The organism is Aureisphaera galaxeae (genome assembly GCF_028561275.1).
Classification (GTDB): Bacteria; Bacteroidota; Bacteroidia; order Flavobacteriales; family Flavobacteriaceae; genus Aureisphaera; species Aureisphaera galaxeae.
This window is the reverse complement of the sequence record NZ_JAQQTF010000004.1, coordinates 459049-516719: the sequence shown is the minus strand read 5'-3', so window position 1 is coordinate 516719 and position 57671 is coordinate 459049. Positions and strand designations below refer to the sequence as shown.

At 40.1% G+C, this 57671-nt stretch carries 61 protein-coding genes (2 of these 61 only partly in view); 17 read left to right on the top strand and 44 right to left on the bottom strand.

Annotated elements, in window-relative coordinates:
• The 12 genes from POV27_RS07460 to POV27_RS07405 all read right to left on the bottom strand — a co-directional run.
• Positions 1–202, bottom strand: partial view of a VOC family protein gene (locus tag POV27_RS07460; protein WP_272862122.1) — the beginning only. The gene continues 347 nt to the left of window position 1, outside the view; only the first 202 of its 549 coding nucleotides appear in the window; it begins with the start codon at positions 200–202; its stop codon lies off the left edge, out of view.
• A 19-nt stretch (positions 203–221) separates the two neighbouring features.
• Positions 222–617 (bottom strand): VOC family protein, encoded by a 396-nt coding sequence (locus POV27_RS07455; protein ID WP_272862121.1) that lies wholly within the window; start codon positions 615–617, stop codon positions 222–224.
• A 45-nt stretch (positions 618–662) separates the two neighbouring features.
• Complete coding sequence (locus POV27_RS07450) at positions 663–1052, bottom strand: helix-turn-helix domain-containing protein (RefSeq protein ID WP_272862120.1); 390 nt, start codon at positions 1050–1052, stop codon at positions 663–665.
• Between the two features lie 97 nt (positions 1053–1149).
• Positions 1150–3528 carry a carbohydrate-binding protein gene (locus POV27_RS07445; protein WP_272862119.1) on the bottom strand — a complete coding sequence of 793 codons (2379 nt, stop codon included), beginning with the start codon at positions 3526–3528 and terminating at the stop codon, positions 1150–1152.
• A 116-nt stretch (positions 3529–3644) separates the two neighbouring features.
• Positions 3645–4358: a hypothetical protein gene (locus POV27_RS07440; RefSeq protein WP_272862118.1), complete on the bottom strand. Its 714-nt coding sequence runs from the start codon at positions 4356–4358 to the stop codon at positions 3645–3647.
• A gap of 26 nt (positions 4359–4384) precedes the next feature.
• On the bottom strand, positions 4385–4885 hold the full coding sequence (locus POV27_RS07435) for a DinB family protein (protein WP_272862117.1): 501 nt from the start codon (positions 4883–4885) through the stop codon (positions 4385–4387).
• A 69-nt stretch (positions 4886–4954) separates the two neighbouring features.
• Complete coding sequence (locus POV27_RS07430) at positions 4955–5542, bottom strand: DUF7010 family protein (protein ID WP_272862116.1); 588 nt, start codon at positions 5540–5542, stop codon at positions 4955–4957.
• Between the two features lie 110 nt (positions 5543–5652).
• A complete protein-coding gene (locus POV27_RS07425; RefSeq protein WP_272862115.1) occupies positions 5653–6261 on the bottom strand; it encodes a hypothetical protein in 609 nt (202 codons plus the stop codon).
• 99 nt (positions 6262–6360) lie between these two features.
• Positions 6361–6828: a hypothetical protein gene (locus tag POV27_RS07420; protein WP_272862114.1), complete on the bottom strand. Its 468-nt coding sequence runs from the start codon at positions 6826–6828 to the stop codon at positions 6361–6363.
• Positions 6829–6971: 143 nt separating this feature from the next.
• Positions 6972–7544: a hypothetical protein gene (locus POV27_RS07415; RefSeq protein WP_272862113.1), complete on the bottom strand. Its 573-nt coding sequence runs from the start codon at positions 7542–7544 to the stop codon at positions 6972–6974.
• A 17-nt stretch (positions 7545–7561) separates the two neighbouring features.
• Positions 7562–7936 carry a hypothetical protein gene (locus POV27_RS07410; RefSeq protein WP_272862112.1) on the bottom strand — a complete coding sequence of 125 codons (375 nt, stop codon included), beginning with the start codon at positions 7934–7936 and terminating at the stop codon, positions 7562–7564.
• A 63-nt stretch (positions 7937–7999) separates the two neighbouring features.
• Complete coding sequence (locus tag POV27_RS07405) at positions 8000–9004, bottom strand: hypothetical protein (protein ID WP_272862111.1); 1005 nt, start codon at positions 9002–9004, stop codon at positions 8000–8002.
• Between the two features lie 214 nt (positions 9005–9218).
• Here POV27_RS07405 and POV27_RS07400 point away from each other — a divergent pair, with 214 nt between their 5' ends.
• Positions 9219–10085: a hypothetical protein gene (locus tag POV27_RS07400; protein ID WP_272862110.1), complete on the top strand. Its 867-nt coding sequence runs from the start codon at positions 9219–9221 to the stop codon at positions 10083–10085.
• A 56-nt stretch (positions 10086–10141) separates the two neighbouring features.
• Here POV27_RS07400 and POV27_RS07395 read toward each other — a convergent pair whose 3' ends face one another.
• From POV27_RS07395 to POV27_RS07300, 20 genes are all read right to left on the bottom strand, one after another.
• Entirely contained in the window at positions 10142–10636 is a 495-nt protein-coding gene (locus POV27_RS07395) for a CPCC family cysteine-rich protein (RefSeq protein WP_272862109.1), read from the bottom strand.
• A gap of 46 nt (positions 10637–10682) precedes the next feature.
• Complete coding sequence (locus POV27_RS07390) at positions 10683–11210, bottom strand: GNAT family N-acetyltransferase (protein WP_272862108.1); 528 nt, start codon at positions 11208–11210, stop codon at positions 10683–10685.
• Positions 11211–11254: 44 nt separating this feature from the next.
• Entirely contained in the window at positions 11255–12331 is a 1077-nt protein-coding gene (locus POV27_RS07385) for a hypothetical protein (RefSeq protein ID WP_272862107.1), read from the bottom strand.
• A 280-nt stretch (positions 12332–12611) separates the two neighbouring features.
• Positions 12612–13133, bottom strand: coding sequence for a DinB family protein (locus POV27_RS07380; RefSeq protein WP_272862106.1), 522 nt, complete (start codon positions 13131–13133; stop codon positions 12612–12614).
• Positions 13134–13195: 62 nt separating this feature from the next.
• Positions 13196–13714, bottom strand: a complete 519-nt coding sequence (locus POV27_RS07375; RefSeq protein ID WP_272862105.1) for a DinB family protein — start codon at positions 13712–13714, stop codon at positions 13196–13198.
• A gap of 234 nt (positions 13715–13948) precedes the next feature.
• Positions 13949–14581 (bottom strand): dioxygenase family protein, encoded by a 633-nt coding sequence (locus POV27_RS07370; RefSeq protein WP_272862104.1) that lies wholly within the window; start codon positions 14579–14581, stop codon positions 13949–13951.
• 153 nt (positions 14582–14734) lie between these two features.
• Positions 14735–15235 carry a hypothetical protein gene (locus tag POV27_RS07365; RefSeq protein ID WP_272862103.1) on the bottom strand — a complete coding sequence of 167 codons (501 nt, stop codon included), beginning with the start codon at positions 15233–15235 and terminating at the stop codon, positions 14735–14737.
• An 83-nt stretch (positions 15236–15318) separates the two neighbouring features.
• Positions 15319–16365 carry an endolytic transglycosylase MltG gene (gene mltG / locus POV27_RS07360; protein WP_272862102.1) on the bottom strand — a complete coding sequence of 349 codons (1047 nt, stop codon included), beginning with the start codon at positions 16363–16365 and terminating at the stop codon, positions 15319–15321.
• Positions 16366–16392: 27 nt separating this feature from the next.
• Positions 16393–17874 carry a nitrilase-related carbon-nitrogen hydrolase gene (locus POV27_RS07355; protein ID WP_272862101.1) on the bottom strand — a complete coding sequence of 494 codons (1482 nt, stop codon included), beginning with the start codon at positions 17872–17874 and terminating at the stop codon, positions 16393–16395.
• A 69-nt stretch (positions 17875–17943) separates the two neighbouring features.
• A complete protein-coding gene (locus tag POV27_RS07350) occupies positions 17944–18543 on the bottom strand; it encodes a Crp/Fnr family transcriptional regulator (protein ID WP_272862100.1) in 600 nt (199 codons plus the stop codon).
• Between the two features lie 119 nt (positions 18544–18662).
• Positions 18663–20504: a Xaa-Pro dipeptidyl-peptidase gene (locus POV27_RS07345; protein ID WP_272862099.1), complete on the bottom strand. Its 1842-nt coding sequence runs from the start codon at positions 20502–20504 to the stop codon at positions 18663–18665.
• A gap of 212 nt (positions 20505–20716) precedes the next feature.
• On the bottom strand, positions 20717–21019 hold the full coding sequence (locus POV27_RS07340) for a hypothetical protein (protein WP_272862098.1): 303 nt from the start codon (positions 21017–21019) through the stop codon (positions 20717–20719).
• Between the two features lie 97 nt (positions 21020–21116).
• Complete coding sequence (locus tag POV27_RS07335) at positions 21117–21797, bottom strand: hypothetical protein (protein ID WP_272862097.1); 681 nt, start codon at positions 21795–21797, stop codon at positions 21117–21119.
• Between the two features lie 327 nt (positions 21798–22124).
• On the bottom strand, positions 22125–22526 hold the full coding sequence (locus POV27_RS07330; protein ID WP_272862096.1) for a hypothetical protein: 402 nt from the start codon (positions 22524–22526) through the stop codon (positions 22125–22127).
• A gap of 27 nt (positions 22527–22553) precedes the next feature.
• Positions 22554–23939, bottom strand: coding sequence for an ankyrin repeat domain-containing protein (locus tag POV27_RS07325; protein ID WP_272862095.1), 1386 nt, complete (start codon positions 23937–23939; stop codon positions 22554–22556).
• A gap of 29 nt (positions 23940–23968) precedes the next feature.
• Positions 23969–24892: a TolB family protein gene (locus tag POV27_RS07320; RefSeq protein WP_272862094.1), complete on the bottom strand. Its 924-nt coding sequence runs from the start codon at positions 24890–24892 to the stop codon at positions 23969–23971.
• Positions 24893–24929: 37 nt separating this feature from the next.
• A complete protein-coding gene (locus POV27_RS07315) occupies positions 24930–25958 on the bottom strand; it encodes a serine hydrolase domain-containing protein (protein WP_272862093.1) in 1029 nt (342 codons plus the stop codon).
• An 8-nt stretch (positions 25959–25966) separates the two neighbouring features.
• Positions 25967–26731: a DUF6090 family protein gene (locus tag POV27_RS07310; RefSeq protein ID WP_272862092.1), complete on the bottom strand. Its 765-nt coding sequence runs from the start codon at positions 26729–26731 to the stop codon at positions 25967–25969.
• 136 nt (positions 26732–26867) lie between these two features.
• Entirely contained in the window at positions 26868–28250 is a 1383-nt protein-coding gene (locus POV27_RS07305) for a type I restriction enzyme HsdR N-terminal domain-containing protein (protein ID WP_272862091.1), read from the bottom strand.
• A gap of 40 nt (positions 28251–28290) precedes the next feature.
• Positions 28291–28476, bottom strand: a complete 186-nt coding sequence (locus POV27_RS07300) for a SymE family type I addiction module toxin (protein ID WP_272862090.1) — start codon at positions 28474–28476, stop codon at positions 28291–28293.
• A gap of 59 nt (positions 28477–28535) precedes the next feature.
• On the opposite strand from POV27_RS07300, the gene POV27_RS07295 reads away from it, so the two are divergent.
• Positions 28536–28772 (top strand): helix-turn-helix domain-containing protein, encoded by a 237-nt coding sequence (locus POV27_RS07295; RefSeq protein WP_272862089.1) that lies wholly within the window; start codon positions 28536–28538, stop codon positions 28770–28772.
• Between the two features lie 118 nt (positions 28773–28890).
• Here the strand turns inward: POV27_RS07295 and POV27_RS07290 are convergent, their stop codons facing one another.
• The 6 genes from POV27_RS07290 to POV27_RS07265 all read right to left on the bottom strand — a co-directional run bounded on the left by POV27_RS07290 (position 28891) and on the right by POV27_RS07265 (position 37309).
• Positions 28891–30591 carry a hypothetical protein gene (locus tag POV27_RS07290; RefSeq protein ID WP_272862088.1) on the bottom strand — a complete coding sequence of 567 codons (1701 nt, stop codon included), beginning with the start codon at positions 30589–30591 and terminating at the stop codon, positions 28891–28893.
• A gap of 220 nt (positions 30592–30811) precedes the next feature.
• Positions 30812–31630, bottom strand: a complete 819-nt coding sequence (locus POV27_RS07285) for a PD-(D/E)XK nuclease domain-containing protein (protein ID WP_272862087.1) — start codon at positions 31628–31630, stop codon at positions 30812–30814.
• A complete protein-coding gene (locus POV27_RS07280) occupies positions 31617–32297 on the bottom strand; it encodes a sensor histidine kinase (protein WP_272862086.1) in 681 nt (226 codons plus the stop codon). The genes POV27_RS07285 and POV27_RS07280 overlap by 14 nt, the downstream gene beginning before the upstream one ends.
• Positions 32298–32646: 349 nt before the next feature.
• The gene (locus POV27_RS07275) at positions 32647–33906 is read right to left on the bottom strand and encodes a cysteate-C-fatty acyltransferase (protein ID WP_272862085.1); all 1260 of its coding nucleotides are present in this window, start codon (positions 33904–33906) and stop codon (positions 32647–32649) included.
• 154 nt (positions 33907–34060) lie between these two features.
• Positions 34061–35098: a cysteate synthase gene (locus POV27_RS07270; RefSeq protein WP_272862084.1), complete on the bottom strand. Its 1038-nt coding sequence runs from the start codon at positions 35096–35098 to the stop codon at positions 34061–34063.
• Between the two features lie 75 nt (positions 35099–35173).
• Complete coding sequence (locus tag POV27_RS07265; protein ID WP_272862083.1) at positions 35174–37309, bottom strand: S9 family peptidase; 2136 nt, start codon at positions 37307–37309, stop codon at positions 35174–35176.
• A gap of 65 nt (positions 37310–37374) precedes the next feature.
• Here POV27_RS07265 and POV27_RS07260 point away from each other — a divergent pair, with 65 nt between their 5' ends.
• A complete protein-coding gene (locus POV27_RS07260) occupies positions 37375–37698 on the top strand; it encodes a YbaB/EbfC family nucleoid-associated protein (protein ID WP_272862082.1) in 324 nt (107 codons plus the stop codon).
• Positions 37699–37704: 6 nt separating this feature from the next.
• On the opposite strand, the gene POV27_RS07255 is transcribed toward POV27_RS07260, so the two are convergent.
• Entirely contained in the window at positions 37705–38175 is a 471-nt protein-coding gene (locus POV27_RS07255; protein ID WP_272862081.1) for a thioredoxin family protein, read from the bottom strand.
• Positions 38176–38286: 111 nt separating this feature from the next.
• Positions 38287–39966, bottom strand: coding sequence for an OmpA family protein (locus POV27_RS20335; RefSeq protein WP_419179935.1), 1680 nt, complete (start codon positions 39964–39966; stop codon positions 38287–38289).
• Between the two features lie 273 nt (positions 39967–40239).
• On the opposite strand from POV27_RS20335, the gene POV27_RS07245 reads away from it, so the two are divergent.
• Entirely contained in the window at positions 40240–40560 is a 321-nt protein-coding gene (locus POV27_RS07245) for a YegP family protein (RefSeq protein ID WP_272862080.1), read from the top strand.
• 50 nt (positions 40561–40610) lie between these two features.
• Here POV27_RS07245 and POV27_RS07240 read toward each other — a convergent pair whose 3' ends face one another.
• The 3 genes from POV27_RS07240 to POV27_RS07230 are packed head-to-tail and all read right to left on the bottom strand — an operon-like array spanning position 40611 to position 44745.
• A complete protein-coding gene (locus POV27_RS07240; protein ID WP_272862079.1) occupies positions 40611–41636 on the bottom strand; it encodes a threonine aldolase family protein in 1026 nt (341 codons plus the stop codon).
• 12 nt (positions 41637–41648) lie between these two features.
• The gene (locus tag POV27_RS07235; protein ID WP_272862078.1) at positions 41649–42278 is read right to left on the bottom strand and encodes a hypothetical protein; all 630 of its coding nucleotides are present in this window, start codon (positions 42276–42278) and stop codon (positions 41649–41651) included.
• Positions 42279–42303: 25 nt separating this feature from the next.
• Positions 42304–44745: a zinc-dependent metalloprotease gene (locus tag POV27_RS07230; RefSeq protein WP_272862077.1), complete on the bottom strand. Its 2442-nt coding sequence runs from the start codon at positions 44743–44745 to the stop codon at positions 42304–42306.
• 104 nt (positions 44746–44849) lie between these two features.
• On the opposite strand from POV27_RS07230, the gene prfB reads away from it, so the two are divergent.
• The 11 genes from prfB (at position 44850) to POV27_RS07175 (ending at position 54468) form a co-directional block, all read left to right on the top strand.
• Positions 44850–45957 (top strand): peptide chain release factor 2 gene (prfB, locus tag POV27_RS07225; protein ID WP_272862076.1). Its coding sequence is split into 2 segments (ribosomal slippage): positions 44850–44912 and positions 44914–45957, totalling 1107 coding nucleotides; the frame shifts between segments, so codons are not numbered across the junction.
• A 22-nt stretch (positions 45958–45979) separates the two neighbouring features.
• On the top strand, positions 45980–46627 hold the full coding sequence (locus tag POV27_RS07220) for a YIP1 family protein (protein WP_272862075.1): 648 nt from the start codon (positions 45980–45982) through the stop codon (positions 46625–46627).
• Between the two features lie 48 nt (positions 46628–46675).
• The gene (locus POV27_RS07215; protein WP_272862074.1) at positions 46676–47047 is read left to right on the top strand and encodes a hypothetical protein; all 372 of its coding nucleotides are present in this window, start codon (positions 46676–46678) and stop codon (positions 47045–47047) included.
• Between the two features lie 183 nt (positions 47048–47230).
• Entirely contained in the window at positions 47231–48316 is a 1086-nt protein-coding gene (locus POV27_RS07210) for an amidohydrolase family protein (RefSeq protein ID WP_272862073.1), read from the top strand.
• A gap of 11 nt (positions 48317–48327) precedes the next feature.
• Positions 48328–48831: a cupin domain-containing protein gene (locus POV27_RS07205; RefSeq protein WP_272862072.1), complete on the top strand. Its 504-nt coding sequence runs from the start codon at positions 48328–48330 to the stop codon at positions 48829–48831.
• Positions 48832–48834: 3 nt separating this feature from the next.
• Positions 48835–49452, top strand: a complete 618-nt coding sequence (locus POV27_RS07200; RefSeq protein WP_272862071.1) for an HAD family hydrolase — start codon at positions 48835–48837, stop codon at positions 49450–49452.
• A gap of 17 nt (positions 49453–49469) precedes the next feature.
• Complete coding sequence (locus tag POV27_RS07195; protein ID WP_272862070.1) at positions 49470–50444, top strand: carbohydrate kinase family protein; 975 nt, start codon at positions 49470–49472, stop codon at positions 50442–50444.
• A 38-nt stretch (positions 50445–50482) separates the two neighbouring features.
• Positions 50483–50959: a hypothetical protein gene (locus tag POV27_RS07190; RefSeq protein WP_272862069.1), complete on the top strand. Its 477-nt coding sequence runs from the start codon at positions 50483–50485 to the stop codon at positions 50957–50959.
• A 4-nt stretch (positions 50960–50963) separates the two neighbouring features.
• Positions 50964–51569, top strand: coding sequence for a YceI family protein (locus POV27_RS07185; protein WP_272862068.1), 606 nt, complete (start codon positions 50964–50966; stop codon positions 51567–51569).
• A complete protein-coding gene (arsC, locus tag POV27_RS07180) occupies positions 51569–51910 on the top strand; it encodes an arsenate reductase (glutaredoxin) (RefSeq protein WP_272862067.1) in 342 nt (113 codons plus the stop codon). Before POV27_RS07185 ends, arsC begins: the two co-directional genes overlap by 1 nt.
• 74 nt (positions 51911–51984) lie before the next feature.
• Positions 51985–54468: a TonB-dependent receptor gene (locus POV27_RS07175; protein WP_272862066.1), complete on the top strand. Its 2484-nt coding sequence runs from the start codon at positions 51985–51987 to the stop codon at positions 54466–54468.
• A 52-nt stretch (positions 54469–54520) separates the two neighbouring features.
• On the opposite strand, the gene POV27_RS07170 is transcribed toward POV27_RS07175, so the two are convergent.
• Positions 54521–54694 (bottom strand): hypothetical protein, encoded by a 174-nt coding sequence (locus POV27_RS07170; protein ID WP_272862065.1) that lies wholly within the window; start codon positions 54692–54694, stop codon positions 54521–54523.
• Positions 54695–54866: 172 nt separating this feature from the next.
• Between POV27_RS07170 and fumC the strand changes: the two genes are divergently transcribed.
• Both fumC and POV27_RS07160 read left to right on the top strand, forming a co-directional pair.
• Complete coding sequence (gene fumC, locus POV27_RS07165) at positions 54867–56261, top strand: class II fumarate hydratase (protein WP_272862064.1); 1395 nt, start codon at positions 54867–54869, stop codon at positions 56259–56261.
• 189 nt (positions 56262–56450) lie between these two features.
• Positions 56451–57671 carry the 5' portion of a 7TM diverse intracellular signaling domain-containing protein gene (locus POV27_RS07160; protein ID WP_272862063.1) on the top strand. Its footprint extends 87 nt past the window's final position, so only the first 1221 of its 1308 coding nucleotides appear in the window; its start codon is at positions 56451–56453; the stop codon falls past the right edge of the window.

The following is a 57671-nucleotide window of genomic DNA, read 5'->3' as shown; positions in this document are numbered from 1 at the left end:
CTTCGGAATTGTTATCCTGAAAGGTTAAAAATGTAGATATCTGTCCCTTTGAGTCCATAGGGATTTCGGCTTTTGCATTCTTTAAACTATCCAATTCGGTTCGTAGTGCGATTAATTCCTCACTAGGACCCTCATTATTTTTAACGTTAGAACAGCCTACTAAAAGCAAGGCCAAAATAAAGAGTGATGTAGTATTTTTCATTGGGTTGGTGTTTTATGGTTTATAGTATTTCCATGAGTTGGATGTTATTGCCGCACGTGTCATTTAAAACGGCAATTTTTACTGTTCCCATTGCGGTGGGTTTTACACTGAATTCGACCCCTAGCTCTGTAAGTCGGTCGTATTCTCCCTGCACATCATCTACCTCGAAGCCAGTCCAAGGAATTCCAGCTTGCATAAGGGCATCTTGAAACACTTTGCAGGGTTCGAAATGAATGGGGGCCGGTTCCAATAGCAGTTCTGGGCCGTCCTGAGCCTCTGGTGAAACCAAGGTTAACCATCGATTACCCCCTTCCAGCGGCATATCAACTTTCTTAAGGAACCCCAGTTTTTTGGTATAAAATTGAAATGCCTTTTCCTGATCTCGAACAGGAATGCTCATAATGGTTACTCTCATAATGTTATATTTAAGATTGAAGTCGCAAGTTCAAGAATCAAAATTTTATTTGCTTCTCGAAAGTTGCTCTTTTTGATATTCGGTAGGTGATTTTCCTGTCTTGGTTTTGAACAAGGTACTAAATGAGCCCAAACTTTTGAACCCTACGGCAAAGCAGGTTTCGGTAACTTTCATTCCGTTTCTAAGGTGTTCCTTAGCCTTTTCAATACGCTTATCCACCAAGTACTGCTTGGGTGTTTGTCCATAGTATTTTTTGAAGAGCCGCAGTAGATGATACTTGGAAACAAACCGAAAATGAGATAGTACTTGCAAATTCAACTCGGTATCGTAATTGTTTTCTATATAGTTACGGATGGCAATAACGGTATCTACCTGTCCTTGGTTGGAATAGACAATTCCTTTAATTCTTTCAAGTTCCTGTTCGTAAAACGTCATGCCGCTGGGTTAGCTGTACTGTACTAAGATAGGTAAACTTTGTAATCTTGTCCATTACTTCATGATTTCGTGATACCTTAATACCATTCAAGCCTATTTATTCCAAAGAAATATATTGCAACGAAGATATGAGGTCTCCCTTATCTGAAAACCCATTGATGTATACTTTGAATTCCATAAGTCCGTACGAGGGGAATGTAAACTTGTAAGTACTTCCTTCTTCTATCTCTATATCGCCTTGCCAATGAACATTTGCGTAGGACAAAAAGGTATTTCTTACGAACTCCGTATATTTAAAATCATTCTCCAGATCACTCGAACTAAATCCAACTTCGGCGATTTTCTGGAATAAATTGGAGGCGCGCTCCTTGCCTTCATATTTTCTATAAATGTAAATGGTTCCCCCATCACTACCCTCTACCCCAAAATGCTCGAAATATATCTCGTCTACCGAATCCAACATCATGTTATCGACAACATTACCTGCCCTAAACCCATCCACATAAACCACAGGTGGATTGTCGAAACTAATTCTTGGCAGAATTATGACCTCGCCTGTCTGCGCGTTCAACCGTGCTTTAAAACCCAATCTTCTCATATAACGATAAAGATCGATATGCTTTTTGGCCTCCTTTTCGGTGATTTTCCTTCCTTCAAAAACACCCACGGTCAACCCTTTGTTTCTAGTGAGTTTGGGTTCCTTACGCGCCTTTATAAGTACCTCCTCCAATAATTCGGCGTCGGGAAAGTATACAAGCTCACTATTATCCGTTTCCCTGAACTCCATTTTACTCTCCTTAGGGAGCGCGTTGATCGTCTCAACCGATAATACATCCTTTGGGTACTCGGGAGCATAGGAAAGTTCAATTTCAGAAAACATTTTCTTCTTTTCGTCTGTCACAAAAAACAGCAGTGGTTCTTCTTCTATAATAAAGACATTCTCATATGCAAAGCTGAAATCCCCTTGAATCTTGGCCTCATAAAAAGCCCCGACGCTTTTTTGAAACATCATCAGCTTTTTCAACTTCAAGCTAGCATCCCCTTTAAGTTTACCTTGAATGGAGATGCCATTATTAAAGGCCTGCTCTATTTTCGGTGGATCATTGAGCACATCCTCCCATTTGTATCTATTCCATTGATGGTTCATTAAAAACAGATCCAGTTCGTATAGCTTGGATCGGTTCCATGCTTGGTAAGGCAATCCTGAACTAACCGCATCATCAAAATAGGATTGTAACCGAAACCATGAACCAAGGTATCGGTTATAGTCGTGTGCCTTAGTTTCTAAAGGAAGTACGGACAGACTCATTTTGGCGGTTGAATTTTTGCTAATCCCCTTAACCATAAGATCTACTTCTACCGAGTCCAGTAAGGGTTTTGCCTCACTAAGCACTACCTCGTTCTTCGACTTCGCCAAACCGTAATCATTGAAAAACAGACGCTCTGCCAGCAACTCATGATTTCCATTAAAAATGGACATTTTGTTCAATCCCGGCAACGCCTCTTCCTTAGGTATAAACAGGGTGTTATCCTTTTCTACCAAATCATGTGTGAGTAGTTTGAGCAATCCGTCCCTATGCAGGGCAATGATGATAGGAGCACTTTTAATGGACTCCATTGTGTTTTGATCTCCAGTGATCTTTACGGCAATATTCTTCTCGGGAATTGGATTTACTGAAATTGAAACTCCATTTTCAACCGTATCTGGCAAGTTTTCTTGGATCACTTCGCCATTTTCTAAATACACCTTCAGCGTATACTTCTTGGATGGATTGGGATTGAAGTTGAATTTTCCATAGCCCATGGAACTGATCTTGATATTTTCTACAACTACAATACCCATTGCATCTACCAAGACACAACTTTGGATATTGGATGCTGTGTTATTGGAAAGCACACGAAAACCTACCGAATTTTCAATCGTGCCAATTAAGTTACCGCCTTCTGGGGAAAATGTAATCTGATAGTCTGTCCTTGGTTTGTCCTTTGCACCGTGCAGGGTTGTACTATCTATGACAGAAATGCCTTGAACATACATGGATTTGGCCGAAAAGTTCTTCATCCAATTCGTGTAGGCTTTGATGTAATAGTTGCCAGGCCCTTTTCGGGGTGGGATTTTCAAAACACCTTGAAACTTCCCTTTTTCTGAATAAAAGAGTTTTTGGTCCACCAACTGGCCCATACTATCGAAAATGGCACAATACACATTGGTGGTGGCCCGGGAAGGCAGATTGTCTTTCTTGTTGAAAACATAACCTGCAAACTTTACGGGTTCTTCTGGATAAAATATGTCTTTAGGTAAGTCGACAAAGATTTCTTCGCGAGGTGCGTCGAAATACAATTCATAGTCTTTAAAGAATGCTTCATGAGATACTTCTTCTTGCGAAAAACTACAGAATCCCACAAAAAGGAACACTATTAGAAAAACTTGGGCGGAAAACGAATGCTTTATGTTCAATATAGTGCTGAAAATCATTGATGTATCTGTATGAAAGATATTCAGAAATTGTAACAGGCACAAGGTTTTCTATAAACTTTAGGAGAGTTTAACAGTGGATGCTGCGAACACCATTCTATCCGCCTTTAATGAAGTCACAGACTGTTTTGGGACGGTTTTCTCTTTTCTTCTCTATACCTATCACTGCCGCAATACGAATTCAAAATATCAACTTCTTCGTTTCTTATTTCTAAAAATTCGAGGAATGTATCTTCATATTTTTCCCAAGTCCAATTCAATGGGGCATCCCGGCACGTTTCCACCAAACTAAAAACCTGTACTCCTCTTTGAATAATCATGCCTCCAGGTTTGGCTCCAATATTTAACGAAAGAATCCGATTCGCTTGTTCTTCCTCCAGATTACGGTGTTCCCCAAGTCCAAATTTTGAGTCCGATGCAATTCGCCTGAAAATCTCTCTGGCACTCTGGGAATCCCTGTAGGTTGCCATGAACAATGTGAAGTGCTCGTAATAATCGGGTTCAATACTTTTGGGATAGTTTTTATTTGAATAGGCATGCACCCTTTCGAGTCCCTCACTTTGAAAAATGTCGATATGTTTTGGATTTCCCGATTGCGAAAGGTCGAACAAATGCTTTCTTAAATTTTCTCTTAATACCGTTCTTACAAACTTGTCTGCGTTTTCTGAATAATCCTTACTACTAACAATTTCAACTTTCTGTACTTTGGATTCAGTTTCAGTTGGAGATTCAGCTTTTCTATTTTCCCTATTTCCATTGCAAGAAATAAGTATGACTACTGCAAGAATATGAATGATAGTTTGACTTCTTATATTTTTAACCTGCATCATTCTCGAAAACAAATTTAATCGATAATCTACTCACTACTTTTGGCAATCACCTCTTCCGAAGTCAGTCCATAGATAGGAGGTGTAGTTATTCCTAACATACCGAGATAGATATAAATTTGTCCTCGGTGATGAATTTCATGTTCTGCCATAGCACGTAGCCATTTCCAAGTGGTGATTTCTATACCCGCTGGTGTTTTGCATTTCTTTTGAAGATCCTCTGGACTTAGTTTTGAAAAGATCTCCACCGATTCCTCGTGCATTTTATTGTAAAAATCGATAACCGCATCATAACCGTGGGCGTAATCCGTTCTGCAACCCTGGTACCGACTAGGCTTGTTTTGTACGGTTTCCGCATACATATCCCGCTCTATATTGGCCAAATGCCTTATGATATCGCCTATGGTAAACTTTCCCTCTTGGTAAGTCCATTCCATTTTATCCTTAGGAATATACGCAAAGAGTCTTCGGGTTCTGCCCTTGATTTTAGCATAGTAATTTAGGAAGGTATCAATGTCGTTAAAGGTCATAACGTTTTATTTATCTGGTTCCTTTTAGAAAGCACTCACCTCTACTTAATGTTTACAGGAAAAAATCAATCATTCACTCCCTATTTTCATCACAGTCTTGCGATAAAAAACATACATAAAAATCCCATACACAATTTCGATTAGGGAACCTGTCAAGAGTGAACCAAAAGATTTCATCTCAAATCTAAATAACAAAAATGCGGCAATGCCCAATGAAGCTCCTAAAAACCAATACACCCTTTTGCCGAAAAGAGTGGCAAACGTCAAATATCTGCCACCAATGATTAAAAGCATGGCCTGAAAAAACCATTCCACCTTTTGTAATGAAAGTCCGTAAGCCAGAGGAAGGCACATGATCATCCAAACGGTGCTCTCCATTGCAAGGTTTTTTAGCGGGTTGCCCTTTTTATGCCCATTAAGCCCCATAAACTTCTCAATGATGCTGGAAATAGGACTGATTGCTGCACCCCCTATTAGGAGGGTCCAAATGGCGATATTCGCAGAGAAATATGTGGCAACGAAAGCCGATATAAGCCACACCGATCCTGAAACAAGCACACCAACAGCACCAACGGCATATCCACTACACATATCGCGTTGAGCTTCATTAAGGGTCGCGGATTTGTCCATTGGTTGGTTAGATGAAGTCTTGTTCATAGGCATCATTGGTTAGTGACACTAAGATAGCCAAACCTTATCGATTACCCGTCGATCTTAATCATAATCCAATTTTCTCTATTCTAGAGGTAAGCCTATTTGAATTAGGCCTATTCCAAATATTCCTTTATTTGATCTTTGCTTTTCAGGTCGATTAACTCCAAGGAGTTCCAGTCCATAAGCAACAAATCCCACTTCATCCCAATTTCATTCAATACTGCTGCGGTAGTATTATCGTCTGCATTTAATCTTCCTGCAATCCAAATATTGGAAACTATATTGTCTTTACGGTCAAAGAATAGACCATTATAATTCTCTCCATACCCCACGGTATGTTCGCTTACAAATTCGTTAGGCCTAATTCCGCTGGTAACCTTTGTATGTTTTTCTAGGGATAGTTTTGAAAGAATTTCTGTTAATTCGGAGACTTCTATTTTTCGGTCTACCAATTTGAGTCCAGTTTCTTCCCGCTCATACATTGCAGAATAACCGGCTCCAGTAAAATGCTTTTCCGCAAAATCCTTTACATTTTGTGCTTCGGTAATCAGTCGATCAAAATTCTCAACGGGTACGATCTCAATTTGCCCAAAATCATCTTCATGATAGAAGATGGTTCCTTCAATTTCCTTTCTTTCAGTTTGGGCTGCATCCCTTTCTTTGATGACTTGGAAATACACCAAAAATAAAGCTACTACAATAACTAAAACTATGGTGATCATCTTCATTTCTTCTAACTGTGCGGCAAGCTTTCACAGTTATTTTTTGCTTTTGCTAAGATAGCGGAACTCGCGAAATTCTTTTGATGGTGTTGCAACAGCCTAATTTACCTGAGCCGAATAGAAAGGCTTGCCATTTCTATGAACGCCCTTTTTTAAATTTAAATATTCATTGGCCAGCTTCCAGATATATTCGTATCCATCATCTCCAATTTCATTTTTCCTTTTAGTAAGAGCCATTGTGTTACTGGAGACAAGATCCGCAATTATAGGATGTACCAATGTCCACGTGTTCGTATTATTGACACCTGGAATTAAATCCGACTGTAATTTTGGTGTTTCTCCAAATGTATTTACGCAGATCAGTCTGTCCTTCACCTTGAATGCATATTTCTTCTGAATTTTCTCTTCAAACTTCAACATTACAACACAGTCAATATCCCCGTTATACGCCGCAATTAAAAGTGGGGAAGCACTCACTACAATGGCACCTTGACTATCTCCAAACTTAATGTGTTCGGCAATTCTTTCTATATAGGATGAAACCCCGAATCTCTTTAGTTTATACATTAATCTTTGAAAAGGATTACATATTTCCGGAATGAGAAACCTTAATTTGTCTACGTCCAAATCGATTCCAATTGCATGGGTCGCATATGTTGAATTGTCATGATATTTCATCATCTATTCTTCTTAACCATCTTGATTACGATTCATTGATCAAAAACAATACGTCCACAAGGTATGGAATCCACCTGCGGAAGCATATTATAAAAAAGGTCGTTTCCCTTTAAAACAAGTTCTGCTCGGTTCCCTCCTCTCTCCTGACCTAATGCTTCGAACCTTGTCTGATAAAAGATCCCGGCCACATAGAAAAGGCACTCCTCATTGGGTTCTATGGTACTTTGAAAGCTCGTTGGGGCATCCATAAGCTTCAAATCTTCTATTCCATAGCTAAATAGGGGTTGCTTGTCCAAAGTCATTTCTTCTGAAGGTAGAAATAATTGCACAAAGGTGTCGGGGGAATTAGGTATTTGAATTGGATCGCCAGAAAAGTTAAGGTTAATATCTAATGGAGCTTCAGTCTTATTAATAACACGGGTAAAGAACACCAAGTAACTCTCATTAAAATGTCCTTCTGTAGTTCCCTCATAGGGTCCACCCTTTGGAAAGCTGTTCTGTATGATAACCCCATTATTATTGGTTTCACTGTACCATTCCATCTCTTGTCCGATACCGAAGGAATAAAACAATACAAGGAATAATATGGATAGGTTATATTTCATGGTTATTGTCGCGCTTTTCAATATTCTTTGTTTTTCAGTACTTCCCAACTCACCGTCTTTACATTTTCTGATTCCTTCTTAAGCGTTTCAATTTCTATCCCTTTGAGCCAATTCTGGACTCTTTCATCCATGTCTAAAAAATCTGGTATGCTTTCTAGGTCCTTGGGATTATCGGAATATAGTCCAATGACAGGATAGGGATCTCCAAATGGATTTCCCAAAGGGATAATCTCATACTCAATACTTTCAGGAAATTCTGTAAACAATTCGGGCAATCTAATCCTAATAACTTCAAGCACCGAAATAATAACATCCATGTTCCAATCCAGTTTCTCATAGATGGGTGGTTCTATGATCGCAAAACCTCTTTTGTCTTTTTCTTCTTCACGCAATATTCTCAATTTTTTACAAAAGCCTTGAGCAGATTTCCTTAACGAATATGAAAATATAAACCTTTAGTTTATTGCATCCAAGAACTCATTGACTTTCTCCAAAATAACGATGCACTGATCTGTGGTAAATCCCACGCTTCTGTTTCCTCCACTATTTGCAGTACAGTCTATAGATTCGATCGTAGTCACACGGCACTCACTTTCTTCATTGTTTCTAACGGATCCATTGGCCAAATAAGAGCCCGATGAAGCCATGATATTCGTATCATCATTTACATTATTGGCCGAGTTGTCACAAACATGGGCCAATCCAAAGGCATGTCCCATTTCATGCTCCTCTGCCCCTTGTCGATTTACCAAACCAAGGATTCTTTTATAATCCAACACGATGTAGGGCTTGTCGCAGTTATTTTTACCATGGGAGGAATTAATATCGTTAAGAGATCCGTCGCTCTCGTATTCTACACAATCCACTATATACACATTCACTGCATTCGGATCATAGAGTTTAACTTCGGTCGTGGTATTTACAGCTGGCTTAAAATCGGAATGGCGCTTGTCAAAATCGAATACAGGAATGGCGAAATCAGTCAGGGGGTCGTCAATATTTGAGGCTCCCCCGAAGAGTGTGGCCGATTTGTACTCGAAAGTGACCAACTTTCTCCTATTGTCCGGAGGTAATGAGGCGTCGTACACCGTAAAATAACGGTTCAATGTATCTACTTCACTTTTTAGATAGTCGATGAGTTCTGTCTTGGTTACCTTCTTTGTTCCTCCCTTAGGTTTTGGATTCAAAGGGCCTCCTATCTGACCCAATTTGCCCTTGGATAATTGTGTAGCCAGCGAATCTTTGAATTTATTGGTCAGCACCACAAAATGTACAGGTAACTTAAGGTGCTCTCCGGTACATTCTTGATAGTCGGCCAGAGCATCTTCCTCGCAAGAGTCGTTACCCCCACAAGCATTGAACGCATTGCTGTAATTTGTGAAACATTGGGCGTATTGTTCTTGATTGTAGGGTTTCACCCCGCAAGCAGCAATTAATAATGCACAAATAATTGTGCCCATTATAATTCGTATGGATAACATAACAGATTGGTTTTAAGGGGGAGTGCTGAAAACTATCACAAAGATAGGCAAACCATTCTCTTTCTTTTGCCATTCACTCAAAATGCACATTTGCAATCGATCATAAGCAAAGGTCGAAATTCATTAATATCGATTGTCTTTAGGCGGTGCAATGGTTCCATTTTGGTACATTTGGCAGCAAATATATGCTCAAATGAAAAAACTAATTGTCCTTCTATGTATCCTGTGTGCTATTAGCGCCTGCAGTGAAAGTGAATCGTCTAATGAGGAAACGCAAACCGAAACTGGAGATGGAAATGGCGATGGAAACGGAGATGGTAATGGAGATACCGATGGTACTCAGATTTACGATGCTCCAAGAGTGTTTTCTTATGTCACTTACACCTCCCAAAATACGGTGAGGCTCAATGGTTTTATCGATTTCAGGAATATTGTTTTTAGTGAAGAGGATTCATATGCTGTCAGTTTTATATTTAGAATGAATAATGACCCCAGTACCGACCAAGTCATTGAAGTTAATGGGGCCGTACCTTATTTTAATGGCACCTATAGCTTTAACCATGACATAGACGGATTAGATCCTGCCACTACCTATGATTATACAGCCCGTACTCAAAATGGGGATAGCGAAAGGGATGATTGGAAGTCCTTTACCACTTCTGCCATTCCCTGTACTTACACTCAGGATAACTATTACAGTATTGATGGGGTATGGCAAAGTGCCAATGTTGACATAACCACCCCCCTATGTTGTGACGAAGGGAATGTTGAATTTACATTTGGGACTTGGCCCAATATTTTTGAAATTGCTTTTTATGAGCTAGACGCCGCTTATCCTATTACGGCACAATACTTTGGTGTAGATTATGCTTTTGACATTACCGACCTCCAAAGAGAGCTTACTAAGTCTACAAATGAAGTTTTGATTGGGAGTCAATCCACTCCTGAGACTTCTTTATTTGTTGAGAATGATGGGGACAGAATCACCTTGATTTTCTGTAATACTACACTGCGAAATGGCACTGTGTTAAACGGAAAGGTTTCGGTTGCGATTCCATAAATAGTAGGGATTGTTGGATGGTTGGACACCCTACAGCGTTAAGTAATAACTGGAGTTTATCTTTTTATTAAATCGTTTAAAACTTCCTTACGCGCTTTCGTCCATTCTTCCCATATTGGGTCATCTCTTAGTGCATTCATCATTTTATCATCATCGAAAGAATCCATTCTTTTTTGATGCGCCTTTAACACATCCATAATTTCGTTAGGATCCTGCATCGCGACACCGTTTAGGGCTTTTGATTTTTCTTCCAGAGTTCGGCAAATGTTTAATCTATTTTCGGTCAAGGATAATTTGTAATTCGGACCTCCCCAAACTTCGTCCGCATGTGGATCATCCTGTCCATCGTTCTGCCAATTGCAGACGCCACAAATTTCATGGAACCAATCTTCCGTGAATGTTGGAAAACCACATCCTGGACAGGTAGTAAGCTTTAAATCATTCTTGGAAATGAAACTATTAATACGTCTTCTTCTATTATGGAATGATTCAAGAAGCCTTAGGTCTTCCTTAGATAGTTTAGACGTATCAAAAGTTTTTCTCTCTCTCATTTTTTGCAATACGGTAACGATTGTACAACGGGACTGTCGAACGTGGTCACGAACCGTTAAGGGTGCTAGCATAAACATCAACGCTTATCGGTTTTCCTTCTTTAATTTCGAAATCTTTTATGGTTTTTTCGTGTTTAAAGTCCAGTTTAGCCATGGCTCTTTTGCAATTGCTGTTCTCGGTTTCCACAAAGCCTTCAATTCGGTCTAGCTTGAGTTGTTTTAATCCGTAATTGGTAATTAATGGCAAGGCTTCTTTCATAATTCCTTTTCCCCAAAATTCGGGAAGTAGCCATAGTCCTATTTCCGCTTTGCCTTCCGTATAACTAATATCATTGAGTCCTCCTGCTCCGTAAAAGGTTTGGTTATCAAGCGAACAAATCGCCCACCACATTTGAGTCTCTTCTGCAAACCAAGCCATTTGTTCCTTGGTCGCCTCCAAACTATCGTAGCTCACTCCATAATACTGAATGACTGCTGGATTGGAAAGTCCGCTGAAGATATTTTCAAGGTCCAAATCGGTTATTTCACGCAGTAGCAATCGGTTCGTTTTTATGGTTGTGAAGTTTGTATTCATTAGTTGTATTTCAGTTCAGCGGAGTTTTGTATACAGCGGCTGCTCTATTGATAATATTCAATTTTATACTCTTTAATGGCTATTAACTTGCCATTTTTGTATTCCAATTCTTTGATTAGATTCTCGTTTTCATCAAATTCAGATATTATTTGAGTACGCGATCTAGGTTCTCCCTTCCTGTTTAAATAGGTAATCGTTACATTTCCGAGTTCGTCGTATTCCTTAATTTCCGAAGAGCGAATAGAATCATAAAGATATTCTGTGAATTTTATCTCCCTTCCTTCCTTATCGTATTCCGATACCCCCATTGTTTCCAGCACATTATCTGAAGTGAATAATCTTTCCTCTAGTAAATTCGAATTTTCATCATAAACATAGGTGTCCCTCCTTTTCAGTTTTCCTTTCCGATCGTACACCCTCCATTCAATTTCGTTTCCAACGGAGTCGTATTCGGTAAACCATTCCGCTTTCGATTTGTCTGCATAATGACGCGTCGTCTTTATCCTATTCCCGTTATTGTCGTATTCATAAGTAACCTTAAGAAGTGGATCTTTTTCTTTCTCACTTTTAATATAAATGTATGCAGTTTTATTGTTGGAACCATCAAAAGTTACTCGCGTATGGCTTAGCAGCGAGTCCTTATGATCATAAGTTAGTGATTCTACTTCATTTCCGTTTGCATCATATCTTTCAATCCGACGTTTCAAAGTATCATTAGGATACTTCATTTCAATGGACTCGACTTCATATGCATTGTACGTTCTAATCCAGCGTTTTAGCGTATCGTGAGGAGGCTTAATTTCAATTAACTCGATTTCATTTTGATCGTTATCATATATAGACATCCAGATCCTATGGGGTTCTCCATTCCACTTAAAACTCTTTTTTTCAGTGATGTTACCATGTGTATTAAATAAAAGATATTCCCGGTGCACTTCTTTTAAAACAGGTTCGGTTGTATCTCTTATGTAATTTGAATTTCTTTGAATGGTTTCCAAATAGGATTTTACAGCTCCGTTTAGACGTAATCTTTCAACATCGGTTTGTTTTTTCGGCATATCCGGACCACAACCGGCAACCGAAAGCAATAAAAAAAGCATGAGAAGATTAAGGGCGTTCATTATAAGAGACTACCGGTTTGGTGAATAAAGCGTCATGAAATGAGGTTTGTCATTTTCTGGATTGTACTAAGATAGCTAAACTTTAAATGCGATCACTATTCATCATTCGCATCTCAACACGCTCCTCCTCGCTAGATTTATGATGGATTATTAGATAGTTGGATTGTTAGACGCCCGTCAAAGACGGGCGCTAGTATGGGGGACTCTTCGATAACCGCCAAAGTCGGTCAGGCAGCTCAGAGTCCGACTTAGTATCACTTTTCACATTTCACCTCATGCTTCACTGTACCAAAGGAATATACCTTTCCTTTATGACGTTGAAATGGTGTATCTGATGGGCCGCAATCGTAAGCCCAATGGCATACAACGGCATTTGGTATTCGAAAAACTCGCAGTTGGTTTCCAATATCTCTTTATTGAAAGATTGAAACATCATGATAGATGATTGACGAACGATTTTAAGTTCCTCTATCAATTGCTCAATAGAAAGTTCATCTGCATTCGAATTTTTGCCCATGATTTCTTGATCATGCGCCTCCGGAATGGTTCCCTCCCCACGAGCAAAAATGATCGCTCTAAAACACCATATTCGCTCCCAATCTATGAGATGCTGTAAAATTCTATGAAGGGTCCATTTGCCTTCTTCATAGGTTTTTAAACCAATTCGGTTGAATTGATCGATATCCAAGTTATCGATATCCTTTGCACTAAGGGCGAGCGCTTCTGTAAGATCGGTACCCTCAGTTAGTTTGTATACATATTCCAAGAATTCTGGATTCTTTTTAACTTCTTGATTTTTCATAGTTAATTGATTATAAAATTATTATGTAGCGATACGCATCTTTGGGATAGTATCACTCATCACTACACCAAAGGCAGATATCTTTCTTTGATGACATTAAAATGGTGTATCTGATGAGCCGCAATTGTAAGCCCAATGGCATGTAGCGGCATTAGGTATTCAGAAAACACACAGTTGGTTTCCAATATGTTCTTATTGAACGAATTAAACATCATTATGGTCGATTGGCGGACGATTTTAAGTTCCTCTACCAATTGTTCAATAGACAGTTCATCTGCATTCGAATTTTTGCCCATGATTTCTTGATCAAGCATCCCCGGTACGGTTCCTTCAGCGCGCGCAAAAATGACAGCTGTAAAACACCAAATCCGTTCCCAATCTATGAGATGTTGGAATATGGTATGAATGGTCCATTTCCCTTCTTGATACGTTTTTAAACCAATTCGGTTGAATTGATCGATATCCAAGTTATCGATATCCTTTACACTAAGGGCTAGTGCTTCTGTGTGATCGATACCCTCCGTTAATTTATATACATATTCTAAAAATGCTGGATTCTTTTTAACTTCTTGATTTTCCATAAATAATTTGTCGTAAGATTCGTATGCAACAAGGCAAATCCTCAACAGCCCTTATGAGCTATGATAACATACGAAAAGTTGATAAAATGAAAACGGGTTCGGAAGAAGATCCGAACAGTGAATTAGTAAAAGGTATTTACCGGTTACTAATTAAGCTAAAATGAATTTCAGAATTATTCTCAAAATATGAATTATTGATGTGATACGAATATATGCAATTTTTGGCAACGTCTTTTAATCGTAGTCTGGAATATTCAACCCTAAGATTATATTCCTATGTGCCGTCCAAATTCCGTTTTTCTTTTCAAGCCTCACAATTCCAGAGCCTCCTCGATTTTTTTCAGATTGTTTCATTTCTTCCGTTAGCGTGGGATCACTTTCAAAAAGATAACTGTCAAGATAATAAGGGATGGTACCTGGTTCTTTTACGTAAACATGGATGTGTTCCGGTTCATTTACTTGTGGATAGGGTGCGGGTCTAAACGTATAGAAGACAAACGTTCCATCGGGGTCCGTTTTTAACCATCCTCTATGCTGCCCATGTCTCCGCTCCCAACCTACCGGATTATCACTTGGCTGATAAATTCCATTTCTGTCTACATGATACACATATAGCAAAATATTTTCAGCCGGTGTTTTTCCGTCTTTTTTAAATACGGTTCCTGTTATTTTTATTTTCGGTTCATTCTTATGAAAACCAGGCAATGTATCTATGGATTCAGGCGCCACATCAAGCATTTTATAGTCCAGTAAGGATTCACAATCTTCACAGGGTCCACCCACATTCCGTTCTTTTTCGGAATTGGATTGCCCTTTACAAGAAAATGCAAAAAAGGCCAGAAGAAGTATTCCTAAAAATGTTCTCAATTTTGAAGTGTTTTTTGTTCACTGTTCATCTTTCACTACTCTCATTCACTCATAACTCCTCGATACAAACCTCCTTATAGTCGGCCCACTCGGAGTTCGATATTGATTCATCTTTCACCCTTCACTCCTCCTACTAATAGATGGAGAGTTTTCCTATTTATCCACCAATTCTAATTGTTTATGATAGGCTTCAATCCGGGAATTGGCATTGCTGTCTACCAACAAAATAACGACCATCATCGCAATGGTGGTAATACAGATGGCTCTCCAAAGCGGTTTGTCTATAAAAACAATTAATAAGGCTGCCACTACAATAATGAAAGGGATAACTTTGAAAACAATGGTCCTATATTCTCCCATTGATTTTTCGGTACGGGTAATCTCCGATTTTACAAATTCGGTCGGATTGCTATTGTAAGCCGTTGCAAAGCTTGTGACCCGTGATTTATTGGTAAAAAATATCCCGATACCTACGGCTAACAACAAGGCTCCCGCCACTAAAGTAGGAACGATGTATGCTTTTGCGGTTTCCGTTTTTCCTAATTGCCAAAATCCTACGGTAGCCAAGACAAACATAATTCCGAAAAGAATGAAGAACCTTGATGAAAAGACTTCCGCTTCGGCCCATTGCGTGGCGATTTTCAATATATCCATGGTAGTAGCTTTTGTTCTACCAAGATAACTAAACTTTAGGGAAGCATCTAACTGAAAAGGGCGCACCTTCTTGCAAGTAACAGTTAAGGTTGTTGTTTCTTCCTCTTTTCCAGATTATCCAACCATCGATGATACCTTCGAGCATTTCTGTTATGTTCTGTTATCGATTCTGCAAAAAGATGGTATCCTGGCTTATCAGGGTCTACACACATGTAGTAGAAATTGTGCTTTTCCGAATCTAAAACAGCATCGATACTCTTAATAGATGCCATACTTATAGGACCGGGCGGCAGTCCTTTGTGCAAATAGGTGTTATAGGGAGATTCGAAACGAATGTGTTTGTATAAGATCCGTGTCGCTTTAAAGTCTCTTGTCGCAAATTTGGCCGTGGGGTCTGCATCTAGTTTCATCCCTATCTTAATCCGGTTTAAGTATAAGCCTGCCACTCGTTTCTTTTCCGAATCTTTTGATATTTCTCTTTCCACGATCGATGCCAATGTGTAGACTTCAGTGGGCGTCATCCCCAATTTTTCTGCTTTAGAGAGTCGATCGTTCGTATTCCAAAACCGCTCGTGCTCTGTAACCATTCTTTCAAAAAAGGCCCTTTCATCCGTATTCCAATAAAGCTCGTAGGTGTTGGGAATGAAGAGACTCATCAGGGTTTCGGTTGTATATCCTGATTTCTTTATATAGTCTTCGTTATAAAACAGCTGCACCAAATCGGTGGAATCCGCTTCAATAAATTGGGCTGCTTTTTCGGCAACATCTTCCAATAACCACCCATGGGTTAACACTAATTTTATGGGTTCTTGATTTCCTGCTCTAAGATGACCGATTAATGCACGATTGCTCCAAGAGGGCGTGATTTTGTATCTGCCCGCTCTCATAATGCTTTTCTTATACTTCATCATTTCCGATACTTCCCGAAATGAAACCGTATCTATGATTTGATAATTTGTATAGAGGGCTTCGACCACATCACTAAACGAGGAGTTCGTCGGGATGTACACCATATTGTTTTCCAATGTGTCCGGAACATTGGGAGCCATTATTTTGGTGTATTTATGATAGGCGAAAACGCCACCTATCACACCCACAATCAGTATTCCCCAAAGCATCTTTTTCCGCATTATTTTATGTGTTGTGGTATTCTCTTACTAAACATGCTCTTTTTTGGTTCTTAGGCGTATGATCACAAATACTAATAACAGCAAACAAATTGCGATAAAAGTATCTCCAATTACTGAATACATGGTCTTCGCTCCTTTTGTGGGTATATTGGTAATCAGAATTTTGCCATTATCGGCAAAATGATCCATTTCACTAATTACCTTCCCGGTATAATCGGCACCGATGGATATACCATGACTAGTTTGACGAATTAAATTAAAGCCTTGTTCTATCGCCCTAAATTTAGCCATGTTCGTATGCAAATGACCTATCTCTTCATAATCATTACTCGGCGCCAACAAAATGTCGGATCCCTTGGCAGCTTTTAAGTAATTGGGAAAGTCCAAATCAAAGCATATTACTCCAGAAATAACTCCATACTCTGTTTCTACTTTCTGAATTCCAACAGCTTTGTTGTTGCTTATTGGGGCTTCTGCTCCAGGCACTGAAATACCTTTCCAATAATCGATCACCTGTTTTCCATTCGGATCGAATAGCACTAATTTGTTTTCAACAAATCGTTCGTTCGTTGGATCTACTACCGCTACGGCTATCCCCAAATAGATATCTTGTTCTGAAGCTACAGTACTTGCCTGCTCATATAATTTGCTTTCATCCTCTTTTAAGATGACTGCGTTCCCCTCTGCCCAAAAAACTATTTTAGCGCCTGCTTGTGCTTCGGCAATACTTTTATCGAATAAATATTGATTTAGTTTTGAAGTATTGGTTCTAGTGGCAATTTTAGCGTCTTGCTCGGTTTCCGGATTATTCAACCCCTGAATGTCCACCATCATATTTAGACTATCCAGTGCCGAAATGGAAGCTACGCGAATGGTTTCGGAATCAGGTTTTTGAAATTGTACTCTATATCCACCATACAGTAAGGTCAATCCCAAAACAAGACCATACACAAGCATTCCCTTTTTTACATTTTTCCTCGTGTTTCTTTGCTCGTACACCCAATTCACCACCGAAGCAAACCAGGTAATTAGAAAGGAAACATACCCCATGCCGAAAACAGAAATCGATTGAATCAACACATCTTGCGATTCTTGCGTATAAGCGTAATGCCACCAAGTACCGAACGGATCAACATAATGATAGGCATACTCTATGATGACCGCCGAAGCTGGGAAAATAAGCGTACTTAGAAAGTGGCTTCGCTTTTTCGAAAAGAAAGAATCGATCAAGTAAGGTAAAGATGCGAGGATACTAAAAACTACAGTAATAATAAGGCCTGCTATTAGTGGCAAAAAAGGCGCTACATCGGTCCCTATATAATAGCCTATGGCTATAATTATAAAAGCGAATAAAAAGCCCTGCCATCGCTTCAATTTTCGGACTGAAAAAAGCAATAGAGGCATAAAAAGCCAAATGGCGAAAAAGACCACATACTGCCCATTAGACAATACGGATAATAACAAAAGAACTAAAACGAATGGAATTTTTTTAAGAAGGCTAGTTTTCATTTTCTTGATTTTTGATATTACAAAAATGAAACTTACATAGGGTATGTACCTGTCACATAGGTGACAAAATCATCTTTTGGCCAAATTACTCCGAATCCTGCTTAACGATTGTCGTTCCATGCCTAAAAACGATGCTAGATCTGTTAAGCTAATTCTATTCATGATGTTTTTGTTATTACTTATAAAATTTAAATAACGCTCTTCGGCGGTTTCAAACAAGAGACTCTCCACCCTATCCGTTTCCCGTATCAAGACCTGCTCTGCAATTAATCTTCCATACATTTCATTTCCTTTGGACCTATTGTAAACTTCCTGTAGATCATCGTAAGACATATTCACAATGATACTGGGTTCCAGACATTCTATATAATATTTGGTGGGTTTTTGCCTTAAAAAAGATGGATAGTCGGTAGCATAGCCTCCTTCGCAAATAAAACCTGTGTTTATCTTTTTGCCTTTTTCGTTGATGTAGTACTTTCTTAAAAGTCCTTGGTATACATAACCAATGGTCCTTTGTATCGCTCCATTTTTAAACACAAAGTCATGCTTGCCATATTCTTTTAAGGTTAAAATGGAGCGTGTAAATTGCTTTGCCTCCTCACTTAACAGTGGAAACTGTTCTATAAACACATCAAAATAGCGTTCCCTGGGGGTATCGTTTTCAGTCATTCAAATTTGGTTGGAATATTTTTGGCTTTTTAGCAATAGTATCGATACTGGCTACTGGCAGGCACGGGGTTCGGAGTTAATTCTCCTTTCACCTCTTACTCCTCACCTTGCACCCTATTTTAATTTTCCTTTAGCGCACTACCCAACGCCTCACTACCTCCTACAATGGGTAAATTCAATGTTGTTGCATCTAAATCGATGGTTAATTCGGTTCCGGGATCGGGATGCAACGTAAATTCTTTGTCGCTCGAAAAAATCATAAGCCCAATTTGTTGCCCTTTTTTAATAACCTGATCATCTGGCATTAAATCGAACGTTACCTGATAGAATTTCCCCTTCTTTAAGGGTTTCCCTTTTCGTATGGACTTGTGATTTTGTGGATCGGCCCAGCCGCGGGTTATGATATTGTCCGTTATTTTGACTTTACTTCCATCATTCCAAGGTAGCGAAACCAACCAAACTGAAAGGTTTGCAGCCGCCTTGCTGCTCGCTAATTTAATAGAGACTTTGGGTGTGCCCGATATATGAACATCTTCTGTTAATGTAGGTGTTACATATAATAATCTATGATTACTAGTTTCAGCTTGTGCCAATTCGCCACCGGAATAAGAAAAATCGTCAACCACTTTTTCTGTTCCCTGACTTTTCCCTTTTTCAGTGCCTAAACCTCCGGTATCAGGAGCGCCCGAGCTTAGGTACAGCGTTACATCTTTCGCTTCTGGGTTGGGATAGTCCTTATACGGAGTCGGATTTTTCATGTTATCATTTTCACGCACAATCCATGCGCGTGCATCCTTTTCCACCCCATTTTCTATACCATGTAAATAGCGCGTAAACCATCGGTTCATCATCTTCATAGGCGGTGGGCCTCCATGTCCTTGTTGGTGATAATATATTTGAGAAGGTATCCCTTTGGCCCTAGCAGCTTCATAAATTCTATAACTGTGCTCTGGCATTACATTCCAATCATTGAACCCATGTGCCATAAGTAAAGCCGCTTTCATGGGGCCCATCTCATTTAAGTAGTCACGTCCCTCCCAGAAGTCGTTATAGTCTCCTGTAATTCTATCCATCCCATTTTTCATTTCGGTATCCCTTACGGTTTTATTATTGTAAGCACGTTTCGACTCATCGCCACTATGAATAAAGTCGTACAGTACGTCAATATCTTCTCCTAAATATCCACCAGGAGATCGCACCAATCCGTTGGATCGATAATAATGATAATACGACGTATTAGGAGCGATGGGGATGATGGCTTCCAGTCCATCAACACCTGTGGTGGCTGCCGCCAAAGGAAGGGTTCCATTATAGGATGTCCCCGTCATTCCAATTTTCCCGGTTGACCAAAATGCCTCAACTTTTTCATTACCATCGGGAGTCGTATATCCCGGTATACGCCCACATAACCAATCGATTACCGCTTTGGGAGCCAATGATTCGTTGTCGCCTCCTACCGTAGGTGCACCTTGCGAAAGTCCGGTTCCGGGAGATGAGGAGTGCACTACGATGTACCCTCTTGGCACCCATGTTTTTATATGGGAATTTGAAATGATGGGTCGCTCTCCTCTTCGGACGACCTCTGGATGTACGCGTTGTTCTTTTGCTTCCGCTCCAAGTTCATGCCTTACATCCCAAAATAAACCCTTTACATTTCCCGCTACTCCTGCAAAATAAGGGCTAGTAACATATACAACGGGTAATTTAAGTCCTTCTGTCTCTGTTTGCTGTGGTCTAGTGACCGAGACGTGCATCCTATCCATTTTTCCATCACCATCGGTATCGAACTCCGTTTCCACCCATAGATCATGTCTAATCCATTCTTCTGAATCTTCGAATGCAGATACAATTTGAGCTTCCCCATTTTCGAAAACAGGAACCGCTTTTTCTGCTTGCGCATTTACTGAAAGTAGCGGAGTAATGAGTAGGGATGCGAGTAGCGTAAATTTGATGAGTCTCATGATATGTTTGGTCTTTGTTATTTCTAATTCTATGGAAGCCCTAAGATAACAAAACCCTTTTGCTTTTCACTTCAATTGATTGTTGGATTGTTGGATGGTTGGATGGACAACAAGTACACTTATCACCCATCGCCCTTCACCCGTCACTCATCACGATTAAAAACCAAACTTTAGGGAAGTATATCTATAGTTGGGCCGGTAGGTGGTAGACGCTAACAGAGCTCCTCAATGATATCTTGCAGCACTATTTTCCCAATCTCAATAAACGCATCTTTCCATTCCATATTCTTTTTCTCGGCGTAAAGAAGTATCTGTCGAGGCCAACCTTGATTTGAACCATAAAGATCATACCTGGATTCCAAATACTCCTTTAGTCCTGAAGTGAAAGTTTTACTCCCAATGCCCGCCTCAAATCCATGAATAAAAGAAACGATTGAGGTTTCGTTTACTGGATGTATCCACATGGAAGTTTTGGTAAGAAAATGTTCTAAGGTTTCAATTTCTCTAGTATTCATATCGAATAGCGTTTGCTTTACTAAATGTAATTAATAAGAAAAATTCATACTCTTACAGAAGCACTAAACAGAATCTTGCGCTTGTGAGGGTTGACCCTTAGTTTTCTGAAAGCCATTGGGCTGTATATCGAGCATCCACTACGCTATCGTAAGTCGCATAATAAGCCCGATTTCCAAATTTAACGAATGACCATTGTTCAATCTCCGATTCCGATGTAAGTTCTTTAGGAATCATATGAGGAAAGGCTTGATTCATTGCATGAGAATTGATCAGGAAATGCACATCATTTTCTGCCTCGGTTCCAGTAAACATATTATCGAACCTTATTTCGGATATGACCAGACTGTTTTCCGAAATGGAGAATTTTGCTTTGTAGATCAATATTCCATCCCAACTTCGAGAAAAGAAAAGGTAATCATTGTAGGCATAAATATCCCATTTACAATCCATGGAGTCCGCTTTAAATGCAATTCCTTCAAGTTGTTTTCCATTGTGCGGATATTCAAGGTTTGTTGAAACCTGATCAAATTCTGAAGTATCAAAATCAATAAGTTCCTTTCCTATTGAATTTCTCAACTCATTAAACTTTAAGGCGATGGCTTTTGATTTGGTAAACGCCATTGTATTTCTTGTGTAGTCACTAACATCCAGAACTTTTTTATTAAATGGATTGTCCTTATCCCCTACTTCATACCAAATGGAAGATGGCTCCTTCGTATCGGTTTTGAGAATCTCGGAATCTCGCTTTTCTTTTTTCTTTTTAAACCATTTAAACATAGTTGGAATAATTACTTAAATAATGAGTGCAAGCGTGGAGAAATGGCACAGCTTCTATTACTAAGATAACAAAACCCTTTTGCTTTTCAGTTCAATTGATTGTCGGGTGATTGGATTGTTGAATTGTTGGACAGGTAGATAATAATGAACCCGCAGACTTGCACCAATCAGCTCTCACTCCTAACTTCTGTAAACGACTCTTCGATACACTTAAAACTCCGTTTTAAGCACTCAGAGTCCAGCTTATTCTAACTTCTCACTCATCACTATTAAAAACGGAAGCACCCTTCTGAGATAGGCTATAGTAAAGGTCTATGTAACTTGGTTTTATTCTAACTTTAAAATGTTCCCAGCGTGCATAACTTTTGATTTACCTTCATATCTGGCTTCGTACGAATAAAAGTTTGCCCCGGCTATTTTTATTTCTATGATTAAAGGTATGGTATCGTTTGGCGTACTATATTTTTCTTGGTACACTTTATTAGCAGAAAGGAACTTTAATCTAAAAGAACATTCGGTAATCCATTCAATGGATTGTATGATTTCTATTCCATACTTTTCATCTCTTTCAATTTGAACACTATCATTTCTGATAATCCTATAAGTTTCATCATCTATTTCCCCATCTACGGCTCTAAAAACACCATTTTTAAAGTTCTCGCATGAACTATTTTGGGTAAAACCATAAGCTGATTGAAGGACAAAAATTAAGAATAGTACTTTTTTCATTTATAGATTAGCTATCATATTTGTAGTTTATTGTTCGGGCCTGAGCTTTTCTATAATCGCTGTACTCACCCAATAAATATCTTGATTACTCGTATAAAAAAGGTATTTCCCATCTTTAGTAACAAAAGGGCAATACTCATAATGTTCAGTATTTATTTCTTCCCCCATATTAACAGCTCGGCTCCATGTATTGTTAGCATTCTTAAAGCTTATATATAAATCGCCTCTCCCAAAACCATTGTCACGAGTAGAACAGAAAATCATATAGGATTCGTCTGGTGAAATAAAAACGTCCGCTTCATAATCCTCTGTGTTAATTGAATCACCCAGGACAACGGGCTTTTGAAATTTGCCATCTATTAGTTTAGAATAATATATGTCATAATCCGGCTCCTCCTTCTGTTCTTCGGCATGTCCATTAGACGAAAAATACATGGTGCCATCTTTGGTAAATGAAATATAATATTCATTCCCTTCTGTATTAATATTTAATCCTGCATTAATGGGTTCTGACCATCCATTATTCGTTCTCTCAACATACCATATATCAACATCTTTTATTTTACCCTTTCCATCTAAAGCTCTTTTGGAAATAAAATACAATCTATTCTCATCATTGGAAAGGAATGGGTCGTTATAGCTATATCGTTCATGGGTAATAATAGTTACTGGTTTGGTCCATTGATTTGCTACCATTTTGGAGAAGCGAATTTCATTTCTGCCGCCAACATCTACGCCAAAATAAAATTCTGTTCCCTCTGTATTGAAGACCGAACCGAATTCTTGTTCTTCCGTTGAAATGAAATTTGGGGCAAACATCTTAGGCGTTGTTTCAGGTACTTCCTGCCCCATATATTCTCCCTTCATTTCGAATTTACGTACTAGGTTTACATCCGCTCCTTGAGAAAGCAGCAACTCATACATAGCATCGGCATTTATTCTTTCCGAAATTTCCAATGCCGTACTACCTCTTTCATTTTTGATGTTTAAGTCGATTCCGCTAGCGATCAATTTTTCCGTAAGTGTTTTGTTTCTGTTCAATACCGCTAGTTCAAGAAGTGATGCGCCATAATTAGACCGCCAATCACTGGAGGATTGTAATTGTATTAAATAATCGAAATACTCCAAATTGTTGAATTGAACTGCAACGTGCAATGGTGTTTTTTCTTGATTATCTGTTCCATTAATATTTATATCCTTTTCAATTAGATAATCAAAAACCTCCTTTTTCTTGCAGGCAACAGCCCAATGCAATAGAGACCTACCACGATTATCCTTTACGTTAATTGTAGTATTCGTGAGCATACTATCTAACCTCACTAAATTACCATTGCAAGCAGTTCGGTGTATATTTTGGGCATACACATTGTGGTGAAGTGCAAAATAGAATGTAATTAGTAATACTATTCTCATTTTCGTCTTATTGCAGGTTACGGTGTAGTTTATGGGTTGGGTCTTAGTTTTTCTATAACTTCTGTGCTTACCCAATAGATATCTGCCAGCCCGGGTTCTATATCCCTTTCATCCCTACCAAAAAACAAATACGTACCATCTGGAGTGATTCTTGGACCTTTTTCATTACGATTCGTGTTTACGGTATTCCCCAGATTAATGGGGTTGGACCATATTCCGTCTTCCGCTTTAAAATAAACATACATATCATTATCATCTCTTCCCTCCTCTTCATTGTTCCGTGCGGTTAGTATTATGTAATCTTGAGCTGGGGAAATGAAAGCATGATGGCCAAATTCCAACGGAACTTCCTGTACTTCGGGAAACGCACCATTTTTATTGGGTGCATAATAGGTTTTGAATTTTGACAAATTGAAATAATAAAGGTCCCCGTTTTTAGACTGATTAGGAAAAAATACCAGGTCATCATTTACAGGTGAATCAAGCTGAACAGCATCACTCCAAGAATCTGCTAAACGGTCCACATACCAAATTTTCTCATCCACAAAAGCAGAGTCCATAGCTGTGAAATAAATCCTTTTACCATCGGGGCTCACAAAGGGATGCATTTCTTCCTTCTTTTTCCCATTCGTAAAATTCACTTTTTTTATGGCGGTCCATGTATCACCTTCGAGTTTTGAGAAATAGATAACTGTTTCATCTTCTTCATTGTTAGCTGCGAAGTAAATTTCTGTCAACTCGGGAGAAAATGAAACGGTGCCTTCAAACCTTCCATCAATTGAAACGACACCAGGAGCAAAAACCTCTGGAGTTAAACCGGGTGGTTTTTGTCCAAAATAGGAACCTTCTATCGTGGCTGACTCACCACCCTTTACCTCCTTTTTATTGGTGTTACATGCCTGTAAGAAGACTGCAAATGCTAGTACTGTAAAAATCGAGATGCTATTTTTCATTGTCTACGTTTCAAAAGGTTTGATAACGACATTGTGGCTAGTTTTTCTTTTTAATGATTTTTACAATTCGGTTAATTGTAATTTCCGATAAATTCCATTCATAGCCATTAAAATCTGTTGTGTTAATAAATTGAACCACTACCGCATCAATATCCCTGTGATATTCTGAAAGACTTTGATAGCCAATGACCAAACCTCCATGATTGTATTCGTAGGGATAGATTTCCTGTTCGCCTTCTTCAAATACCGAACCATCGTTCAAGGCCCTTAAGAATATGCCCACATCTTGTGCTGTGGCTAACATTCCATATTCATTAGCTTTAAAGTCTTCATCATAACCCACATAATATCCACTCATAACATCATCTAAATTGACTTCAGTAATTGAAAAAAAAGTATTTTTAAGCTCTAGGGGTATCAATATTTTCTCTTTGATGTACTCATGGTGGTTATATCCTAGTACATCATCCATAATCCTGCGAAGCAATAAATAATTCGTGTTTGAATATTCATAACCTTTGTCGGGTTTAAAACTAGCCGGTAAATCGAGGGCAAAATCAAGGGCATCTTTACTGTTTTCCTGCTCATTTTCCCAAAAAGCGGGATTATCTGTAAAATTGGGAATTCCGGACCGATGTTGCACCATCATCTTCAAGGTAATCTTCTCTGCATTTTCAATTCTACCTACAAGTTCTGGGAAATAATCCGCAAGCGTTTCATCTAAAGACAAACGCTTTTCTTTGACCATTTTAGTGATAGCAACGGCCGTATATAACTTGCTAATACTCGCAATTTTGAATAGTGAATTTGGGTCGGCCGGTATTTTGTTCTCTCTATCTTTCCAACCACCTGTATAAAATGCGGGTGGTTTTCCTGCTTCGTCCACATAAACAATCATGCCGTCAAATCCATGTCCAATGGCCTCATCCACTTGTTCTTGAACTGTATCGGGTAGCGGTAAAATCCAAGCCTTTACCAAAATCCATGGCACAAAAAACAGGGATATTGCTGTTCCAACGAACAACAAAATGCGTAAAATCCACTTGGCTTTTTTATTTTTTATCATTTTCTCTTTTAGTCTGTGGCTATGGCATCTATTTCTGCTATAATTAGATCCCCCAGTTCCGTTAATTGCTTGTACTGTTCGATCATCGTATCAAATTGCCATGCTGCCAAACTAATAACATTTCTATATGCTGGTTTGGCTGTATATTCAAGGAATGCTTGGTCATATTCGGACTGAGATGTGGCTTTTGTTGCTAAGGAATCTAATGGCATAAATGCAGAAGCCAAAATAAGGGATCTATCGAATTGAGTGTCGAGAAAATTCTCTTGGTGCACTGTATATTGATTATAACTCCTCTCATTTTCTGCGATAATATCCACTAAACCGTGATATTTGGCCAAAAGTGAATCGAGTTTGGTATTGTTTATTTTACCATAATATTCAGAATTTTTCAATGATTCATACCCTCCTGAATTCGGTTTGAAATAGAAATCGACAAAAGCAGAACCACTTATCTTGAATAAAAAAAGATTGTCATTTTCGGTCTTATCTAAGATACTATTTCGTGCTTTTTTACAGATGTCGGCAATTTGTTTTCTTCCTTCCGATAATGCTTCTAACTGTTCTATATCTTCCTTTGTATGGGATTTAATCTTTATCAAATATTCATTCAAGGATTCTTTGTCTTTTATGGACTGATTCCAATTATTTATCTGAAGTGCAATTAAAATCCCGATGACTACCAGTATGATTTCTCCTAAAGCATACTTTAGATACTGAATTTTTTTATTGTCCAAAATCAGCTTACGTCTTACTTGATTAAAGAACCTCATACTATGATTTTAAATGGCTCATAACGGTCGCGGTTCTGCCAGAGGCAGACAGGTACGCGTAGTTGTTTGTACTAAGATAGCCAAACTTGGGGAAGTATCTGTCTGAGAAGGGAGCCAGCGGGGGAGCCACTGACTACTATCTATAATGATTGATCTTGGATATTTTTATTTTCAATCTTTTCAAATTTGAATCCAATTTTTTGGCTGTTATATGTCTTCTTTTTCTTCTAACCATTTCCTGTAATTGAACAATATTTGAATCTTGCTCTGGTGACTTGGGACCTAGAATAACTTCTGACAATTGAATTGGGAAAGCGCTGTTGTTTAATTGAAAATCAATAAATGGATTTATAATCGAATGGGAATACGTTTTTACCCAATTCGAATTTAATGGATTAAGACTTGGATCTTCTATGACCAACAGCCTTACTTCTTCCTCTATGGCATAATCATAAGGCTTAAAAAAATGTTTCCACAATCCAATATTTCTAAATTCGAAGGTAAATCCAGTAAGAATTTCCACGCCTTCTCTTATGTGTTTCAAAAAGTCAAGCTCAGGATGATTACCATTGTGATCGGCATACTTTACCCTTTGAATAAGTACTTTATCATTGAGATTTTCCTTTTTAATATCAAAAATCAGGCACACACCGGTTCCATCATCACCGTACAACCTCCACAATGTTAACTCATCTTTTCTTGATATTCGAGAACAGGATGTAATATATCTCTTATTAAGTGCGATTACTGTGTTGTGGTGCATTTTAGAAAGGGGGCGTTCAACTCCATTGAGATAATTATCAACATAATTAACTTCAGATTTGTCATTCATACCTACCAATCCGTTCATTCGAAAAGAAATGAAGTTGAGCATGCTAAACAAAGTATCTAGAGTCGTATATCTGCAAATCTTTGTTTCTAAAAAGTCTCCAAAGATTTTATTGAAAAATTGATTCTCAAAAGACTTTATATTCTGCAACCTGTCATCAAAATAAAAAGAGTTCCTGTTTGAGTCAAATTTGATTTTATTTATGATTTTTTCTTCCTGAAGAAATTTGGAAATTTCCAAATTTTGAGATAAATGAATTCCTGCAGATTCTTTTATTATTGATAAGATTTGCCACTTTGTTCTTTGACTTATTCTTACATTTTTAACTTTAGTTATTCTTTCTATTATTCCATCAAAGTCTGATTCAATAAAATCATTTTCTTTTTCATTCCTATCATAAATGAAAAACAAAGAATTATCCGTTACAATACCGAATCGGGCATTTGTGATTGAAAGAGAAGACCTTACTTGGTCAGTAGCTCTGGCAAGAGTGTTTTTACTAGCTAAAGAACTTTTTATTTCAAAGACTACATGGGGATTTTTACCTTTATAGATAACTATATCAAACCATCTTGTCAATCTCGATGTTTTCCATTTATCCTGACTTACAACTTTAAGCCCAACATCTATAAGACTCTCTTGAAGTCTAGTAAGTATGATGTTCTCTATTTCCGATTCTTTGGTGCTCATTTAACCTACAATTTGCACTAAGATAACCAAACCACATCTATTATTCCTTGCGGAAAACAGTTATCACCAACCGTTCCTTCCCCTGCTCCACTTGTATTTCCATGCCAATCTCAAAACCGAGTTCCTGCAGCCAAATGCCCTCCAACCGGATCTCGGGAACCACTAGGTTGTCCCACTCCCTCCTACGGAATTTCTGGTAGACTTTTAGTTTGCGGTGTTGGTTCATTAATTAAATGTTCGTTATTCCGAACACAAGGTATAAATAATTTGCAGAAATTCGGTATAGTGAACACGAAAGAAGCGAAATATTTTAAAAAATTGGGTGCTCGAATTAAACACCTACGTGAAGAAAAAGGCATTGACCAAAAATCCTTTGCCTTCGATTGTGGTATTGGAAGAACTCAACTATATATGATAGAAAACGGGAAAACCAATCCTCGTTTATTGACCCTTATGAAAATTGCGGATGGATTCGGGGTTTCGGTTCGGGAACTTTTGGAGATTCCCCATAATTACCTGTAATGATTTAATGTGCAGACAATTCTTAAGGTTAAAAACTCTTATTATTTAAATTTCAAAAAAAAAAAAATCAGATGTTATTTTTTAACTAGATTTTAAAGGCATTATTTATAGCGAATAATTACAAAATCTCTATTTCAGTAGCAAATTTAGTATCAATTAGCATTGTCGGGACGAAACGAACTTTTCTCCCTGGATAGATTTTCTTGCTAACGTCACTTTCAATTATGAATTCAGACGTGAAGAAATAATCGACAGAATCTTCTCCTTTTATGTAGCCTTTACCCTTAATAACAACGTCGAAAATTTCTCCTTCAAGTTTATTGGGAATCTGGCTTTGAGCTAAGATTTCTTGATTGATATTTGTAATTCGAGAAATCCAACTACCCTCTTTCAAAGTTCTTTTTTTATTTATTTTTTCAGTACCACTAATATAATGAGTTGGGATATCATTATAAACACAATATGAATAATCAAATTCATAAGTTGTTCCCTTTCTACCTGACCCTGCATCAACAACTTTCACTAAATTAAATTCCTGTGACCTATTCATGTATTTGTACAATAACTGTGCGTTGTAAGGAAATTTAAATCTATAAGTGCTTCTATTTTTACACACCTTGCCGAGGTTGAACAAATACTCCTTATCAAGTGTGGAATAACTGTTTAAAATATCTTCGCAATGTTTCTTTAAAGCGGTGACTGCATCCAAATACTCAACTTTATTCAAACCCTTATTTCGCTTATAGGACTCATTCATTGCGGAGTCCAACAATTGTATAAGTCTCCGATAATTTCCTCCAGATCCATTAATCAATTCTTCAATTGTATCACCATTGGATATATCTTTACATTCGAATACCTCTTCTATTTTAATCTGTTCAGATTCAAAATCTATATTCAGGTAATTTTTTATTATTGACTCAACTTTGGTTCTATAAGTAGTGTATTTTTCCAATGACTCAATACTTTCCTCCAAAACAACAATATCACCATATCTAGTCTCGGTTAGTATATCAGAATATGAATTTGGATATACCGCTACTTTAGTTCTTATATATTCACTGGTTCGTAATTGATTCATGAAGACTTCAAAAAAGGATTCTGTACTTTCTTCTCCTTTACGAAAGAATTTTTTGTCTAATGACCCCGCTTCATCAATTAATAGTAAGATTTTCCCACCAGTATCTTTTAATAAGGTTTCAAAAGCCAATGTTACATCATTTATCCCAGGATTTCTTTTTGATTTTATCTCTACAACTTCGTTTTTCGTAAAATTCGCAGATGCTTCTAGGAAAGAATAAGATAACTTACTTTGAATACCGAACTCAATATTCAATTTCTTAATATACTCTTCCGAACCAAGTTCCAATAATTGTTGTGAAGTTGCTCTTATTTTTTCCTCAAAGTATAAATCATCCTTAACTTTTTTCATGCCTTCATGAATGTTAGCCATAGACTTAGCATCTTGAAGTGTTAGATAAATTGATGAAAGTTCCTCGATTATTTTGATTATCAGGCTCCTATAAATATTAGAAGGCTCCGTAATGTGCTGAAAATCACTAAGCTTTATAAAAACTGGAAGTATTAATTCTTGTTTTTCTAAGATATTTGGTACTAAATTGAAAAGGTAAAAAGCGTAATTAGCTCTTAAATACATTGTTTTACCCGATCCCATTCTTCCTTTTATAATAGAATTTTCAAAATCAAAAGGAGAACTTAGTCCACTTATTGGGTTGACGAAAAGGGAAAGTACGTCACTTAAATTATACTCATCCGCATTTCTAGTCTTAAAAGGTCGTTTCTTAAAAATTTCTATCATAAATGGTATTGTACACAAAAACTTAATTATACTGAAGCATAAAACTGTAAGTTATACTTTCTTGTAATTTAAAAAATTGGGGAGTATTCAAATATAATCAAATCTTGTATTTATAGATTATTCATCCCCAAAACAACCGCTCCCTTCAGGTGATTTTGAACAATTTATTCTATAACTACGTTCTCTTGAGAAAGTGCTATGAGAAGTTTAGAGATAATGACTATTCCTCAAGGATTTCAATTTTATAATCTTTTACATTTCTTGATTTTGTATCAAAAGCAACTCCGACTAGCACAATTTCCTTTGTTGACAAAAGAAATCTTTCATAATACTTCTTCTCCTTTATCTGTGATAATGCCTCATTAGAATCTCTTAACTTAAATTCCATAATGTATATGTACTTTTGGACTTCAATAACCGCATCGATTCGCCCATTGTTTGTTTCCAGTTCAGAATATATTTTCATCCCAATTAAATCCAAAATAATCTGAATGTATCCATGAAAATAACTTTCTTGAACCTTAATATTGTATGATAATCCAGCAAAGATCGAACGGAATGTATTAATAAACTTATCCATATCATTTTCTTCCAAAGAATATTTCAATATATCAAGTTTATCTCTTTTGAAATGATTCAATTCGCTAGAATGATGATTGAACGACCTCCTTAGTCTATGGAAAAAATCAACAACTTCACATTCATTTAATGGAAGTGGTTTGCTTAAGTAATCTAAGGCAAGGTTATCACGAAGCAATCTGACTTTATCATTCATTTCCGGATACGCAGTAAATAAAATGATTTTCAAGTTTGGATTTATTTTTCCTAACTGCTCCAAAAATAGTATCCCTTCCTTTGGATTGCCTGGAAAATCTACATCTAGCAAAATATTATCTGAAAAACCGCTTAAAACCTGCTTTAACGCTTCGGAAATAGTTGAACACTTTATAATGTCGAAACCGTATTCATTAAATAAGTATTCAGATTTATTCAATAATGTTATATCGTCATCAACCCAAATTACCTTAATTTTTTTCATTAGACTTAGGAATTATGATAGTAACTGTTGTTGATTTATTGACTTCAGAAGAAACATTAATTTTTCCTGAAAAATGATCTTCAACAACGAATTTCGCAACGGCCAAGCCAAATCCAGAACCTGGAGTATGCTTTGTAGAGTAAGTAATGTCAAAAATCTTGTCTATATTTTCTTTTGAGATGCCGATTCCATTATCAGTTATAGTTATTTTAATACTTTTATTAAAATCCAATACTGAAATATTAATCTCGTTTATTTTATTTTTTGCTATTCGTACAGACTCAAGAGAATTAAGAATTAAATTCAAAAATACATTAAGAAGCTTCCCTGGATTCCCAAATACTTTCAAATTTGGATTTGATTTTTCAAAGTTAATTCTGATTTTTTCCCTTTGAATCTTGGCTCTTAAAACATCAAGTACATCATTTACAATTTCATTTATCGAAAATATTTCTTTCTTGTCCGTTCGCGGTATAAGCATTTCTCTATATACTCGAAACATCTTATTCATTTCTTCTGCATTGTGAATTGTTGATTTAAGAATCGAAAGCAATTCTTCATTTTCATCAACAGACTTCAATTTATCATGAATATGGTATAGATCCACATTTATATAGTGGATAAGATGACCTAATTCATGAATAAAATTCATATCCATTTGTCTCATAATATGATAATTGTATTCCATTTAAGTTTTAATCCGTAAGTTATTTTGGAATATTATTGTTATTTACATTTTAATCCTGATCGACTTGATCTAATCTGTTATTGCTCAAAATAATAGTTAATAATATTCCTTGACTAGTCGTCATAATATTAATGGATGACGAGTAACGGTTATGACAATACTTGTTGTCCTTAGGTTATTACGAATTTGTCAAAATATTTTAGCTAAAATGCTATAGCTCTAGAAAAACCGGGGAGAACTCAAATATAATCAAATCCCTGAACAAAAGCCCCATAACAAAAAACCACCCCTTTCGAGGTGGTTTTCAATATCATATATGTTGTTACGCTTATTCTCCCATCGCGGCTGCGACATGGGCAGAAAGACGCTTGTAGGTTCCGTTTTCCAATCGCTCGCGGATGCCAGAGAAGGCATCTAAAGTCTGGTTAATGTCCTCCATAGTGTGAGAAGCCGTCGGAATCATACGTAATAAGATCAATCCCTTAGGGATTACCGGATATACCACGATAGAAGTAAATACTCCATAGTTTTCACGCAGGTCCTTTACCAAGGCCATCGCTTCTGGAATACTTCCTTTTAAGTATACCGGTGTTACACAACTCTGGGTGGTTCCCAAATCGAAACCACGCTCACGCAATCCGCCCTGTAGGGCATTTACGTTCTCCCAAAGCTTGTCCTTGTATTGAGTGCTGCTACGCATCATGTCCAGTCGCTTTAAAGCACCTTCTACCAACTGCATCTGCAATGACTTGGCGAACATCTGCGAACGTAGGTTGTACTTTAGGTAGTTCATGATCTCCTCGTCACCGGCAATAAAGGCTCCGGTACTGGCCATAGACTTTGCAAACGTAGCGAAGTACACGTCGATATCGTCCTGTACGCCTTGCTCCTCTCCTGCTCCAGCCCCTGTCTTACCAAGGGTTCCGAAACCGTGGGCATCGTCTACAAACAGACGGAAATTGTATTTTTTCTTAAGGGCAACGATTTCTTTCAATCTTCCCTGCTCTCCACGCATTCCAAATACCCCTTCAGAAATAAGAAGGATTCCCCCTCCGGTCTTCTGGGCTACCTTTTCGGCACGTCTCAGGTTCTTTTCGATACTTTCTATATCGTTGTGCTTATACGTAAAACGCTGTCCTAAATGCAAACGCACCCCGTCTATGATACAGGCGTGGGCATCTACGTCGTATACGATCACATCGTCCTTAGATACCAAAGCATCGATGGTAGAAACCATTCCTTGGTATCCGAAATTCAACAAATAAGCAGCTTCTTTGTGTACAAAGGCGGCCAATTCGTTCTGTAATTGTTCATGAAGATCGGTGTGTCCACTCATCATTCGGGCTCCCATAGGATAGGCCGAACCGTACTTGGCACCTGCTTCCGCATCTACCTTACGTACTTCTGGGTGGTTAGCAAAACCGAGATAATCATTTACACTCCAGGTAATTACTTCCTTTCCTCTAAATTTCATTCTATTGCCGATAGGGCCTTCCAATTTGGGGAAAACGAAGTAGCCTTCTGCTTGTTCAGCCCATTTACCCAACGGGCCTTTGTCTTTGTAAATCTTATCGAATAAGTCTCTCATCAATATTCATTTAATTCAAATACAAGTCGCAAAAATAGGTATTTTCCCTAGCATGGCAATGTTCTTGGGAGAGAAAGAAATCAACATTACTACAACAAAGGCATAAAAAAACCGCCAACTTTCGTCGGCGGCTCTATATTGAGGCAAAAATTTGCTATTTAACGTATTGTATGGACTGCTTGGCAGCTTCTTCTTCAGCATCCATAAAGCCTTGCTGCTGCATCCAAGCATCGTTGTATACTTTGCTCATATAACGGGATCCGTGATCGGGGAATATCACCACAACCACACTGTCCTTATCGAAAGCGCCTTCATCGCTCAATTGCTTGATTCCCTGCATGGCGGCGCCACTTGTATATCCCAAGAAAAGTCCTTCGGTTTTGGCCAATTCACGGGCCATAAGGGCACTTTCCTCATCGGTTACCTTGGTAAAGGAGTCGATAGTATCGAAATCGGTGGCACTTGGAATCAAATTCTTCCCTAAACCTTCAATACGGTAGGGATAGATCTCATCTTTGTCCAACTCACGGGTTTCGTGGTACTTTTGGATGACACTTCCGTAGGCATCGATCCCCAACACTTTAATATCAGGATTTTGCTCTTTTAGGAAACGCGCCGTACCAGAAATGGTACCTCCGGTTCCGCTACAGGCCACTAAATGGGTGATCTGCCCTGCGGTTTGTTCCCAAATCTCGGGACCGGTGCTATGGTAGTGGGCATCTATATTCAACTCGTTGAAATACTGATTGATATAGATAGAACCCGGGGTTTCTTTATGCAATCGCTTGGCTACTTCGTAATAGGACCTTGGATCGTCTGCAGCCACATGAGCAGGGCATACATGTACCTCGGCTCCCATGGTCTTTAGCATATCGATCTTGTCCGGTGAAGATTTAGAACTCACGGCCAAAACGCACTTATATCCCTTTAAGATACTTACCATAGCGATGCTAAATCCAGTATTACCGCTCGTGGTTTCAATAATGGTATCTCCGGGTTGTAAAAGGCCCTTCTTTTCGGCCTCTTCCAGTATGTATAGTGCAATTCTGTCCTTCGCAGAGTGCCCAGGATTAAAAGCTTCCACCTTTGCGTAAAAGTTTCCAGCCATTTTAGAAGTGATGCGGTTAAGTTGTATTAGGGGTGTATTTCCTATGAGTGCCAGCACACTTTCTTGGGCTTGTATGTTCTTCATAAAAGGAGTTTTAATTAAAAATCAAGGTTTTACCCTATCATTTAAATCGGGACAAAGTTACAGCAATTTTTTTAATTACTTCTCTATGCCCTCCATATCTAGGATGAAGGCATAATCCATCGCTACCTCCTTCAATGCCTCGAAACGTCCCGAAGCTCCTCCATGCCCTGCATCCATATTGGTCTGCAACAATAAGATGTTGTCGTCCTTCTTGGTATCGCGCAGTTTGGCGACCCATTTGGCGGGTTCCCAATACTGCACCTGAGAGTCGTGAAGCCCTGTAGTGACCAACATATTGGGGTATGCTTTGGCTTCAACGTTATCATACGGTGAATAAGATTTCATGTAATGATAATATTCGGCATCGTTCGGGTTCCCCCATTCGTCATATTCTCCGGTCGTTAACGGAATGTCATCATCCAACATAGTCGTTACCACATCTACAAAGGGAACAGCGGCCACAATACCGTTGTAAAGCTCTGGCGCCATGTTTACTACTGCACCCATGAGCAATCCTCCTGCAGAGCCTCCAGAGGCGTACAAATGCTTCGGAGAGGTGTATTTTTCTTCAATTAAGAACTTAGACACGTCTACAAAGTCGGTAAAGGTGTTCTTTTTCTTCAACAGCTTTCCGTTTTCATACCATTGTCTTCCTAGGTACTGTCCTCCCCTAACGTGGGCAATGGCGTAGATAAAGCCACGATCCAACAAGCTAAGGCGTACCGAAGAGAAATACGGGTCTATGGTAGATCCATACGATCCGTAAGCGTATTGCCAAACGGGATTGGAACCATCTTGCTTCATTCCCTTCTTATACACCAAAGAAACCGGGATTTTGGTACCGTCTTCGGCTGTAGCCCATACTCTTTTGGACTCATAATTCTCCTTATCGAACTTTCCGCCCAATACTTCGGTCTCCTTCTTCACCTCTTTTTCCTTGGTTTCCATGTTGAAATCGATCACGGAAGCCGGCGTAGTCAGTGAATTATAGCTATAGCGTAGGATATCCGTATCGAACTCGATATTCTGAATGGCATAGGCCGTATAGGTTTCATTATCGAAAGGCAAATAATAATCGGCGGCATCGTCCCAGCGTTTGATTCGGATTTCGTTCAATCCGTTCTTACGTTCGCTAATCACCAAATAATCCTTGAAAATTTCAACATCTTCCAACAGCACGTCTTCTCTGTGCCCAACTACTTCTTCCCAATTTTCCTTTTCGGTAGCCGTTTCAGGCGTTTTCATGAGTTTGAAGTTGGTCGCGCTGTCTTTATTGGTTACCATGTAGAAATGGTCCTCAAAATGCGAAATATTGTATTCCAATCCGCGGGTTCTTGGCTGAAAGACCTTAAACTCCCCTTCAGGGGTATCGGCATTCAAAATTCGGAATTCAGAAGTAAGCGTACTAAAACACCCAATGACCAAGTACTTTCTACTCTTGGTTTTGTAAACATAAGAACTAAAGGTTTCGTCCTTTTCTTCGTAGATCATCTCATCCTGATCGCTGTTCGTTCCCTTCACATGCTTAAAGATTCGGTGTGCACGCAGTGTTACCTCATCCTTACGGGTGTAGAACAGAGTTTTATTGTCATTGGCCCAGGTAGAGCTTCCCGTGGTTAACGGAATGGTTTCCTTCTGGATTTCTCCCGTTTCCAAGTTTTTTATGTGAATGGTGTACTTTCTTCTACTTAAGGTATCCACACCAAAAGCCACCCATTTATTGTCTGGACTTACATTGATTCCACGTAAATTGTAGTAAGAAAAATCCTTAGCCATGTCATTTACGTTGAAAAGAATTTCCTCTTCGGCATCCAAAGAACCCTTCTTTCTTGAATAGATGGGGTAATCCTTTCCGGTCTCGTAACGGGTTATGTAGAAGTACCCATTGTAGAAATACGGTACCGATTGGTCATCTTCCTTAATACGGCTTTTCATTTCCTCGAAGAGATCCTTCTGAAAGTCCTTCGTATGGGCCGTCATTTTCTCGTAGTAATCGTTCTCACGTTCCAAATAATCGATGACTTCTTCATTTTCCTTGTCATTGAGCCAATAGTAGTTGTCTACGCGCACGTCCCCGTGCTTTTCTAGGTTTTTGGCAATCTTATCGGCCTTAGGCGGTGTGAGTTTCATAGAAGTTTCGGATGTTTCTTTTTGTTTACAAGAAGCTGCAAAAATAAGGGATAGAACCGAAACTAGAATTATCTTTTTCATATGGAGCAATATGCGTTAATAATGGCCCAAAGTAGTAAATTTGTAGAAAATTTAAAACTCGAATTATGTTAGGAGACCTTATGGGAATGATGGGAAAACTGAAAGAAACCCAAGAAAAAGTAGAAGCCACAAAGAAACGACTGGATACAGTTTTGGTAGACGAAAGCAGCTCGGACGGCCTGCTAAAAGTAACACTCACGGCCAATAGAACGATAAAATCCATCACTATAGACGACAGCCTGCTCGAAGACAAAGAGCAATTGGAAGATTACCTAATCCTTACCCTAAATAAGGCCATAGAAAAGGCGACAAAAGTGAATGAAACCGAATTGGCAGCCGTTGCCAAGGAAGGTATGCCGAATATTCCGGGATTGGATATGTTTAAATAGGATGTCCTAGTTGTAGCCTACAATGTGCTTGTCTACAAAGTCGAAGTGGTGGCTGGTATCCTTGTAGCTATTAAAAGAACTATAGCTGGATAATTCGCCCAAGGCTTTTCCCTTGCTATTGGTCATCACCAACAAAGGAAAGGAACCGTTCTTGTTGTACTTGGCCATGATGGTCTTGTTATACGCACGTTGTTCTTCGGTAATGATATCCATTCTTCTGGGATAATCGATCATCACCAACACCATACTATTAGCACGTTCTGCAAAGGCTTCCGTTTCGAAAAAATCGGTCTTCAATGCCTTGCAGGGTGCACACCAATCACTTCCCGTAAAATAGATAAGAATGGGCTTTTTTTCTGCCTTTGAAACCTCCTTGGCCGCATCTAAGTTATAGAGCCAGTTGAGTTGAGAATCTTTTTGGGAAAATAGCTGGGTCGAAAGACCAACGAAAAATAGGAATACAAGAAGTCGCTTCATGAAGGATGGTTTTTTATAACCTACCATTATTTGTGCCAAAGATGCCAAAAAAAAAAGAATTCCCAAATATTTTGGGAATTCTTTAATTAGTTGATGGCTAATGCTTTATTCTTAGTTGTTAATCAAACGGAACTCAGTTCTACGGTTCGTAGCGTGCTCTCTTTCCGTACAAGAAACTCCGTCAGCACATCTGTTCTTAAGACGGTTCTCTCCAAATCCGTTAGCAACCAACAAACTGTTGTTGATTCCTTTGGACTGAAGGTAACGAACTACTGCCTGTGCTCTTCTTTCAGATAGGTCTTGGTTAGACGCTTTACTACCTCTAGAGTCGGTATGCGAAGCAATCTCCAATTTCACCCCTGGGTTCTGAGCCAATACAGGCATTAAGCGTGTATCGATAAGACTCTTGGCTTCTCTGGTAAGGGTAGCACTACCCAAGTTCCAGTTGATAGGAAGCGCTTGGTACTCTACCAACGCACACTCTACTTCTTTCCAAGTAGTAAGTCCACCCTTAGATTGAAGTACTTCCTTGGTTACGGTTTCGTACTCAGCAGGAACCGTTACTTCATTTACGCGGGCGTCGCTTACCAATTTGGTCACAGTAAGGGTCTTGCTTTCTCCTTTAACAGGCACTGCTACGGTAGAAGGAGGAGTTGTCATTATCGTTTTGCTGTAAGTCTTAGACTCAGAAGGAATTACTTCTTTACGAGTGGTCTCGTTAGAGTATACTGCTTTCTTCACGGTCTTTGTTTTCGCAGGAATTTCGATACGTGCTGTCGTAGGAGGTGTTACCATTACTTTACGAGTCATCGTCTTGGTTACTGCAGGAATGTCGATGATTCTAGTTGTAGGAGGCTTTACCATAACCGTTTTCTTAATGGTTTTGGTTTCTCCAGGAATGGCAATCGTTCTTGTAGAAGCAGGCTTCACAAGAATCGTCTTGGTATAAGAGCTCTGCCCACAGTTTCCAGCACCTCCGTTTTTATCACAATCGGAAGTCTTTACGAAAGACGCATCCTTTGCCAAACGCTGAACGCTTACCGTCGTATACTCTGCAGGGATCCCCTTATAACACCAGTATCTACAGTCGTTAGGGTCACTGGAAGCACACTCGGCAGCCGGCGTTTCGCTCATTTCCCAACGGGCCGTCTTAGGCTTAATCTCGATCGACTCGTAGTCGGCCGTGAAGCTAGCCGGGATGGTAGCAATGCTATTTCCGAACTCTCTCTTTACATAGGTAACAGTTTCGGTACCGTACTCGGCAGGAATTACCTCCAACTTTTCGGAAGGCTCCTTAACTGTGATCACCACATCGCGCGTTTCGTATACCGCAGGAACCACTTCTACTTTCTGGTAAGCAGGTTGCACTACTACCTCAAAAGTACGGTTCTCATAAACAGCAGGAACTACGCGAAGGCTGTAGCTGGCTTCTTCTACTACTACAGTTTCGGTTTCATTGCTTTTCACCGTAGGTACTTTAATAAGACGCTCGGAAGCTTCTTTGGTCTCTACACTAAAGGATTCTGTTCCATAAACAGCAGGAACAACACGTAGGTTTTGTGAGGGAACCTTAGACTCTACAGTCATGGTTTCTTTTTTGTAAACAGCTGGGACTACTGATAGTTTTTTATACGCAGGCGAAACCTCTATGGTAACGTTCTCGTTCACCCATACGTCTGGGGTCACACAGCGCACGTAACACTTCCCTGGCTCAGGGTTGGTTGGAAGGTCTTGCGCGGATGTAATGGTCAGTACAAAGCACGCAAGAACAAATAGAATAGATTTTTTCATTGTTGTCGATGTTTTAGTTTAACGTGTTAAAATTATGCAGTAAGCCACTTAAATATAGCAAATTAAGATTGCTTTTCGCCCAAAAGCACGCGATTTTCGACCAGATGTTTTCCTTTTTAGCTGAAATGTAAAATCACTGTAGTAGTTTTGAACCGTCCTTAAAATAGGATGGAAACTGACCCAAAAAGAAGGTTCCAAAATTGCTTGGAATGGGTTTTTTTCGGATATTTAAGGATCGTAACAAGTTTAACTACTAAATCTAAATCAAGCAATATGTTCGAATTAAAGAAAAGCGGTGATAAATTTCACTTCGTATTAAAGGCAGGAAACGGTCAGGTGATTCTATCCAGTCAAATGTATGCCTCCAAGTCTGGTGCCATGAACGGAATCGAGTCCGTTAAGACCAACTGCGGTAACGACGACTGCTGGGAGAGAAAGACTGCCAAGAATGGAAAATTCCACTTCAACCTAAAGTCCACCAACGGACAGATCATCGGTAGTAGCCAGATGTATGCTGGAGAGTCTGGAATGGAAAACGGTATCGACTCAGTTCGAAACAATGCTCCAGGTGCCGACGTAAAAGAAGTAGAGTAATATCCTACAGACCAAGCATAAAAAAAAGCTCCCATTGCAGGAGCTTTTTTTTATGCTTCATAGTCACCGAGCACTTCCAAAAAGTACTCGTGCATTTGTGGTGTATAGTCCAAATGGGTCACGATACGTAGTTTCCCCTGCCCCATGTTGCTAATCTTCACATTCTGCTGCAACAGGTCGTCCATAAACTTATCCTCATTCACGTGGCTCTCTAAATAGAAGATCACGATATTCGTTTCGGTGGGTTCTACCTCCTTTATGTAATCCTGTCCCTTTAAAACCAAAGCTATTTCCAACGCACGTTGATGGTCTTCGGCCAAACGTTCTATATGGTGGTCCAAGGCATAAATCCCTGCTGCCGCGACATAACCTATCTGTCGCATGCCGCCTCCCAGTACCTTGCGAACCCGCATGGCATTAGCCATAGCTTCGTTGGTTCCTAATAAAACAGTTCCTAGCGGTGCACCCAATCCTTTGCTCAAACAAATGGAGATGGTATCGAATATCCTTCCATAGCTGGTAGGGTCTTCGTTATTGGCTACTAAAGCATTCATGATACGTGCTCCGTCCATGTGGTATTTGAGGCCATGGATATCGCACACGGTTTTAATACGTTCCAATTCTGCAAAATCGTAGCAGGCCCCGCCTCCTTTATTAGTGGTATTCTCCACCGTTACCAAGGTTGTTAAGGGACTGTGATAAAAATCGGGAGGGTTTATGGCTGCTTCCACCTGCTCGGCATTCATCATACCTCTATGGCCATCGATGAGCTTGCAGGAAACGCCACTATTAAAGGAGACGCCTCCCCCTTCATAATTATATACATGGGCCCACTTATCGCAAATAAGTTGTTCCCCGGGTTGGGTGTGCAACTTTATCGCCGCTTGATTGGCCATACTTCCCGAAGGGAAGAACAGGCCTTGGTCCATGCCAAATAGATTGGCTAGGCGTTCTTCAAGCTCATTTACTGTGGGATCTTCTTTATAAACATCGTCGCCCACTTCTGCTCGGGACATGAATTCGAGCATTTCGGGTGTGGGTTTGGTTACCGTGTCACTTCGTAAGTCTATAATCATTTCTGGGGAAACCTATTTCTGTTTGTACTCTTGTCGTTTGTAATTGTGTTTTTCAATTTCCTTGTCCATAAGGGACTGAAACTGAATCAGCTTCAACTGTTGGTTGGCTTCGTAATTCAGGTTCTTTCCTTCTTCGGACGTATTTCCTATATCGAACAAATTGAATTCCTTTTTAGATACACCTTCAGCCATAGCCCATTGCAAAACGCGACTACAAGGCTGTACTGTTCTTCGTGCTGCAGGTTCATTTCCTCCCGAAGCACTTTTGTACTTCAACACCTCTTCTCCCATCATGGTTTTCCCATTCGCCATAAAAAACTCGTACGCGGCAGCGTCCTGTAAAGGAATGGAGTGGAACAATCCACAGTTGTCTATTTTCTTCAAAAACGTCTGATCTTCTTCTTTCCAAAGAATATAGGATTCCACATAGGTATCCTTGGTCACACACATTTTGCCATCATCGATCTTAAACATCTCAATCCTACCGGAACAAACATGCTGGGTCACCACATAATCGTTGATATTCCGTTCTGTCAATTTTTGGGTAAACTCGTCGGTTAGCCGATTTACATAGGCTCTATCGTTTTGGGCCTGTAAACCCATGGAGCCTATTACGCAAAGAAAAAGCAGTATGTATTTCATAAAGTGAAGTTGTGCAGCTGCAAATTTAAGGCTTTTCCCCTACCGACCATATATTTTCTTCCCCTGTCCAATGACATTGCCAACTTCCTATAGGACTTCCATCGGGAATGGTGGGCACTGCAAATACCTTGAACTTACTAGGTTCCTTAATAAAATTGTCGATTTCCTTTTTTAGGTGAGCCGTATAATCATTCCCTTCCTTACCTAAATCCATGCTCAAATCCTTAAGGGTTTTCATCGTAATGGCCTTCACCTGGGCAGTGCTTTGTGAATGAGCAGCCAAGTTCATTAAATATTGTAACGTAGTGTGCTGAATGGTCTTTTGCACCTCTCCTACGTAACCATCCCGCTCTTTTCCAAATACCTTTTCTACAAGCGCATCCTGAACTTCTGGCAGCCCAAGATTATTCTTATCCATGGCTTTCTGTTGTATCAACCGATTGGCTCTATGGGCATTCAACAACAACTGCAAGGTCATCTTAGATCCTGTAGCAGCGGCTCCCAAAGCATCGAATGCTACTCCGGTTTTACTTTTAAACGATTCGCGATCCCGAGGATAACCAAAGGCCCTCGGAGGGAATAATGCCAGTTTATCTTCGGGAACCATTAAGGTTTCTGTATCCAAAGTGTTTAAAACGGCATTGAGGGCCTTCTTTTGTTTCTTCTTGGAAAGGTAGTTGGTCGCTGTACCATTATACCCTTTCACCAAATAATCATATTCCATGCCACCAATGACCTTCACCGTAGCTTCGGTCTGATAGCGATGGAAGAAATACAAAGGTACAAATACATCTTCCAACACCGTATAAGGCTCCCCAGTTCTTATATTCTCTTTTGAAAAATTATCAATAGCTGTTTTCCGCACAGAAAGAACACGTTCCAACTCTTCGGAAGCGTCTGTTCCATTATCCCATAGATGGGCCGTTCCATGTGCGCCCGATTGCGCTCTGGCATCACTGTCGGTAATGTACCGCAGTCCTTTGGCGAAGGCACCTTCTAAAATGGCATTGAGGTGTACTTTTTCATCCACACCTGAAGGAGCATCGCTATAGCTGTAAGCCACCGTCACCTTATCCCACTCCCCGATTCCTGTATCATAGGCATTCGAAAAATCCATTTGCCCATTTTTGAATTCCAAATGCGGATGCGGATAGTCCATTACACTTGCCCGATCATTGGCACTGGCAGCAAAATTATGTGCAAATCCCAATGTATGTCCTACCTCATGCGCCGATAGCTGTCGGATACGAGCCAAGGCCATCTCCAAAAGCATCTCATGATTGGCATCGCTTGCTTTAAAAGGTTCTTTCATCAACGCCTGTGCAATCATAAAATCCTGACGTATCCGTAGACTTCCTAAACTTACATGTCCTTTAATGATTTCACCCGTTCTAGGGTCGGTAACACCTCCTCCATAACTCCATCCTCGGGTTGATCTATGTACCCATTGAATCACATTGTATCGTACATCCATAGGATCGGCATCGGCCGGTAATAACTTCACCTGAAAAGCATCCTTATAACCAATAGCTTCAAAAGCCTGATTCCACCAACTCGCTCCTTCTATCAAAGCAGAACGAATGGGTTCGGGAGTTCCGGGGTCCAAATAGTAAATGATAGGCTCCTTCGCTTCACTTACGGCTGCATTCGGATCCTTTTTTTCCAATCGGTGCCGTGTAATAAATCGTTTTTTAATAGGCTCCCAGATGGGCGTGCTATAATCCAAATAGGAAAGCGGATAGGAACCACTGCGGGTATCAAATTCCCTAGGAACATAACCATCATCGGGCAGTTCTACAAAACTGTGATGCTGCACCACCGAAATGGTGGAGTTGTCTGGGGCAACGGTGGAAAGATTCCTTCCTGTAGCCTGTCCCTTATAAGTAAGCAAGGCTTCGAATTCGCAATTCTTCGGGAAGGCCTTGGTACGTTCCATCCAGATGGCAGAACGGCTCTTCTCCAATTTATAGGCTCCTTCTTTTTGTCTTTTCAATCGATTGGCCACCCCATGGACGTCTTCCATGAGAAAAGGAGTAAGATCTATGATGTGTTTATTATCCTTGGTTTCTTTAATGGGAAATCCGAAGAGTACCGATTTGGCAAAGGCTTCGGAAACCGATTTGCGTTCCAACTCATTTTCGGAAATGGCCCGATAGCGAAGATTGGGTTGCATGAGCAACAGCTTGTTTCCAGCTTTTACGAATTTCACCACGGCTTCTCCTCCCAACTGCCCTCGGTCCAAACCAATGTCGTTAGACCCCAAGCCCGTTCGCAACGAGTGTACGTATAAAAATTCCTTATCCAGTTTTTCTTTGGGGACTTCCAAATAGATCGAGCCTTCATCCTCCGCATAATGGAAAGTGAAAAAACCCATAAAACTTTCCAGTTGTTTCTTTCCTTCCAGAAACTGTCCTGAAGCCGTGTAGACACTTAAAAACAAAATGCCCAAAAGAATGCGCTTTATCATAAGTTAGATTTATAATGTGGGGAATGCTCTAAGCTACTAAATTATCTTGAAATTAATTTCGGCTTGCAGATTTAAATTCTAATTTTACGTCAAATTTCAACTTCATGATAACAAACGATCAATTAAAAGATCTTAGAAATCGCCTGGATGCGTTAAGGAGGTATCTTTGACGTTGATGGCAAACGCATAGAAATCACCAACGACGAAGAGAAAACCTTCGATCCCAACTTCTGGAACAACCCACAGGAAGCAGAGGCTTTTATGAAGCAATTGCGAAACAAAAAAAAGTGGGTAGAAGACTACGAAAAAAGTGTTTCCCTTACCGACGACACTGAAGTCATGTACGAATTCCTCAAAGAAGGGGAAGGCGACGCCGAAACCTTGAGCGAAAGCTACAACTTGGCGTTGGACACGATAGAAACGCTAGAATTCCGAAACATGCTAAGTGAAGAAGGCGACGATCTTTCGGCCGTACTTCAAATCACAGCGGGTGCCGGAGGTACCGAAAGTTGCGATTGGGCACAGATGCTCATGCGCATGTACCTTATGTGGGCCGAAAAGGAAGGGTTTAAAGTGAAAGAGCTCAACTTTCAGCCGGGAGACGTAGCCGGAATAAAAACGGTGACTTTAGAAATTGAAGGCGACTATGCCTTTGGTTGGCTGAAGGGTGAAAACGGAGTGCACCGTCTGGTACGCATTTCCCCTTTCGATAGCAATGCCAAGCGTCATACCAGTTTTGTGAGCGTCTATGTGTACCCCATGGTGGATGACAGTATTGAAATTGAAATAAACCCAGCCGATATAGAGATCACCACCGCCCGATCCAGTGGTGCCGGGGGACAGAACGTAAACAAAGTGGAAACCAAAGTGCAACTGTTCCACAAGCCGACAGGAATTCAGATTTCCTGTTCCAATTCACGTTCCCAGCACGATAATAGGGCAACTGCCATGCAAATGCTGAAATCACAGTTGTATGAAATCGAATTGCGGAAGCAGATGGAACAACGTGCCGAAATTGAGGACAGCAAAATGGCGATTGAATGGGGCTCACAAATTCGCAACTACGTACTCCACCCCTATAAATTGGTAAAGGATGTACGTACCGCTCATGAAACTGGAAATACCGATGCCGTTCTGAATGGTGAAATCAACGACTTCCTAAAGTCCTATCTTATGATGATGGGGCAGGGCGAAACGAGTAATGAGCTGTAATCCCATTATCTGAAGAAAGTCTATGGAAGAGTCCTCTTTTGAAGAATTTGAAAAGGAATACCTAAAAATAGATCCTAACAAACTATTTCAGTCCATTTGGTCAAAGCCAAAAGTAACACTGGAATACGTACTTCATACCATCCCAACAAAACATGTAACGATCTTATTTGTGTTGGGCGGAATCGTAAGAAATATAGGTCGTGCTACCCAGAGAGGCCTTGGCGATAACATGTCCACGATGGTGGTGCTAGCCTCTTCTGTTTTTCTTGGGGCATTTTTTGGTTGGATTGGATACTATATCTATGCCTGGGCATTGAGTGCTCTTGGAAAACTGTTAGGCGGAGCAGCGGATCCCGAAAAAATGCGCACTGTTCTAGCTTGGTCCCTAGTACCATCCATTGCCTCCCTTTTACTGCTGATCCCTCAACTTATCATTTTTGGTGATGATCTCTTCCGTAGTTATCCACTTAATGATTCTACATTCTACAGTACTTTATGGATGGTTTTTGGTATTCTTGAGCTTATTCTTAGTATATGGAGTATTGTAATCCTAGTTATTGGAATTCGTTTGGTACAGTCTTTCAATATTGGATTCGCCATATTAAACATGCTACTGCCCATTTTTGCCATACTAATCCCATTGGCTTTACTTGCCATTTTGGCATCCTAAATAGCGATAGGAATTACTATATTTATCTGAAAACAATCGCATAGTGGCATGAAACCCGGAACCCTCATTCAAGAACTTTTTGATTTTTCAGACAAGATCAGATATGTAGCCATATACGAAAATGATGATCTGGTTTTTGAACAACGGGATGCTGCCGAAAATACTTCTTCAGGCAATACGGATACCTTCGAAGAACTCTTGGTAAACCCTACCCTGCTTACCCTTGCCCGCCAACGTGGTAATATTGATTGCGGTGGATTGAATTACCTTATCGTGGGATATGGGAATTTCTTTCAATTGGTGAAATCCACAAAAAATGGACACCTTTCTGTTTGCCTAGAACCATCTTCCGACCTCAACACCCTTCCAAAACAGGTCTTCGATTTTGTGGAAGGCAAATGTCCCGGTTGGTTGGATTAGTCCACACTGATTTGGGCACCTCAACAAATCAACCCACTAACCCTGAACTCACTAACCCAGAACCCTCAAACTCAGAACTCGGAACCCACAAACCGATTCAACATTAAAAGTTAAACCTATCCCAAATCCTTTTTGCCCAAAGGCGGGTCTTTTTACATTTAAATGCTAAACCAATTTTGCACGATGAAACGCTACATCTCCCTCCTATTGCTTTCCGTAATAAGTATCTATTCTACAACTGCGCAGGACCTTACCTTCGAAGAATACAACCCGACCTCTACCCTTGTCGTAGAAGGAGAACCTGTTCTAAAAGCCAAATTTCCTTTTATAGATATTCATGGACATCAGTACCAAATGGCCGATCAAGACTTAACTCCGGTCGTTGCCGCCATGGATACTTTGAATATGAAAATCATGGTGAACCTTAGCGGAAGGACTGGCGATTATTTAGAGCGATGCGTAGACAATATAAAAACCAATTTCCCAAATCGTTTTGTAGTGTTTGCCAATATCGACTTTGATGGTGTGGGGACAGAAGGATGGACCGAGAGAACCGTTCAGCAATTAGAGGAAGATTGCAACAATGGTGCCCGCGGACTGAAAATCTACAAGAGCCTAGGACTGCGCTATCAGGACGCCAAAGGAAATCGGGTCGCGGTAGATGATCCGAGATTGGATCCCATCTGGGCCAAGTGCGGGGAATTGGGAATTCCGGTCTTGATCCACACGGCCGACCCCAAACCCTTCTGGGATGAATTCGATGCCGACAACGAACGGTGGCTCGAGCTTAAATTACGCCCCAGAAGGAAACGCGGCCCCAACAATCCGGCACCTTGGGAACAACTTATAGGCGAGCAGCACAATATGTTCAAAAAACACCCAAACACTACCTTCATCAATGCCCATATGGGATGGTATGCGAATGACTTGGGAGCTTTGGGAAAATTATTGGATGAAATTCCGAATATGTATGTGGGCATTGCTGCTGTCATCGCCGAATTGGGGCGACAACCGCGAACTGCACGCAAATTCTTTATAAAATACCAAGACCGTATTCTTTTCGGGAAGGACAGTTGGAAACCCGAAGAATTCCCTACCTATTTCCGTGTACTGGAAAGCGACGACGAGTATTTCCCCTATCACAAAAAATACCATGCCTTTTGGGCCATGTATGGAATGGATTTACCCGATGAAGTACTTAAAAAAATATACTACAAAAATGCGCTGCGAATTGTCCCCGGATTGGACCGAAGTTTATTCCCAAACTAGTATCTTCGAATATGAATTCGGCACAAGAAATTATCCAACATCTAGCGCTCCAACCCCATCCAGAAGGAGGCTACTTTAAAGAAACCTATCGCAACCCTCACCAGATTCCTGCATCTGAGTTGGGAGCAGATTATTCAGGGGCTAGGAATTACGCAACCAGCATTTACTTTCTGTTAACCCAAGGGAATTTTTCGGCCTTCCATAAGATCGTTCAAGACGAGCAATGGCATTTCTATGACGGTGCAACCCTTTGGCTACATATGATTTCGCCAGAAGGAGAGTACAAAAGGATTGAAATAGGAAGGAATATTGCCGCAGGAGAAGTACCTCAGTTTACCGTACCTGGAGGATATTGGTTCGGAGCAGAGGTAAAAGAAGGCGGTGAATTTTCGTTTGTAGGTTGCACGGTAGCTCCGGGGTTCGATTTCGACGATTTCGAAATGCCTTCCCAAGAAGACCTGCTCGCAATGTATCCACAACACGAAAACATTATACGAAAACTAACACGTGCATAATTCATGAAACAAATTTCAACCGTAATTTTCGACCTAGGAGGCGTACTAATCGATTGGAGCCCAGAGTATGTATACCTGAAAGAATTTAGAGGCAACCGAGACAAAATGGATTGGTTTCTCAACTACATCTGTGCTTGGGATTGGAACGTAAATCAGGATGCTGGCTATCCACTTGCCAAAGCCACCGAGGATCGTATCGCTCTGTTTCCAGAGTACAAAGAGCTTATCGAAATGTACTATGGGCGCTGGGAAGAAATGCTAGGCTATACACACGATGACACCTTAGAAATTCTGAAAAGTCTTGCCAACAATCCCGACTACCGTGTCTATGCCCTGACGAATTGGAGCGGGGAAACTTGGCCTCATGCTATCGAAAAATTTCCTTGGTTGGATTTGTTCGAAGGGATATTGGTAAGTGGTGACGAAGGCATGCGAAAACCCTTTCCAGAAATCTATGAACTGATCCTTTCCCGGTACAACATTAAACGGGAAGAAGCTGTCTTCATAGACGATAGTGAAAAAAACATTGAAGGCTGCGAAGCCGTGGGTATTAAAGGTATCCATTTTAACAATGCGCACAGTCTTTCGGTTCGCCTTCGCGAGTTGGGAGTTGTGCTATAATTTGATTACTTTTCCGTATGAATCATAAAGTTGCTGTTTTAGGGCCCATTCCAAGGGACTATATCATTACCCATCATAAAGAAGTGATCCAAAAATATGGCTGCGCCACGCACACAGCCATTGCCTTGTCCAATCTGCTATCGGCCGAAGATGAGATCATTCCCATCACCCATATTCGGAAGCAAGATCAGGAAGGGATTTTTTCCTTATTACAGCCGTATTCAAACATTAAGACAGAAGCTATTTCTTCGGAAGCAGATCAAGGGGATGTAATTCAGTTGAAATTCAAGGATCAGAACAACCGAAAGGAAACCCAAACCGCCTTTATGAAACCCATTGGCCCGAACGATGTAAAAGATCACCTCGATGCCGAAGTCTTTGTTTGCGTTCCCGTTACCGATTTCGAAGTTCCCTTAGAAACCCTAAGGTACATCAAGGAAAACTCTAACGCCAGCATTGTTTTCGATGCCCATGGTCCTACCACAGCACTCACCGTTCGAGGAAAGCGAGTGACCAAATTTTGGGTAGATCGCGACCTGTGGCTTCCTTACATTGATGTGCTAAAAATGAACTTGGAAGAGGCCAATTGTAGTTGGTTTCAAAACGAATACGAACTCAAAGACCTTAAGGAAAATAAAGAAATTGAAGAATCGGAATTACCTAGGTTCGCCAGGCATTGCTTGGAACAAGGTTTAAAATCCCTATTCGTAACATTGGATGCCCGTGGCGTGATGGTATATACAATGAAAGATGGAGAACTTCAAGAAAACTTTGTGCCTTCCGTTCCCGTTTCCCATGTCGTAGATACGACCGGCTGTGGAGATTCGTTTGCTGGCGGGATTGCCTTCAGTCTGCTTAAAGACCCGAACGATCACATTAAGGCCGCCCAGTATGGTAATGCCATGGGAGCCCAAAGAACCCAAGGAAAAACCTTCGAAGTTTTTAAATCCTTGGAAGAAACCAATAAGATTATTTCTGAAACCTATTCCTAACCATCTTTCAGAAATCAACAAGAAATACATAAGTTAATTTGAAAGCTGCCAGCGTTGCCCAACTGAAAAAGGAATTGAAATTTCGATCTTCGGACGAATTGGAAGCCCTGTGCCTTCGATTGGCTCGTTTCAAAAAGGAAAACAAAGAACTCCTCACCTATCTCTTATTTGAAAGTGAAGACGAAGCGGGATATGTGGATACGGTAAAGGAGCAGATGGACGAAGGTTTCGAGGCTATTAACACTACGAGTTTTTACTATGTGAAAAAGAGCATTCGGAAAATCCTTCGGGAAACCAAAAAATACATCCGCTATTCCAATCATAAAGAGACCGAAATAGAATTACTCCTCCACTTTTGCCATAAACTGAAGAGTTTTTCACCCTCCATAAAACGCAGTCGTACCATGATGAATTTGTACGATAGGCAAGTGGCTTTGATTGAAAAGAAAGTATTGGGACTGCATGAAGACCTTCAATACGATTATGCACTGGAATTGGAAAAAATTAAATATTAGAGAGATGAAGAAAGTAGCTTTATTAATGCTAACCTTATGCTTTGCGCTCCCTTCTTTTGGGCAGGACAAGGAATTGAAGAAATTAACTGTTGAGTCCAATCATTCTACGCTATTGTTTTCGGTACCTATTTCTGGCGGAATTACACGAATAGCAGGAAAATTTAATGACTACAGTATGGAATTGGATATGGACGAAGACGATTTTACCCAATCCAAACTAAGCGTAACCATACAGGTAAATAGTATCGACACGGGCATCCCCGCTAGGGATGAACACCTGCTTACGGCCGATTTTTTCGATGTAGAAACCTATCCAGAAATTACATTTGTAAGTGAAACGATTGAACGGACACGCCGTGGCTACGTGGTTATCGGTACTTTTACTATGAAAGGTGTTTCCAAGACACTTCGATTGCCTTTGGAACAAACGGGAAAGGACGGTAAAAATACCTTCGGATTTTCTTCAAGATTATCCATTAACCGTATGGACTATGGTGTAGGTTCCGATTTTAAGCATGATTCTATGGACAACTTCCTAGGTGAAAGAATACATGTTGAAATTGATTTTTGGACCAAAAAAAGAAAAGCACCCAAAAAAACAGAAAAATAATGACCAAAATATATCACAACCCCCGTTGCCGTAAATCCCGTGAAACCCTTCAAATTCTAGAAGAAAAAGGAGAAACCATTGATATTGTCCTTTATCTGGAAAATCCCCTCACTAGGGAGGAGCTTTCCGATATTATTAAACTTTTGGGAATTGCACCAATAGATCTTGTTCGGAAAAATGAAGCCATTTGGAAAGAACTGTACAAAGGAAAGGAACTCTCTGATGCACAGATTATTTCTGCTATGGTCGAAAATCCTAAACTCATTGAGCGTCCTATTGTTATAAAAAATGGAAAAGCGGCTTTAGGTCGTCCGCCGGAAAGTGTTTTACAAATTCTTTAAAAAGTTTAACAAAAGCTTGGGAAATAGCCGTTAAACCCCGCCGTATTTTCGTGGTCTAAGTTCGAAAAACCACCATGAAATACATATTTTTTCTGGCAGTCTTCTGCCTTACTACTATTGCTTGGAGTCAACGTGGCACAGGCCCTAGGGGGAATTCTGGACCCGTAACGGTATACGGAAACGTACTAGATAAGGAGTCTGGGGCTCCATTAGAATTTGCCACCATTGCCATTTCGAACCAAAACGGAGAAGTCGTTTCTGGAGGAATTACCGATGCTAAAGGAAAATACAGTATCGAGGTTCCGGCTGGGGTATACACCATCCGATTCGAATTTATTTCCTATAAAACGGAAATTTTGGAAAATCAACGCTTGTTCAAATCGACCAAGCTTCCCAATATGACGCTATCCTTGGATACCGAAAGTTTGGACGAAGTTGTTGTGCGAGCAGAAACTACGGAGGTGCAGATTCGATTGGATAAAAAAGTATATACCATAGGGAAAGATCTTACCACGAGCGGAGCCACCGTAAGTGATGCATTAGACAACGTTCCCTCGGTTACTGTAGATGTAGACGGAACGATTGCCTTACGTGGGAATGAAAACGTACGTATCCTCATTAACGGAAGGCCATCGGCCATTGCGGGATTTGGTTCTACCGACGCCTTGCGACAACTTCCTGCCGAAGCCATAGAGCGTGTAGAAGTGATCACCTCACCTTCCGCTCGCTACGATGCTGAAGGTACCGCAGGGATTCTTAATATCATCCTTAGGAAAGAGAAAACGCTGGGACTGAATGGTTCCGTACAAACTAACTTCTCCTACCCTTTGGGAAGTGGTGTTACCGGAAATATTAATGTACGGACGAACAAGTTCAATGTCTTCAATACCACAGGGGTTCGGTACCGTGATCTGCCGGGAAATGCCAATTTCGAAAATAGATATTTTAACGATGCCATTAATCCCTTAGTGATTGAAGACCGAGATTTCGATCGTGTTCGCAGGGGATTCAATACCAATTTGGGAATCGAATATTTCCTAACAAAAACCTCTTCCATCACCGCCTCGGCTTTTTACCGCTTGGGTGATAATGAAAGCACAACCACCAACATTACACAAGAATTTGACACGACAGATGCGCTGGCCATTTCTAGGGATCGGATTGAGACCGAAGGGGAAGATGACAACAACTTTCAGCTTTCCCTGAACTATGTGAACGACTTCAATCCCAACGGGCATAAGCTTACGGTCGATTTTCAATACGAAACGGGAGAGGAAACTGAGACATCCCTTATCGAGGAAAGCAATACCATTCCAGCGCTGGAAATATTACCTTCAGAAAATATCGTTCAGGAGCAGGATGAATCCGAATATTTGGTGCAGGCCGATTATGTACTCCCCATTGGTGAAAACGCACAGTTCGAAGCTGGATATCGAGGACGTTTCGAAAATACCCTTACCGATTATTTACTGGAAGAACAGTTAACTGCGGGCGGGAACTTCGTTCGGAATGACAGCCTGAGCAATGTGTTCGATTTCACCCAGAACGTACAAGCACTCTACTCACAGTATGGAAACAAGTTTGGAAAGTTCTCTTTTCTTTTGGGACTACGAATGGAATCTACCGTATTAAAAGGAGAAGTATCTGGAGAGGATGTAACTACGAATGACGATTTCAACGTAAATTTTGATAAAGACTTCTTGGGATTGTTCCCCACAGTGAATTTGGTATACGAAATAGGCGAACGGGAAAATATCTCTTTTGGTTACAACCGAAGAATTAATCGTCCGCGCTTCTGGTTTCTGAACCCCTTCCCTTCCCGATCCAGTGAAGCGAATGTCTTTCAAGGAAATCCTGGACTGGATCCAGCTTATGCCAGTGCCTTCGATTTGGGCTATTTAAAACGCTGGGGGCGAAAGCTTACGTTAACAGCTTCTGTGTACTATCAGTACGAAACCGATGCTTTCGAACGAGTACAGGAGGATACGGGACAGTTTACACCGAATGGAATCCCGATCATTAGAACCATTCCCATTAACCTTTCTACCAATCAGCGTATTGGTGGGGAAATGGCGATACTCTATAATCCACTAAAATGGTTCCGTTTTAACGGAAGTTTCAACTTCTTCCGCTTCGAAACCGAAGGTAGCTTTAATGGGATCGATTATGGAACTGAAAATACCAGTTGGTTTGCCCGTGGAAGTGCCAAAGTAACGCTTCCAGCCAAAATCGATTGGCAGACCAATGCTTTCTATCGTGGCCCGAGGAACAATGCCCAAACCGAAACGGAAGGGATTCTATCCATCAGTTTGGCCTTCAGCAAGGATATTATTAATGATAATGCTACAATTGGATTCAATGTGAGCGATTTGTTCAATTCCAGAAAGCGCATGTCCTTTACCGAAACGGCCAATTTTACTAGCGATAGTGAATTTCAGTGGAGAGAGCGTCAGTTCAATTTAGCGTTTACCTACCGATTCAACCAGAAGAAACAGCGCCAACGTAATGGTAGAAACGGCGGTGATTTCGATGGGGAAGGTTTTGAGGGTAAGCCATAAAAAAAGGAGCTCCTTTTCAAGAACTCCTTCTTACTTTATAATTGACGGGGACTTAGTTCCCTTCTTTTGCTTTTCTTTTCGCTTCGCGCTTTAACTTCATGTTTTCGATCAAGGCTCCTCCTATCCAATAAGGAATAAAGGAAATTAGGAAAATCATTAGCCAGAATCCTATGGTTAATATCGTTAAGAAAGCAAGAAATCCTAAATATTGTTGAAAATCGAACATGCGTTGTCTGTTTTGTTTTTGCAAAGATAAAATGAAAAAATCAATCTTAAAACATCTCTTTGCAAAAACTCTTCAAGTTATGAACAGAAAACTCACAGAATCTATGGCCCACTTACTTCCATCTTCCCTGTTAAAATCGTAATTTTGCACCGTATTTCACAAATAGTATTCTATGAGCTACCGAATTGAAAAAGACACCATGGGCGAGGTACAAGTACCTGCCGATAAACTATGGGGTGCGCAAACAGAGCGTTCCCGAAATAATTTTAAAATCGGCGCCCCTGCTTCCATGCCTTTGGAAGTGGTATATGGTTTTGCCTACCTTAAAAAAGCAGCTGCGTATACCAATTGCGAATTGGGAGTACTTTCTGAAGAAAAACGAGATCTCATCGGTGCCGTTTGTGATGAAATTTTGGAAGGGAAGCATGACGATCAGTTTCCGTTGGTGGTATGGCAAACCGGTAGCGGTACGCAAAGTAACATGAACGTGAACGAGGTAATCGCTAATCGTGCTCATCAATTGGCTGGAAAAGTGATTGGTGAAGGAGATAAGACTTTACAGCCCAATGACGATGTAAACAAATCGCAATCGTCTAACGATACTTTCCCAACGGGTATGCACATTGCTGCCTACAAGAAGATTGTAGAGGTTACCGTTCCCGGGGTAAAGCAATTGCTCGCTACTTTGGTGAAGAAATCGGAAGAGTTTAAAAAATGTGTAAAGATTGGACGTACACACCTTATGGACGCCACTCCACTTACTTTGGGACAGGAGTTTGGAGGATACGCTTCCCAATTGGATCACGGATTAAGAGCCTTGGAAAATACCATGGCCCACCTTAGTGAATTAGCTTTGGGAGGAACCGCTGTAGGTACTGGAATCAATACCCCTAAAGGATATGCTCCTAAAGTAGCGGAGTATATCGCTCAATTTACGGAACTTCCTTTCGTAAGTGCCGAAAACAAGTTCGAAGCACTGGCGGCACACGATGCCATTGTGGAAACCCACGGTGCCTTAAAGCAAATAGCCGTTTCCTTAAATAAAATTGCCAACGACATCCGCATGATGGCCAGTGGACCTAGAAGTGGTATCGGAGAGATCATTATTCCAGCCAACGAACCAGGATCTTCTATCATGCCCGGTAAGGTGAACCCAACCCAGTGTGAGGCGCTAACCATGGTCTGCGCCCAAGTAATGGGGAACGACGTAGCCATCGGGGTTGGAGGTATGCAAGGACATTATGAATTGAACGTATTTAAGCCTGTAATGGCCGCCAATATCCTTCAGTCGGCACAACTTATAGGAGATGCCTGTGTTTCCTTCGATGTAAATTGTGCCCAAGGCATAGAACCCAACCACGAAGTGATTAAAAAATTACTGGATAACTCCTTGATGTTGGTGACTGCCCTGAATACAAAAATTGGATATTACAAGGCTGCAGAAATTGCAAATACAGCCCATAAAAATGGAACCACTTTAAAGGAAGAGGCCATCAATTTAGGGTACCTAACGGCAGAAGAATTCGATGCATGGGTGAAACCCGAAGATATGGTAGGTGAAATGTAACTACCTATACCTTAATACATTATACAAAAAGGCCGTTTTCTAAGCGGTCTTTTTCTTTTTCCGGAAGAATTTCCTCATAATCAACGAGATACACTTTTTGCTAAATTTTATCGATAAAGTGCAAAAAAGTTAGGTGAAATGTAAAATTTATGTATATTGGAGTACCCAAATTCATAAAACCTACTTATTATGAGGTCTGTTTTATTACTCATTTTCCTGTCTTTTTGTACCCTAACATTTGCAAAAAAGAAGGAATACACTACCAAAAATAAATCTGAAGTTGCCAACACCGAAAGTGCTGGAAACACTATGCTTAAGAGCAATATGGGTAGTGAATTTGCTGGGTTAAATGCCCCCCTCATTAACCAAAATATTCTAACGCCGGAGCATGGGTTCTATCACTACGAAAATCCATTCGCCCCTTCGGACCACTTTTTGGGTTATTCAGAATTTTCCTACAAAAATGAATCTGTAGGAGGTGGAAGCTCTACAAATTTTAACAAAACCGACACTTCAGAAATAGCAACTGCCTCCATTGGCGAACATACACTTTTCAGTCAGGGAATGTACTACGGGTTTACCATCATGCTGGTTTTGCTCAATCTGGTGTGTTTTTTCCTCTTCGAAGAGAAGACCTATCTCTTTTACGCAGCGGCATTGGGCACAATGTCCGTACTGCTCTTTTACAGCGATGGACTTTTTGCCATATTGGGCATGGAAACAGCACCTAGTGTTTCCAACCTACAAACCATATTGTTATTCCTAGCAACCGTTTGCGGTGCCCTATTTGCGGATAAATATTTGTCATTGCGTGAATTTGCCCCGAAGCTTAAGTTTTATACCCTTGGGTTACTTGCCGTAGCAGGATTGCTTATGGCCTTTTCATGGACCACGGGTAATGAGGTTTTCAATCAGACGGCCAATACTGTACTCTTCGGTATTATGGGAGTGTATTTCTTAGCCGGAGTTTACCTTTTCAGTAAAAAGAACTATGCAAAATTCTTTGTCATTGCTTCCTTTATCCCGCTATTATTCTCGATAGATTATTTTGTGCTAGCACCTTTAGGAATCGATTTCCTAGCTACCCAAACTACGCATATCAAAGCAGCTGCCATCGCGGAAATGCTTATTCTTACCTATGCCATTATGTACCGTATGCAGTCCATTAAGGAAGAACACGAGTTGCGCCAAGCGGAAATGCGTATTTTCCTGAAACGTCAGGAAGCCCTTTCTACCAGAAGAAAAACGGAGAAAATCGTAGAAGATGTGTATTTGGAAAACCTGATCATGCACTACGATCTCGACGGATTGGAAATAAAGTTACTTCAGTACATCTCTGAAGGAAAAACCAATGCAAAGATTGCTCGTAAGCTAAAAACCACCGAAAATGATGTGGAAGAGCTTACCAAA

Coding starts and splice junctions, on each gene's coding strand:
- POV27_RS07455 (WP_272862121.1), bottom strand. CDS start 617: ATGAGAGTAACCATTATGAGCATTCCTGTTCGAGATCAGGAAAAGGCA.
- POV27_RS07450 (WP_272862120.1), bottom strand. CDS start 1,052: ATGACGTTTTACGAACAGGAACTTGAAAGAATTAAAGGAATTGTCTAT.
- POV27_RS07445 (WP_272862119.1), bottom strand. CDS start 3,528: ATGATTTTCAGCACTATATTGAACATAAAGCATTCGTTTTCCGCCCAA.
- POV27_RS07440 (WP_272862118.1), bottom strand. CDS start 4,358: ATGATGCAGGTTAAAAATATAAGAAGTCAAACTATCATTCATATTCTT.
- POV27_RS07435 (WP_272862117.1), bottom strand. CDS start 4,885: ATGACCTTTAACGACATTGATACCTTCCTAAATTACTATGCTAAAATC.
- POV27_RS07430 (WP_272862116.1), bottom strand. CDS start 5,542: ATGAACAAGACTTCATCTAACCAACCAATGGACAAATCCGCGACCCTT.
- POV27_RS07425 (WP_272862115.1), bottom strand. CDS start 6,261: ATGATCACCATAGTTTTAGTTATTGTAGTAGCTTTATTTTTGGTGTAT.
- POV27_RS07420 (WP_272862114.1), bottom strand. CDS start 6,828: ATGTATAAACTAAAGAGATTCGGGGTTTCATCCTATATAGAAAGAATT.
- POV27_RS07415 (WP_272862113.1), bottom strand. CDS start 7,544: ATGAAATATAACCTATCCATATTATTCCTTGTATTGTTTTATTCCTTC.
- POV27_RS07405 (WP_272862111.1), bottom strand. CDS start 9,004: ATGGGCACAATTATTTGTGCATTATTAATTGCTGCTTGCGGGGTGAAA.
- POV27_RS07400 (WP_272862110.1), top strand. CDS start 9,219: ATGAAAAAACTAATTGTCCTTCTATGTATCCTGTGTGCTATTAGCGCC.
- POV27_RS07395 (WP_272862109.1), bottom strand. CDS start 10,636: ATGAGAGAGAGAAAAACTTTTGATACGTCTAAACTATCTAAGGAAGAC.
- POV27_RS07390 (WP_272862108.1), bottom strand. CDS start 11,210: ATGAATACAAACTTCACAACCATAAAAACGAACCGATTGCTACTGCGT.
- POV27_RS07385 (WP_272862107.1), bottom strand. CDS start 12,331: ATGAACGCCCTTAATCTTCTCATGCTTTTTTTATTGCTTTCGGTTGCC.
- POV27_RS07380 (WP_272862106.1), bottom strand. CDS start 13,133: ATGAAAAATCAAGAAGTTAAAAAGAATCCAGAATTCTTGGAATATGTA.
- POV27_RS07375 (WP_272862105.1), bottom strand. CDS start 13,714: ATGGAAAATCAAGAAGTTAAAAAGAATCCAGCATTTTTAGAATATGTA.
- POV27_RS07365 (WP_272862103.1), bottom strand. CDS start 15,235: ATGGATATATTGAAAATCGCCACGCAATGGGCCGAAGCGGAAGTCTTT.
- mltG (WP_272862102.1), bottom strand. CDS start 16,365: ATGCGGAAAAAGATGCTTTGGGGAATACTGATTGTGGGTGTGATAGGT.
- POV27_RS07355 (WP_272862101.1), bottom strand. CDS start 17,874: ATGAAAACTAGCCTTCTTAAAAAAATTCCATTCGTTTTAGTTCTTTTG.
- POV27_RS07350 (WP_272862100.1), bottom strand. CDS start 18,543: ATGACTGAAAACGATACCCCCAGGGAACGCTATTTTGATGTGTTTATA.
- POV27_RS07345 (WP_272862099.1), bottom strand. CDS start 20,504: ATGAGACTCATCAAATTTACGCTACTCGCATCCCTACTCATTACTCCG.
- POV27_RS07340 (WP_272862098.1), bottom strand. CDS start 21,019: ATGAATACTAGAGAAATTGAAACCTTAGAACATTTTCTTACCAAAACT.
- POV27_RS07335 (WP_272862097.1), bottom strand. CDS start 21,797: ATGTTTAAATGGTTTAAAAAGAAAAAAGAAAAGCGAGATTCCGAGATT.
- POV27_RS07330 (WP_272862096.1), bottom strand. CDS start 22,526: ATGAAAAAAGTACTATTCTTAATTTTTGTCCTTCAATCAGCTTATGGT.
- POV27_RS07325 (WP_272862095.1), bottom strand. CDS start 23,939: ATGAGAATAGTATTACTAATTACATTCTATTTTGCACTTCACCACAAT.
- POV27_RS07320 (WP_272862094.1), bottom strand. CDS start 24,892: ATGAAAAATAGCATCTCGATTTTTACAGTACTAGCATTTGCAGTCTTC.
- POV27_RS07315 (WP_272862093.1), bottom strand. CDS start 25,958: ATGATAAAAAATAAAAAAGCCAAGTGGATTTTACGCATTTTGTTGTTC.
- POV27_RS07310 (WP_272862092.1), bottom strand. CDS start 26,731: ATGAGGTTCTTTAATCAAGTAAGACGTAAGCTGATTTTGGACAATAAA.
- POV27_RS07305 (WP_272862091.1), bottom strand. CDS start 28,250: ATGAGCACCAAAGAATCGGAAATAGAGAACATCATACTTACTAGACTT.
- POV27_RS07300 (WP_272862090.1), bottom strand. CDS start 28,476: ATGAACCAACACCGCAAACTAAAAGTCTACCAGAAATTCCGTAGGAGG.
- POV27_RS07290 (WP_272862088.1), bottom strand. CDS start 30,591: ATGATAGAAATTTTTAAGAAACGACCTTTTAAGACTAGAAATGCGGAT.
- POV27_RS07285 (WP_272862087.1), bottom strand. CDS start 31,630: ATGAAAAAAATTAAGGTAATTTGGGTTGATGACGATATAACATTATTG.
- POV27_RS07280 (WP_272862086.1), bottom strand. CDS start 32,297: ATGAGACAAATGGATATGAATTTTATTCATGAATTAGGTCATCTTATC.
- POV27_RS07275 (WP_272862085.1), bottom strand. CDS start 33,906: ATGAGAGACTTATTCGATAAGATTTACAAAGACAAAGGCCCGTTGGGT.
- POV27_RS07270 (WP_272862084.1), bottom strand. CDS start 35,098: ATGAAGAACATACAAGCCCAAGAAAGTGTGCTGGCACTCATAGGAAAT.
- POV27_RS07265 (WP_272862083.1), bottom strand. CDS start 37,309: ATGAAAAAGATAATTCTAGTTTCGGTTCTATCCCTTATTTTTGCAGCT.
- POV27_RS07260 (WP_272862082.1), top strand. CDS start 37,375: ATGTTAGGAGACCTTATGGGAATGATGGGAAAACTGAAAGAAACCCAA.
- POV27_RS07255 (WP_272862081.1), bottom strand. CDS start 38,175: ATGAAGCGACTTCTTGTATTCCTATTTTTCGTTGGTCTTTCGACCCAG.
- POV27_RS20335 (WP_419179935.1), bottom strand. CDS start 39,966: ATGAAAAAATCTATTCTATTTGTTCTTGCGTGCTTTGTACTGACCATT.
- POV27_RS07245 (WP_272862080.1), top strand. CDS start 40,240: ATGTTCGAATTAAAGAAAAGCGGTGATAAATTTCACTTCGTATTAAAG.
- POV27_RS07240 (WP_272862079.1), bottom strand. CDS start 41,636: ATGATTATAGACTTACGAAGTGACACGGTAACCAAACCCACACCCGAA.
- POV27_RS07235 (WP_272862078.1), bottom strand. CDS start 42,278: ATGAAATACATACTGCTTTTTCTTTGCGTAATAGGCTCCATGGGTTTA.
- POV27_RS07230 (WP_272862077.1), bottom strand. CDS start 44,745: ATGATAAAGCGCATTCTTTTGGGCATTTTGTTTTTAAGTGTCTACACG.
- POV27_RS07220 (WP_272862075.1), top strand. CDS start 45,980: ATGGAAGAGTCCTCTTTTGAAGAATTTGAAAAGGAATACCTAAAAATA.
- POV27_RS07215 (WP_272862074.1), top strand. CDS start 46,676: ATGAAACCCGGAACCCTCATTCAAGAACTTTTTGATTTTTCAGACAAG.
- POV27_RS07210 (WP_272862073.1), top strand. CDS start 47,231: ATGAAACGCTACATCTCCCTCCTATTGCTTTCCGTAATAAGTATCTAT.
- POV27_RS07205 (WP_272862072.1), top strand. CDS start 48,328: ATGAATTCGGCACAAGAAATTATCCAACATCTAGCGCTCCAACCCCAT.
- POV27_RS07200 (WP_272862071.1), top strand. CDS start 48,835: ATGAAACAAATTTCAACCGTAATTTTCGACCTAGGAGGCGTACTAATC.
- POV27_RS07195 (WP_272862070.1), top strand. CDS start 49,470: ATGAATCATAAAGTTGCTGTTTTAGGGCCCATTCCAAGGGACTATATC.
- POV27_RS07185 (WP_272862068.1), top strand. CDS start 50,964: ATGAAGAAAGTAGCTTTATTAATGCTAACCTTATGCTTTGCGCTCCCT.
- arsC (WP_272862067.1), top strand. CDS start 51,569: ATGACCAAAATATATCACAACCCCCGTTGCCGTAAATCCCGTGAAACC.
- POV27_RS07175 (WP_272862066.1), top strand. CDS start 51,985: ATGAAATACATATTTTTTCTGGCAGTCTTCTGCCTTACTACTATTGCT.
- POV27_RS07170 (WP_272862065.1), bottom strand. CDS start 54,694: ATGTTCGATTTTCAACAATATTTAGGATTTCTTGCTTTCTTAACGATA.
- fumC (WP_272862064.1), top strand. CDS start 54,867: ATGAGCTACCGAATTGAAAAAGACACCATGGGCGAGGTACAAGTACCT.